General features: G+C 67.0%; 47 protein-coding genes and 1 riboswitch (1 of these 48 running past the window's edge). Of the genes, 27 read left to right on the plus strand and 20 right to left on the minus strand.

Features of this window, described 5'->3' with window-relative positions:
* From IB269_RS27310 to IB269_RS27325, 4 genes are all read left to right on the plus strand, one after another.
* Positions 1–1,414 (plus strand): efflux RND transporter periplasmic adaptor subunit (locus tag IB269_RS27310; protein WP_192368783.1); only part of this gene is annotated, 1,414 nt, incomplete at its 5' end.
* A gap of 46 nt (positions 1,415–1,460) precedes the next feature.
* Positions 1,461–4,598, plus strand: a complete 3,138-nt coding sequence (locus IB269_RS27315; RefSeq protein WP_192368784.1) for an MdtB/MuxB family multidrug efflux RND transporter permease subunit — start codon at positions 1,461–1,463, stop codon at positions 4,596–4,598.
* A 213-nt stretch (positions 4,599–4,811) separates the two neighbouring features.
* Positions 4,812–7,973 (plus strand): multidrug efflux RND transporter permease subunit, encoded by a 3,162-nt coding sequence (locus tag IB269_RS27320; RefSeq protein ID WP_180317743.1) that lies wholly within the window; start codon positions 4,812–4,814, stop codon positions 7,971–7,973.
* 23 nt (positions 7,974–7,996) lie between these two features.
* Positions 7,997–9,496, plus strand: a complete 1,500-nt coding sequence (locus IB269_RS27325; RefSeq protein WP_192368908.1) for an efflux transporter outer membrane subunit — start codon at positions 7,997–7,999, stop codon at positions 9,494–9,496.
* Positions 9,497–9,499: 3 nt separating this feature from the next.
* Here IB269_RS27325 and IB269_RS27330 read toward each other — a convergent pair whose 3' ends face one another.
* Positions 9,500–9,865 (minus strand): hypothetical protein, encoded by a 366-nt coding sequence (locus IB269_RS27330; protein WP_192368785.1) that lies wholly within the window; start codon positions 9,863–9,865, stop codon positions 9,500–9,502.
* 92 nt (positions 9,866–9,957) lie between these two features.
* Between IB269_RS27330 and IB269_RS27335 the strand changes: the two genes are divergently transcribed.
* A complete protein-coding gene (locus IB269_RS27335) occupies positions 9,958–10,644 on the plus strand; it encodes an ATP-binding cassette domain-containing protein (RefSeq protein ID WP_192368786.1) in 687 nt (228 codons plus the stop codon).
* 25 nt (positions 10,645–10,669) lie between these two features.
* On the opposite strand, the gene IB269_RS27340 is transcribed toward IB269_RS27335, so the two are convergent.
* Genes IB269_RS27340 through IB269_RS27355 form a run of 4 tightly spaced genes read right to left on the minus strand, consistent with a single transcriptional unit; the run spans position 10,670 to position 13,370 of the window.
* On the minus strand, positions 10,670–11,479 hold the full coding sequence (locus tag IB269_RS27340) for a LytR/AlgR family response regulator transcription factor (protein ID WP_192368787.1): 810 nt from the start codon (positions 11,477–11,479) through the stop codon (positions 10,670–10,672).
* 1 nt (position 11,480) lies between these two features.
* Positions 11,481–12,569: a sensor histidine kinase gene (locus IB269_RS27345; protein WP_192368788.1), complete on the minus strand. Its 1,089-nt coding sequence runs from the start codon at positions 12,567–12,569 to the stop codon at positions 11,481–11,483.
* A gap of 29 nt (positions 12,570–12,598) precedes the next feature.
* The gene (locus IB269_RS27350; protein WP_192368789.1) at positions 12,599–12,925 is read right to left on the minus strand and encodes a 2TM domain-containing protein; all 327 of its coding nucleotides are present in this window, start codon (positions 12,923–12,925) and stop codon (positions 12,599–12,601) included.
* Between the two features lie 34 nt (positions 12,926–12,959).
* On the minus strand, positions 12,960–13,370 hold the full coding sequence (locus IB269_RS27355; RefSeq protein WP_013803596.1) for a DUF2306 domain-containing protein: 411 nt from the start codon (positions 13,368–13,370) through the stop codon (positions 12,960–12,962).
* A gap of 322 nt (positions 13,371–13,692) precedes the next feature.
* Here IB269_RS27355 and IB269_RS27360 point away from each other — a divergent pair, with 322 nt between their 5' ends.
* Entirely contained in the window at positions 13,693–15,858 is a 2,166-nt protein-coding gene (locus tag IB269_RS27360) for a TonB-dependent receptor (protein WP_099734334.1), read from the plus strand.
* 18 nt (positions 15,859–15,876) lie between these two features.
* Positions 15,877–17,106 (plus strand): PepSY-associated TM helix domain-containing protein, encoded by a 1,230-nt coding sequence (locus IB269_RS27365; protein ID WP_192368790.1) that lies wholly within the window; start codon positions 15,877–15,879, stop codon positions 17,104–17,106.
* 349 nt (positions 17,107–17,455) lie between these two features.
* Here the strand turns inward: IB269_RS27365 and IB269_RS27370 are convergent, their stop codons facing one another.
* Entirely contained in the window at positions 17,456–17,734 is a 279-nt protein-coding gene (locus IB269_RS27370; protein WP_043781210.1) for a PsiF family protein, read from the minus strand.
* A gap of 193 nt (positions 17,735–17,927) precedes the next feature.
* Between IB269_RS27370 and IB269_RS27375 the strand changes: the two genes are divergently transcribed.
* Entirely contained in the window at positions 17,928–18,755 is an 828-nt protein-coding gene (locus IB269_RS27375; protein WP_013803592.1) for an undecaprenyl-diphosphate phosphatase, read from the plus strand.
* A gap of 91 nt (positions 18,756–18,846) precedes the next feature.
* On the opposite strand, the gene IB269_RS27380 is transcribed toward IB269_RS27375, so the two are convergent.
* The 4 genes from IB269_RS27380 to IB269_RS27395 all read right to left on the minus strand — a co-directional run bounded on the left by IB269_RS27380 (position 18,847) and on the right by IB269_RS27395 (position 24,292).
* Complete coding sequence (locus tag IB269_RS27380) at positions 18,847–19,716, minus strand: alpha/beta fold hydrolase (RefSeq protein WP_192368791.1); 870 nt, start codon at positions 19,714–19,716, stop codon at positions 18,847–18,849.
* Positions 19,713–20,771, minus strand: a complete 1,059-nt coding sequence (locus IB269_RS27385; RefSeq protein ID WP_192368792.1) for a proteasome-type protease — start codon at positions 20,769–20,771, stop codon at positions 19,713–19,715. Before IB269_RS27385 ends, IB269_RS27380 begins: the two co-directional genes overlap by 4 nt.
* Before the next feature lie 55 nt (positions 20,772–20,826).
* Positions 20,827–23,415, minus strand: a complete 2,589-nt coding sequence (gene mutS / locus IB269_RS27390) for a DNA mismatch repair protein MutS (protein WP_043824531.1) — start codon at positions 23,413–23,415, stop codon at positions 20,827–20,829.
* 370 nt (positions 23,416–23,785) lie between these two features.
* A complete protein-coding gene (locus IB269_RS27395) occupies positions 23,786–24,292 on the minus strand; it encodes a hypothetical protein (protein ID WP_099734331.1) in 507 nt (168 codons plus the stop codon).
* A gap of 208 nt (positions 24,293–24,500) precedes the next feature.
* Here IB269_RS27395 and IB269_RS27400 point away from each other — a divergent pair, with 208 nt between their 5' ends.
* From IB269_RS27400 to IB269_RS27410, 3 genes are all read left to right on the plus strand, one after another.
* Complete coding sequence (locus tag IB269_RS27400; protein WP_013803538.1) at positions 24,501–25,019, plus strand: sigma-70 family RNA polymerase sigma factor; 519 nt, start codon at positions 24,501–24,503, stop codon at positions 25,017–25,019.
* A 1-nt stretch (position 25,020) separates the two neighbouring features.
* Positions 25,021–26,028: a FecR domain-containing protein gene (locus IB269_RS27405; protein WP_192368793.1), complete on the plus strand. Its 1,008-nt coding sequence runs from the start codon at positions 25,021–25,023 to the stop codon at positions 26,026–26,028.
* Between the two features lie 126 nt (positions 26,029–26,154).
* A complete protein-coding gene (locus IB269_RS27410; RefSeq protein ID WP_192368794.1) occupies positions 26,155–28,608 on the plus strand; it encodes a TonB-dependent siderophore receptor in 2,454 nt (817 codons plus the stop codon).
* A 53-nt stretch (positions 28,609–28,661) separates the two neighbouring features.
* On the opposite strand, the gene IB269_RS27415 is transcribed toward IB269_RS27410, so the two are convergent.
* Together IB269_RS27415 and IB269_RS27420 are read right to left on the minus strand one after the other, a co-directional pair.
* Positions 28,662–29,759, minus strand: a complete 1,098-nt coding sequence (locus IB269_RS27415) for a DNA glycosylase AlkZ-like family protein (protein WP_192368795.1) — start codon at positions 29,757–29,759, stop codon at positions 28,662–28,664.
* A gap of 159 nt (positions 29,760–29,918) precedes the next feature.
* Positions 29,919–30,779, minus strand: a complete 861-nt coding sequence (locus tag IB269_RS27420) for a LysR family transcriptional regulator (RefSeq protein WP_192368796.1) — start codon at positions 30,777–30,779, stop codon at positions 29,919–29,921.
* A gap of 146 nt (positions 30,780–30,925) precedes the next feature.
* Here IB269_RS27420 and IB269_RS27425 point away from each other — a divergent pair, with 146 nt between their 5' ends.
* Positions 30,926–32,485, plus strand: a complete 1,560-nt coding sequence (locus IB269_RS27425; RefSeq protein WP_192368797.1) for an MFS transporter — start codon at positions 30,926–30,928, stop codon at positions 32,483–32,485.
* Between the two features lie 24 nt (positions 32,486–32,509).
* Here the strand turns inward: IB269_RS27425 and IB269_RS27430 are convergent, their stop codons facing one another.
* From IB269_RS27430 to IB269_RS29220, 3 genes are all read right to left on the minus strand, one after another.
* Complete coding sequence (locus IB269_RS27430) at positions 32,510–33,442, minus strand: DUF4349 domain-containing protein (protein WP_192368798.1); 933 nt, start codon at positions 33,440–33,442, stop codon at positions 32,510–32,512.
* A 72-nt stretch (positions 33,443–33,514) separates the two neighbouring features.
* A complete protein-coding gene (locus tag IB269_RS27435) occupies positions 33,515–34,342 on the minus strand; it encodes a hypothetical protein (RefSeq protein ID WP_192368799.1) in 828 nt (275 codons plus the stop codon).
* The gene (locus tag IB269_RS29220; protein WP_263864465.1) at positions 34,333–34,467 is read right to left on the minus strand and encodes a hypothetical protein; all 135 of its coding nucleotides are present in this window, start codon (positions 34,465–34,467) and stop codon (positions 34,333–34,335) included. The genes IB269_RS27435 and IB269_RS29220 overlap by 10 nt, the downstream gene beginning before the upstream one ends.
* 245 nt (positions 34,468–34,712) lie before the next feature.
* On the opposite strand from IB269_RS29220, the gene IB269_RS27440 reads away from it, so the two are divergent.
* The 3 genes from IB269_RS27440 to IB269_RS27450 all read left to right on the plus strand — a co-directional run bounded on the left by IB269_RS27440 (position 34,713) and on the right by IB269_RS27450 (position 38,167).
* A complete protein-coding gene (locus IB269_RS27440) occupies positions 34,713–35,954 on the plus strand; it encodes an SAM-dependent methyltransferase (RefSeq protein ID WP_192368800.1) in 1,242 nt (413 codons plus the stop codon).
* 466 nt (positions 35,955–36,420) lie between these two features.
* The gene (locus IB269_RS27445) at positions 36,421–37,194 is read left to right on the plus strand and encodes an SDR family oxidoreductase (protein WP_016453872.1); all 774 of its coding nucleotides are present in this window, start codon (positions 36,421–36,423) and stop codon (positions 37,192–37,194) included.
* A gap of 40 nt (positions 37,195–37,234) precedes the next feature.
* Complete coding sequence (locus IB269_RS27450; RefSeq protein ID WP_192368801.1) at positions 37,235–38,167, plus strand: LysR family transcriptional regulator; 933 nt, start codon at positions 37,235–37,237, stop codon at positions 38,165–38,167.
* Here IB269_RS27450 and IB269_RS27455 read toward each other — a convergent pair.
* Both IB269_RS27455 and IB269_RS27460 read right to left on the minus strand, forming a co-directional pair.
* Positions 38,121–39,245 carry a sterol desaturase family protein gene (locus IB269_RS27455; protein WP_192368802.1) on the minus strand — a complete coding sequence of 375 codons (1,125 nt, stop codon included), beginning with the start codon at positions 39,243–39,245 and terminating at the stop codon, positions 38,121–38,123. The genes IB269_RS27450 and IB269_RS27455 overlap by 47 nt on opposite strands.
* Before the next feature lie 518 nt (positions 39,246–39,763).
* Positions 39,764–40,399, minus strand: coding sequence for a hypothetical protein (locus IB269_RS27460; RefSeq protein WP_192368803.1), 636 nt, complete (start codon positions 40,397–40,399; stop codon positions 39,764–39,766).
* A gap of 308 nt (positions 40,400–40,707) precedes the next feature.
* Here IB269_RS27460 and IB269_RS27465 point away from each other — a divergent pair, with 308 nt between their 5' ends.
* The 4 genes from IB269_RS27465 to IB269_RS27480 all read left to right on the plus strand — a co-directional run bounded on the left by IB269_RS27465 (position 40,708) and on the right by IB269_RS27480 (position 44,017).
* A complete protein-coding gene (locus IB269_RS27465; protein WP_162233980.1) occupies positions 40,708–41,559 on the plus strand; it encodes a serine/threonine protein kinase in 852 nt (283 codons plus the stop codon).
* 13 nt (positions 41,560–41,572) lie between these two features.
* On the plus strand, positions 41,573–42,724 hold the full coding sequence (locus IB269_RS27470; RefSeq protein WP_047219358.1) for a hypothetical protein: 1,152 nt from the start codon (positions 41,573–41,575) through the stop codon (positions 42,722–42,724).
* 108 nt (positions 42,725–42,832) lie between these two features.
* Entirely contained in the window at positions 42,833–43,057 is a 225-nt protein-coding gene (locus IB269_RS27475; protein WP_047219359.1) for a hypothetical protein, read from the plus strand.
* A 573-nt stretch (positions 43,058–43,630) separates the two neighbouring features.
* Entirely contained in the window at positions 43,631–44,017 is a 387-nt protein-coding gene (locus tag IB269_RS27480) for a hypothetical protein (protein ID WP_192368804.1), read from the plus strand.
* Between the two features lie 37 nt (positions 44,018–44,054).
* Here the strand turns inward: IB269_RS27480 and IB269_RS27485 are convergent, their stop codons facing one another.
* On the minus strand, positions 44,055–44,405 hold the full coding sequence (locus IB269_RS27485) for an ArsR/SmtB family transcription factor (protein ID WP_012204227.1): 351 nt from the start codon (positions 44,403–44,405) through the stop codon (positions 44,055–44,057).
* A gap of 275 nt (positions 44,406–44,680) precedes the next feature.
* On the opposite strand from IB269_RS27485, the gene fusA reads away from it, so the two are divergent.
* Positions 44,681–46,783 carry an elongation factor G gene (gene fusA, locus IB269_RS27490; protein WP_192368805.1) on the plus strand — a complete coding sequence of 701 codons (2,103 nt, stop codon included), beginning with the start codon at positions 44,681–44,683 and terminating at the stop codon, positions 46,781–46,783.
* Between the two features lie 450 nt (positions 46,784–47,233).
* On the opposite strand, the gene IB269_RS27495 is transcribed toward fusA, so the two are convergent.
* Positions 47,234–48,148 (minus strand): inositol monophosphatase family protein, encoded by a 915-nt coding sequence (locus IB269_RS27495; protein ID WP_016453855.1) that lies wholly within the window; start codon positions 48,146–48,148, stop codon positions 47,234–47,236.
* A 216-nt stretch (positions 48,149–48,364) separates the two neighbouring features.
* On the opposite strand from IB269_RS27495, the gene IB269_RS27500 reads away from it, so the two are divergent.
* The 4 genes from IB269_RS27500 (at position 48,365) to thiC (ending at position 53,158) form a co-directional block, all read left to right on the plus strand.
* Positions 48,365–49,174, plus strand: coding sequence for an RNA methyltransferase (locus IB269_RS27500; protein ID WP_192368806.1), 810 nt, complete (start codon positions 48,365–48,367; stop codon positions 49,172–49,174).
* Positions 49,175–49,209: 35 nt separating this feature from the next.
* Complete coding sequence (gene cysE / locus IB269_RS27505; protein WP_013803521.1) at positions 49,210–50,034, plus strand: serine O-acetyltransferase; 825 nt, start codon at positions 49,210–49,212, stop codon at positions 50,032–50,034.
* 63 nt (positions 50,035–50,097) lie between these two features.
* Positions 50,098–50,760 carry a nitroreductase gene (locus IB269_RS27510; protein WP_012204232.1) on the plus strand — a complete coding sequence of 221 codons (663 nt, stop codon included), beginning with the start codon at positions 50,098–50,100 and terminating at the stop codon, positions 50,758–50,760.
* 63 nt (positions 50,761–50,823) lie between these two features.
* Positions 50,824–50,949, plus strand: a riboswitch (TPP riboswitch).
* A 265-nt stretch (positions 50,950–51,214) separates the two neighbouring features.
* Positions 51,215–53,158, plus strand: coding sequence for a phosphomethylpyrimidine synthase ThiC (gene thiC / locus IB269_RS27515; RefSeq protein WP_192368807.1), 1,944 nt, complete (start codon positions 51,215–51,217; stop codon positions 53,156–53,158).
* 25 nt (positions 53,159–53,183) lie between these two features.
* Here thiC and IB269_RS27520 read toward each other — a convergent pair whose 3' ends face one another.
* Positions 53,184–53,984 (minus strand): IclR family transcriptional regulator, encoded by an 801-nt coding sequence (locus IB269_RS27520; protein WP_192368808.1) that lies wholly within the window; start codon positions 53,982–53,984, stop codon positions 53,184–53,186.
* A 278-nt stretch (positions 53,985–54,262) separates the two neighbouring features.
* Between IB269_RS27520 and IB269_RS27525 the strand changes: the two genes are divergently transcribed.
* The 3 genes in view from IB269_RS27525 to IB269_RS27535 are tightly spaced (at most 17 nt apart) and all read left to right on the plus strand, a layout consistent with a single transcriptional unit that may run on beyond the window.
* Positions 54,263–55,267: a sugar ABC transporter substrate-binding protein gene (locus tag IB269_RS27525; protein WP_192368909.1), complete on the plus strand. Its 1,005-nt coding sequence runs from the start codon at positions 54,263–54,265 to the stop codon at positions 55,265–55,267.
* Positions 55,268–55,284: 17 nt separating this feature from the next.
* The gene (locus tag IB269_RS27530; RefSeq protein ID WP_225614322.1) at positions 55,285–56,814 is read left to right on the plus strand and encodes a sugar ABC transporter ATP-binding protein; all 1,530 of its coding nucleotides are present in this window, start codon (positions 55,285–55,287) and stop codon (positions 56,812–56,814) included.
* Positions 56,804–57,671, plus strand: partial view of an ABC transporter permease gene (locus IB269_RS27535; protein ID WP_192368810.1) — the 5' portion only. 149 nt of this gene lie beyond the right edge of the window; 868 of the gene's 1,017 nt are visible here — the first part of the coding sequence; the start codon lies at positions 56,804–56,806; the stop codon falls past the right edge of the window. The genes IB269_RS27530 and IB269_RS27535 overlap by 11 nt, the downstream gene beginning before the upstream one ends.

Below are 57,671 nucleotides of genomic sequence, written 5' to 3' on the forward strand. Positions count from 1 at the left end.
GCGTGCGGGAGGCGGCCGGCGCGGCCCCGGCGGGCCGGGTGGGCCTGGCGGCCCCGGCGCCATGGGTGCCCAGGCGCAGCCGGTGTCCGTGGGCGTGGTGGAGCGGCGCGACATGCGTGTGCTGATCAGCGCCATCGGCACCATGAACCCGCGCGCCACGGCCGTGGTGCGCGCCAAGGTGTCAGGCGAGTTGCTGCGCCTGCATTTCAAGGAAGGCGACGAGGTCAAGGCCGGCCAGCTGCTGGCCGAGATCGATCCGCGCAGCTTCCAGGCCAGCTTCAACCAGATCCAGGGCACGCTGCAGCGCGACCAGGCGCTGCTCAAGAACGCCCAGCTGGACCTGCAGCGCTACAAGGAGCTGCAGGCACAGGATTCCATTGCCGGCCAGCAGGTCGATACCCAGGCTGCGCTGGTGCGCCAGTACCAGGGCACGGTGGCCGCCGACCAGGCCCAGGCCGATGCGGCCAAGCTGCAACTGAGCTACACGCGCATCACGGCGCCCATTGCGGGCCGGCTGGGCCTGCGCCAGGCCGACCGGGGCAATGTGGTTAACCCTTCGGACACCAACGGCATCGTCACCATCACCCAGGTCAAGCCCATCGACGCGGTGTTCTCCGTGCCCGAGGTTCATGTGGGCACGCTGGCACGGCGCCTGGCCGAGGGGCGCGAGCTGCCCGTGGAGCTGTGGGACCGGGACCTGAAGCAGCAACTGGGCCGCGGCCGGCTCAATGCGGTGGACAACAGCATCGACATCGCCACCGGCACCATCAAGGCCAAGGCCGCCTTCGACAATGCCGAGGGCCGGCTGTTCGCCAACCAGTTCGTCAACGTCAAGCTGGAAGTGGACCGGCTGGAGCAGGCGCTGACCGTGCCGACCACGGCCGTGCAGAACAACTACGTCTACCTGGTCCAGGAGGATGGCACGGTGACGCAGCGGCGCATCGCCGTGGGCGTGACCGATGGCGACCGGGTGAGCGTGAAGGGCGAACTCAAGCCTGGCGAGCAGGTGGTGGTGGACGGCATTGACCGCCTGCGCGAAGGCGCCAAGGTCACGGTGATCGAGCCCGACAAGGTGCAGAAGGTGGACCAGGCCGTGCAGGATGCCTCCGGCCAGCCGCGCGGCATGCGCAATCTGCCGCCCGATGTGCGCGCCAAGCTGGCGACCATGAACCCCGACGAGCGCAAGGCCTACCTGCAGAAGCTGCGTGCCGAGCGCGGTGGGCAGCGCAATGGGGGTAACGGTGGAAGCGGCGGCAATGGCGGCAACGTGACCGCGCCGGCGGCCGAAGGCTCCGCGCCCGCAGGCCAGTCGCCGGCACCGTCGCCCGGATCGCCCCAGCCTTCGCCCGGCCCGACGCCTGCCGCGCCTTCTGCGCCTGCTGCTCCGGCGGTTCCCGCTCCGGCCGGGCGCTGAGCAGCGCCCCGGCACCTGAAGACTGCAAGCCCTTCCAGGCGGCCCCATGAATCTTTCCCGCATCTTCATCCTGCGACCCGTCGCCACCTCGCTGCTGATGGTGGCGGTGCTGATCGCCGGCCTGCTGGCCTACCGGCTGTTGCCGATTTCGGCCCTGCCCGAGGTGGACTACCCCACCATCCAGGTCACCACGCTGTACCCCGGTGCCAGCCCCGACGTGATGACCTCCAACGTCACCGCGCCGCTGGAGCGCCAGCTCGGCCAGATGCCGGGGCTGTCGCAGATGTCGTCCACCAGTTCGGGCGGCGCCTCGGTGATCACGCTGCGCTTTGCGCTGGACATGGCCATGGACGTGGCCGAGCAGCAGGTGCAGGCCGCCATCAACGCGGGCTCCAACCTGCTGCCCAGCGACCTGCCCATGCCCCCGCTGTACAGCAAGGTCAACCCGGCGGATGCGCCCATCCTCACGCTGGCCATCACCTCGCCCTCGCTGCCGGTGATCCGTGTCAACGACCTGGTGGAAAACCGCCTGGCGCCCAAGCTCTCGCAGGTCAACGGCGTGGGGCTGGTGGCGATTGCCGGTGGGCGCCGGCCTGCCGTGCGCATCCAGGCCAACCCGACGGCGCTGGCCGGCCTGGGCATGACGCTGGACGATGTGCGCACCGCCATCGCCGCCGCCAACGTCAAGCAGGCCAAGGGCGGCTTCGACGGCCCGGCGCGCGCCTCCACCATCGATGCCAACGACCAGCTGCAGTCGGCGGCCGAGTACCGCAACCTCATCATCGCCTTCAAGAACGGCCTGCCCGTGCGCCTGTCCGACATCGCCCAGACCGTGGACGATGCCGAGAACACGCGCCTGGCCGCCTGGGCCGGCACGCCCGAAGGCGGCTCGCGCGCGGGCGTGATCCTCAACATCCGGCGCCAGCCCGGCGCCAATGTGATCGAGACGGTGGACCGCATCAAGGCGCTGCTGCCCCAGCTCAAGGAGACGCTGCCGGCCTCGCTGGACGTGCAGGTGCTGACCGACCGCACGGTGACCATCCGCGCCTCGGTCAACGACATGCAGCTGGAACTGATGCTGGCCATCGCCCTGGTGGTGGCGGTGATCTTCGTCTTCCTGCGCAGCGCCTCGGCCACGCTGATCCCGAGCTTTGCCGTGCCGCTGTCGCTGATCGGCACCTTCGGCGTGATGTACCTGGCCGGTTTTTCCATCAACAACCTCACGCTGATGGCGCTGACGATCTCCACCGGCTTCGTGGTGGACGATGCCATCGTGATGATCGAGAACATCGCGCGCTTCGTGGAAAAGGGCGAGCCGCCCATGCAGGCCGCGCTCAAGGGCGCCAAGCAGATCGGCTTCACCATCATCTCGCTGACGATTTCGCTGATCGCCGTGCTGATCCCGCTGCTGTTCATGGGCGACGTGGTGGGGCGGCTGTTCCACGAGTTCGCCATCACCATGGCGGTGGCCATCCTGATCTCAGCCGTGGTCTCGCTGACGCTCACGCCCATGCTGTGCGCACGGCTGCTGCGCCACCAGCCCGAAGGGGCCGAGGAAGAGCGGCATGGCCGCCTGTACCACGCCACGGGCCGTTTCTTCGACCGCACCATTGCCGGCTACGGCCGCATCCTCACCTGGGTGCTGGACCGCCGGGGCCTGACCTGGATCGTCTTCCTGGCCACGCTGGCCGTGACCGTGCTGCTGTACTTTGCCGTGCCCAAGGGCTTCTTCCCGGACCAGGACACGGGCACCATCCAGGCCACGACCGAGGCCGACCAGTCCATCTCGTTTGCCGCCATGGCCGAGCGCCAGCAGGCCCTGGCCGAGCTGCTGCTCAAGGACCCGGCCGTGCAGAGCATCTCGTCCTTCATCGGCGTCGATGGCAGCAACACCACGCTGAACACGGGCCGGCTGCTGATCGACCTCAAGCCCCACGGCCAGCGCGATGGCGTGCCCGCCGTGCTGCGCCGCCTGTCCGACGATGCGCTGCAGATCCCGGGCATACGCCTGTACGCCCAGCCCGTGCAGGACCTGACCATCGAGGACCGCGTGGCGCGCACCCAGTACCAGCTGCTGATGTCCTCGCCCGACATGGCGCAGCTGACCACCAGCACCCAGGCCCTGGTCGAGCGCATGCACGACCTGCCCGAGCTGGTGGACGTGGGCAGCGACCTGCAGAACCAGGGCCTGCAGGCCTTCGTGCAGATCGACCGGGCACAGGCCAGCCGGCTGGGCGTGACGGTCGCCGCCATCGACACGGCGCTGTACAACGCCTTCGGCCAGCGGCTGATCTCCACCATCTTCACGCAGTCCAACCAGTACCGCGTGGTGCTGGAAGTGGCGCCGCAGTTCAAGGTCGGGCCCGAGTCGCTGCAGGCCATCTATGTGGCCTCCAGCGCGGGCGCGCCCGTGCCGCTGTCCTCGGTGGCCACGGTCAGCGAGCGGCCCATGGCCCTGGCCGTTAACCATGTGGGGCAGCTGCCGGCCGCCACCATCTCGTTCAACACCGCGCCCGGCGTGTCGCTGGGCCATGCGGTCAAGGCCGTGCAGGACCTGATGGCCCAGCTGCGCACCGAGGGCCATATGCCGCTGTCGGTGGATGCCGCCTTCCAGGGCGCGGCCCTGGCCTTCCAGGCCTCGCTGTCCAACACGCTGCTGCTGGTGCTGGCGGCCGTGATCACCATGTACATCGTGCTGGGCGTGCTCTATGAGAGCACCATCCACCCGGTGACCATCCTGTCCACGCTGCCCTCGGCCGGCGTGGGCGCGCTGCTGGCCCTGCTGCTGGCGGGGCTGGATCTGGACATCATCGCCATCATCGGCATCGTGCTGCTGATCGGCATCGTCAAGAAGAACGCGATCATGATGATCGACTTCGCGCTGGAGGCGCAGCGCGAGGAGGGGCACACGCCGCGCGAGGCCATCTACCAGGCCTGCCTGCTGCGGTTCCGGCCTATCCTGATGACGACTTTGGCGGCTTTGCTGGGGGCCTTGCCGTTGATGCTGGGGACGGGGGTGGGCAGTGAGTTGCGGCATCCGTTGGGGGTGACGTTGGTGGGGGGCTTGCTGGTGAGTCAGTTGTTGACTCTGTTCACTACGCCTGTGATTTATCTGACTTTTGAAGGGTGGGCGCAGAGGTGGCGGGATCGTCGGGGTGCTTCTTCGGAGCAGGCCCATGCTTGAGCTTGATCTGCGCTTTTGGCTGGCGCCGCTGGCCGGGGTTCGGTCCGGCGGCCGACCTACTTTCTTGCCTCGCAGCAAGAAAGTAGGCAAAGAAATGCGCCCTCACTGCCCACGACCCTTCGCTTCGCTGCGGGCAACCTGCGTTGGGCAGAGGGGGGAAGGCCGGGGGACGGGCCATCGCTTCGCTCGGCCTGGGATTTTTGGGGCTGGATCATGAGCCAGCTGTCCAATCTCTCGGCGCCGTTCATCTTCCGGCCCATTGCCACCATGCTGATGACCATCGGCCTGGCGCTGGCGGGGGCGGTGTCGTATTTCCTGCTGCCGGTGGCGCCGCTGCCGCAGGTGGACTATCCGACGATTTCGGTGTCCGCCAGCCTGCCGGGTGCAAGCCCCGACACCATGGCTGCCACGGTGGCGACGCCGCTGGAGCGGGCGCTGGGGGCGATTGCGGGGGTCAATGAGATCACGTCCAGCTCCAGCCTGGGCAGTACGCGCATCACGCTGCAGTTCGATCTGTCGCGCACGGTGGACAGCGCGGCGCGCGATGTGCAGGCCGCCATCAATGCGGCGCGCACGCTGCTGCCTTCGGGCATGCCGGGCAATCCTACGTATCGCAAGGTGAATCCGGCCGATGCGCCGATCATGATCCTGGCGCTGACGTCCAGCGCGCTGACGCGCGGGCAGATGTATGACGCGGCATCCACTGTGCTGGCGCAGAAGCTCTCGCAGGTGGAGGGCGTGGGCCAGGCGTCCATCAGCGGCGGGGCGCTGCCGGCCGTGCGCGTGGAGCTGGACCCGGTGAAGCTGGCGGCCAATGGCGTGTCGCTGGACCAGGTGCGTACCGCCATTTCGGCCACGAATGCCAACCGGCCGCTGGGCGCGGTGGAGCGCGAGGACCATTACTGGCAGGTGACCGCCAATGACCAGGCGCGCGTGGCGGCCGACTATGCGCCGCTGGTGCTGCGCTGGAGCAATGGCAATGCGATCCGGCTGCAGGACGTGGCCGATGTCACGGATTCGGTGCAGGACGTGCGCAACTACGGCGTGGCCAATGGCAAGCCCGCCATCCTGCTGCAGATCTTCAAGCAGCCCGATGCCAACATCCTGGAGGCCGTGGCGCGCGTGCGCTCTTTGCTGCCGCAGCTCAAGGCGTCCATCCCCGAGGCGATCGATCTGACCATCGTGTCCGACCGCACGCCCACGCTGCGCGCCTCGGTGGTGGAGGTGGAACGGGCGCTATTGATCGCCGTGGCGCTGGTGATCCTGGTGGTGTTCCTGTTCCTGCGCAATGGCCGGGCCACGCTGATTCCGGCCGTGGCCGTGCCGGTGTCGCTGGCGGGCACGTTCGGCGTGATGTACCTGGCCGGCTATACGCTGGACAACCTGTCGCTGATGGCGCTGACCGTGGCCACGGGCTTTGTGGTGGACGATGCCATCGTGGTGCTGGAGAACGTGATGCGCCACATGGAGCGCGGCAAGACCGCGCTGCGCGCGGCGCTGGACGGGGCGCGCGAGATCGGGTTCACCGTGGTGTCCATGAGCCTGTCGCTGATCGCGGTGTTCGTGCCCATCCTGTTCATGGGCGGCATCGTGGGGCGGTTCTTCCGCGAGTTCGCGGTGGTGATGTCGGCGGCCATTCTGATCTCGATGGTGGTGTCGCTGACCACCACGCCCATGATGTGCGCGGCGCTGCTGCGCCCGCAGCGTGTCGCTCAGCCGGGCCGGCCGCGCAATGGCCTGCAGCGCGCCTGGGACCGCTTCGGCGCCTGGGTGGGCCGGGCCGAGCGGCGTGCCATGTCCGGCTACCGCGCAAGCCTGGCCTGGTGCCTGCGCCACCAGCCGCTGGTGCTGCTGGTGCTGGCCGGCGTGGTGGCGCTGAACGTGCACCTGTACATGGCCATCGACAAGGGTTTCATGCCCAGCCAGGACACGGGCCGCGTGATGGGCTTCATCCGGGCCGACCAGTCCACCTCCTACCAGGCCATGGAGCAGCGGCTCAAGCGCTTCCTGTCCATCGTGCAGGAAGACCCGGCCGTGGAGTACGTGACGGGCTTCACGGGCGGCGGCCAGCGCAATGCGGCCAACATGTTCATGTCGCTCAAGCCGCTGGCCGAGCGCAAGGTGTCTTCCGACGAGGTGATCAACCGCCTGCGCGACAAGCTCAAGAACGAGCCCGGTGCGCGGCTGTTCATGGTCACGCAAAGCGATATCCGCATCGGCGGGCGGCAAAGCTCGGGCTCGTATGACTACACGCTGCAGGCCGACGACATCCAGGACCTGCGCACCTGGGAGCCGCGCATCCGCCAGGTGCTGTCGCAGCTGCCCCAGCTCACGGACGTGAACAGCGATGTGTCTGACTTCGGCCTGCAGACCTCGCTGGTGATCGACCGCGACGCGGCCACGCGCCTGGGGCTGACGGTGTCGCAGATCGACGGCACGCTCAACAACGCCTTCGGCCAGCGCCAGGTGGGCGTGATCTACAACCCGCTCAACCAATACCGCGTGGTGATGGAGGCCGCGCCCCGCTACCTGCAAAGCCCCGAGACGCTGCGCGGCTTCTTCTTCGTGAACAACCAGGGCGTGCAGGTGCCGCTGACCTCGTTTGCGCGCATCACCACCACCAACACGCCGCTGGCCGTGAACCACGACCGGGGCACGCCGGCCAGCACCATCAGCTTCAGCCTGGCCGAGGGCGTGGCGCTGTCGGATGCCAGCGACGCCATCCGCGCGGCCGTGGCTGATCTGGGCGTGCCCGTGTCGGTGCGCGGCAGCTTCAGCGGCACGGCCGGGGCCTTCCAGCAGGCGCTGTCCGGGCAGCCGCTGCTGATCCTGGCGGCCATCATCACCATCTACCTGGTGCTGGGCGTGCTCTATGAGAGCCTGGTGCATCCGCTGACCATCCTGTCCACGCTGCCCTCGGCCGGCGTGGGCGCGCTGATGGCGCTGATGTTGTTCAAGACGGAGTTCTCGCTGATCGCGCTGATCGGGGTGATTTTGCTGATCGGCATCGTCAAGAAGAACGCCATCATGATGATCGACTTCGCGCTGGAGCGGCAGCGCGCCGGCCATGCCACGGCCGCCCAGGCCATCTACCGCGCCTGCGAGCTGCGGCTGCGCCCCATCCTCATGACCAGCCTGGCGGCCATCTGCGGCGCACTGCCGCTGGCCCTGGGCCGGGGCGATGGCGCCGAACTGCGCCAGCCGCTGGGCATTGCCATCGTGGGCGGCCTGATGCTGAGCCAGCTGCTCACGCTCTACACCACGCCCGTGGTCTATGTGCTGCTGGACAGGCTGCGCCAGCGTGTCATGGGCCTGCGTGGCCGCGTGCAGGGCAAGGACCGTGGCACCCCTGTGCCAGCCGCATCACCCCAGTGAACCGAATCCGAAAGCCCAAGCTGATGCAGTTCAAGACACTTCACTCCCCGGCGATCTGGCTGGCCGCCGCGCTGCTGGCCGGCTGCTCCACGCAGAGCGCCTACCAGCGCCCCGCACTCGAAGTGCCGGCCCAGTTCAAGGAAGCCACGCCCGAGGCGGCCGAGGCCGGCATCTGGCGGCCCGCAGATCCGTCGCGTGCGCAAGTGCCCGACAACTGGTGGGAGCTGTTCGGCGACGAGCAGCTCAACCGCCTGCAGCAGCAGGCCGCCACCGGCAACCAGAGCATTGCCCAGGCCGCCGCGCGCCTGCGTGCCGCGCAGGCGGCCGTGGCCAGCAGCCAGGCCGGGTTGTTCCCCACGCTGGGCAGCACGGCCGGCGCCACGCGCTCGCGCAGCGGCGGGGCATCGGGTGCATCAGGCACGGGCGGCAACACCGGCAACACCGGCAGTAGCGGCAACATCTCGACCAACTACTCGCTGGGCCTGAACGCCAGCTGGGAGCTGGACCTGTGGGGCCGCGTGTCGGGCACGGTCAGTGCCAGCCAGGCCAGCGCCCAGGCCAGCAGCGACGACCTGGCCGCCGCGCGCCTGTCGGCCCAGGCATCGATCACGCAGACCTATTTCTCGCTGCGCGCGGCCGATGCCAGCGTGCGGCTGCTGCAGGAAACGCTGCAGGGCTACGAGCAAAGCCTGAAGCTCACCAACAACCGCTACCGCGCGGGCGTGGCCTCGTCGGCCGACGTGGCCCAGGCCGAGGCGCAGTACAAAAGCACCCAGGCCCAGCTCATCGAGGCACAGACCAGCCGCGCCCAGCTGGAGCACGCCCTGGCCGCGCTGCTGGGCCTGCCGCCGGCCGCCTTCAGCCTGGAGGCCGGCGCCGAGCTGCCGCCGCCGCCCGAGGTGCCGGCCATGCTGTCGTCCCAACTGCTGGAGCAGCGCCCCGACATTGCAGCGGCCGAGCGCCGCGTGGCCGCCGCCAATGCCCAGGTGGGCGTGGCGCGCGCGGCCTTCTTCCCGGCGCTCACGCTGTCGGCCACGGCCGGCTACCGGGGTGCATCGCTGTCCAACCTGGTGAGTGCGCCCAACCTGTTCTGGTCGCTGGGCCCGTCGCTGGCGCTGGCGCTGTTCGACGGCGGCGCGCGCACGGCGGCCGTGGAGTCGGCGCGCGCCTCGCTGGACCTGGCCGCCGCCACCTACCGCCAGACCGTGCTGACGGCGTTGCAGGAGGTGGAGGACAACCTGGTCACCGCATCCGCCCTGGCGCGCGAGCAGCAGGTGCAGATCGAGGCCGTGGCCGCCGCGCAGAAGGCGCTGGATGTCGTCAACAACCAGTACCGCGCGGGCACGGTGGCCTATCTGAATGTGCTCAGCGCACAGACCACGGTGCTGTCGGCGCGGCGCAGCCTGATCGATGTGCGCAACCGGCGGCTGGCCGCCGTCAACACCTTGCTCAAGAACGTGGCCGGGCGCTGGGAGCCGCTGGGGCCGGTGTCCGCGCAGGGGCCGCAGGCTGTCGCGCGCTGATGTTCAGTCCTGCAGCTCGAAGGCCTGGCGCAATGCTTCGCCGAAGGCCGCGCTGCCGCTGATCGACAGGTTCACCGTGGTGCGGCCATCCCCCGCCGCCACGGATTGCAGGCGCACCGTGGCTGCGTCAAAGCGCCAGGCCAGCGGCTGGCCGCCGTCGTCCTGGGCCTGCAGCTCGTAGTCCCAGTCGCCCCCTTCCTCGATGGGGCCGCGCCGGCCCTTGAAGCGGCGGTGCGCCCAGGCCAGCAATTGCTCCACCTCGGCTGCCAGCGCCGGCACGCGCGCGGCGGGCACGCTGGCCATGGCGTCCCAGCAGCCCGTGCCTTCGTCGTCTTCGCTGTAGTCGAAATCCAGGTAGTCGAGGGTCATGGTGGGGTCCGCCTGCGTGATGGGAAAAGGGAAAGCCCGGCATTGTGCCGCGTGCACAATTGCCCGCATCGCAGAACCGGAAAGACATTCAGATGGACACCGCACAGCAATCGATGGCGCCGCCGATGGTGAGCGCGCAGGCCCTGCGCTTCGGGCAGCCGGGCCTGCTGCTGTGGGATGGCGCCTCGCACGACTGGCCCGTGGGCCTGTGCCTGGTGCGCGGCGGCGAGGGCTGCGGCAAGACCAGCCTGCTGCAAATGCTGGCCGGCCAGTTGCCCTTGCAGGGCGGGCGCCTGGCGTATCCGCAGCAGCCGGACCCGTCGCAGCGCCCCGCGCTGTTCTGGCGCGACCCGCGCGCCGAGCTGTCCAATGCCGAGCGTGCCCGGCCCGCGCAGGAATGGGTGCATGCACAGCGGCAATTGCATCCGGCGTGGAGCGAGGCGGCATGGCAGGCCCATGCCGATGGCCTGGGCCTGGAGCTCCACCTGCACAAGCCCCTGCTGGCCCTGTCCACGGGCAGCCTGCGCAAGCTGTGGATGGCGGCAGGCTGGGCCAGCGGCGTGCCGCTGCTGCTGATCGACGAGCCGCTGGCCGCGCTGGACCGGGGATCGATCGACCATGTGCAGCGCACGCTGGCGGGGCTGAACCGGGCCGGCCAGCAATCTGCACCCGTGGCCGGGCACGGGCCGCGCTGCGTGATCGTCGCCCACTGGGACGAGATGCAGGGCGTGGCCTGGGACGACGTGCTGGACCTGCCCGATCAGCCGCCGCTGCGCTGACCGGAGCCGGCGTCTACATCGCCCCCTACATCGCCTTGAACCGCTGCGCGTAGAGGCGGCTCACGGCCAGTTTTTCCGCTCGCTCGCGCAGCTGCAGCCACAGCCGGCCGGCCTCGTCGCGCTGGGCGTTGGCAATGGCCGCCGCACGCACCACCGTGCCGCGGTGCACCTGCCAGAATTCCTCGGCATCCAGCCGGGGCAGCAGTTCCTTGAGCGGCGTGCGCACCAGGTACTCATGCGAGGCCGTGAGCACGCGCACGTACTTGTCGGCGGCCTCGAAGTAGACGACGTCCTGCACGGGCACCATCTGGATCTGCGTGCCCACGCCGGCCTGGATCATCTGCAGCGGCGGCTCGGTGGCGGCGGCGGGGGCCGTGGCGCCGGCCAGATGCCGCAATTGCTCCAGCGCCTGCGCCAGCGCAGCGCCAGCCGGGGCCACCGTGCGCTGGGCCAGTAGCTCGCGCAGGCGCTGCACGCTGCGCGCCAGCCGCTCGGGCTGCACGGGCTTGAGCAGGTAGTCCACGGCCTGGGCCTCGAAGGCGTCCATGGCGTACTGGTCATAGGCGGTCACGAAGACCAGGATGGGAAACGGCTGCGCCTCGGGCCAGGCGTCGGCCAGTTCGGCAGCGGCTTCCAGGCCGCTCTGGCCCGGCATACGGATGTCGAAGAACAGTACGTCCGGCTGCAGCGCCAGCGCCTGCCGGGCGGCACTCAGGCCGTCGCCCACCATGGCGGCAATCTGCAGCTCGGGCCAGGCGCGGGCCAGGGCCTGGCGCAGGTCCTCGGCCAGCAGGGGTTCGTCTTCGGCGATCAGGGCGCGGGGGGAGGAGGTCATTTCAACCGGCGTTGGCAATGGTGATTTTGGCGAGCGTGCCGCCTTCGGGCAGGGCGGCCAGTTCGAAGTGTGCGGCGTCGCCATAGCGGCTGGCCAGGCGCTCGCGCAGCTGGGCCGTGCCGAAGCGGCTGCCGGGCAGGGCGGGCGCACCGGAATCCAGGCCCATGCCGTTGTCGGCCACGGTCAGCTCCAGCTGGCCACCGGCGGTGCGGCGCGCGCGCACGGCGATATGCCCGCCTTCCAGCTTGGGCTCCAGTCCGTGGCGTATGCAGTTTTCCACCAGGGGCTGCAGCAGCAGCGGCGGAACGGGTACCTGGGCCAGGTCCTCGGGCAGGTCCAGCGTGTATTGCAGGCGCGCGCCCATGCGGATGGACATCAGCGCCAGGTAGTCGCGCAGGCGTGCGAACTCTTCGCCCAGCGCATGCTCGGTGCTGCGCGAGCCGCCCAGCGTGGCGCGCAGGTAGGCGATCAGATGGTCCAGCATGGCCTGGGCGCGCTGCGGGTCGCTGGCCACCAGCACGCGCAGGTTGGCCAGGGTGTTGAACAGCATGTGCGGCTCCAGCTGGGCCTGCAGCAGGGTGAGTTTGGCCTCGGCCGCCTGGCGTCGGGCCTGCTCGGCCTGCATCTGCAGGTGGCGCGAGTAGCCCAGCAGGAAGAAGGCCAGCGACATCACCGTGCTGGCGACGATGGTGACGGCCAGCGGTATCCACAGCCGGTGCATCAGGGCCGTGCTGGCGTCGGGATCGGCCCACTTCCTGTACGCCGTGCCGATCAGCGACCCGATCACGAACCCCGTCACGATGCCGGCCACCACCAGCGCGGCGCCGCGCCAGCCGCCGGGCCAGGGAATGTCCTGGCCCCGCGTCAGGCGCCAGCGGCCCAGTTCGATGGTGAGCCAGCTGGTCAGGCCGATCGACAGCGAGTAGATGAGGTTCACGTCCCAGCGGCCGTGGTTGCTCAGGCTGAATGCGGCGGCAATCAGGGCGCAGGCCGAGGTCGTTGCGATGCCGTGGCGCAGCAGCGTGGTCCGTTCCACGATGTGGCCCTGTGCGGCCCGCTGGGATGGGGCGTTGGATGCGAGGTCGGGCATGGAGAGCAATGGTAGTCCCATGGCGTCGTTTAGCGGGCGCGGCCCTGGCGTGACTGCAGCGCCTGCCGCTCGCTCTCCACCATGCGCCCGTGCCAGCCGTTGCCCGGCAGGGCCAGCCAGACCACGGCCCCGTGGATGGCCAGCCCCAGGCCCCAGCCCAGGGCCGGGAAGATGGCCCAGTGCCTGCCCTGGGACAGCGACAGCGCGGCCAGCCCGAGGTTGACCAGCACATAGACGCTGGCGTGGATCATCCAGCCCATCTTGGCGCCTGCGCGGCGGCGCGCCATGCGCTCCAGGGCGTCGTCGTCGTGGCGGGCAGAGGGATCGAGGGGATCAAGGGGATCGAGGGTGCGCATGGGAAGTTCTCCGTCAGGGGGAAGGAAAGCGGCTTCAGGCCAGGCCCAGCTGCTGCCACAGCAGGTCGCCCAGGTAGCGGCCGGGCAGCAGGGTGAACAGGCCCGCCACGACGCAGGCGCCGATGTAGACGCTGCGCATGATCTTGCGGTGGCCGGCGATGTTGCCGTGGTACAGGTGCCAGAACGAGCGGCCCAGGCCGGCAAAGGTCAGCGGCACCAGCAGGTGGACGGGCGTGTAGCCGGCCCAGTTGGGCAGGCGGTAGTCGCGGATGAAGCAGGCGGACACCGCCGCGCAGACCATGAGCGTGACGAAGGCGTAGCCGGCCGCGCGGTGCAGGCGGGGATGGACGGCGGCCTGGCGGCGTGCCAGCAAGGCGATGGCACCCGTGGCCGTGGCCCCGAGGGCGGCGCTCATGTGGATGGCGATCAGCGGTGTCATTTGCATGGCGGTGTCCTGGCGTGCGGCCCGGTTCTGCGGGCCTGTATGGGACAGGACTGTCGCTGCCGGGCGCCGCCGGGGCCAGCGCCATGCGACGGACGGGCGCCGGCAGGGCGCCAGATGCATCGGGGCGCCGCGAGCTGCAGGGATCTCCGTGGTCGTTGGAAGATTGCGGCTATGGGGAGTGCGCACAAACTATTGCGAAGGGCCTTTGAATTCAATCACTTGGAGGATTGCTTCGATGCAACAGATTGAGAAAATTCATAGCGGCGCCCTAACGTGGTTGGTAAGCTAACGGATTCTGTAAATCATTCTCAGTATCATCCTCATGCCCTCCATCCGCCCGATTTCCCTGGCCGTTCTCTGCCTGTGCAGCCAGCAGGCCCTGATTGCCCAGACCCGGGGCGGCGACCCCGTGCTGGAGGCCGTGACGGTGGAGGCCAGTGCCGACGCATCGGCCCAGGGCCTGTCCAAGCCCTTCGCAGGCGGCCAGGTGGCCACGGGCGCGCGCAACGGCGTGCTGGGCACGCTGGACTGGAAGAATTCCTCCTTCTCCACCACCAGCTACACGCAGCAGCTGATCGAAGACACCCAGTCCAAGAGCGTGGGCGATGTGCTGCTCAACGACCCGGGCGTGCGCCAGGCGCGCGGCTTCGGCAACTTCCAGGAGCTGTATGTGCTGCGCGGCTTCCCGGTGTACTCGGACGACATCGCCTACAACGGCCTGTACGGCCTGCTGCCACGCCAGTACATCGCCTCGGAGTTCTTCGAGCGCGTGGAGGTGCTGCGCGGCGCCAATGCCTTCCTCAATGGCGCGGCACCGGGCGGCAGCGGCATTGGCGGCACCATCAGCCTGCTGCCCAAGCGCGCCGGCAACGATGCGCTGACGCGCGTGGGCGCCGGCATCCAGACGGGCGGCCAGGCCTTTGTCTCCACCGACATCTCGCGCCGCTTCGGCCCTGACCAGAGCACCGGCATCCGCCTGAACGCCGTGCGCCGCGACGGCGGCACGGGCGTGGATGGCGAGGACCGCTCGCTCACCGCCCTGGGCGTGGGCCTGGACTGGCGCAGCCGCAACGTGCGCCTGTCGGGCGACGTGGGCTACCAGCGCAACAGCTACAACGGCGGCCGCCCCAGCGTGACGCCCGGCAACTTCATCCCGGCGGTGCCCGACAACAAGACCAACTACGGCCAGAACTGGTCGTACTCCACCGAGCGCGACCTGTTCGCCACGCTGCGCGCCGAATGGGACATCAACGACACCACCACGGCCTGGGCCGCAGGCGGCCTGCGCCGCGGCAAGGAAGACAACTCCCTGAGCGGCGTGACCGTGAGCAATGCGGCCGGCGACACCACGGGCACGCGCTTCGACAACAAGCGCAAGGACAGCGTGGGCACGGGCGAGGTCGGCATCCGCACGCGCCTGGCCACGGGCAGCGTGGGCCACGAGCTGGTGGCCACGGCCAGCACCTACTCGGCCACCGAGCGCAATGCCTGGGGCATGGGCTTTGGCGTGGTCAACAACATCTACAACCCCTGGAGCAGCGCGCGCCCGGCGATGACGCTGTTCGGCGGCAACCTGGCCGATCCCACGCGCGTGGGCGAAACCCAACTCAACAGCTTTGCCATCGGCGACACGCTGACGATGCTGGACGAGCGTCTGCGCCTGACCGTGGGCGTGCGCCGCCAGAGCATCGAGCAAAGCAGCTACGACTACAACACGGGCGCGCAGACCGACAACTACAAGAAGTCGGCCACCACGCCCATGCTGGGCCTGGTGTTCAAGACCAGCGAGAACACCTCGGTCTACGCCAACTACATCGAAGGCCTGACCAAGGGCGCCGTGGCGCCGCAGACGGCCAACGACCTGCCCGTGTCCAACGGTGGCCAGGTGTTCGCGCCCTACAAGTCGCGCCAGAAGGAAATCGGCTTCAAGTGGCAAGGCCAGCAACTGGGCGCCACGGTGGCGCTGTACACCACGGACATGCCTTCGGCCTATGTGGCCAACCAGGTCTTCGGCCAGTACGGCAAGCAGCGCAACAGCGGCCTGGAGGCCACGGTCTTCGGCGAACCCGTCAAGGGCCTGCGCGTGCTGGGCGGCGTGACCTTCAGCGAAGCCAAGATCCGCGAGGCCGCCGATGCCACCACCATCGGCAACTACGCCATCGGCGTCCCCAAGCGCCTGCTCAACCTGGGCGTGGACTGGGATGTGCCCGGCGTCTCGGGCCTGGCCCTCAATGCGCGCGTGATGCACACGTCCAGCCAGTACGCCAACGGCGCCAACACGCTGAAGGTGGCCTCGTGGACGCGCACCGACATCGGCGCGCGTTATCTCATGGACATCGGCAACAACCGCCTGCTGACCCTGCGCGCGCGCATCGACAACCTGTTCGACAAGGGCTACTGGTCGTCCGTGGGCGGCTACCCGGGCGCCAACTACCTGGTGCAGTCCATGCCGCGCACCTTCTCGCTGAGCGCATCGGTGGACTTCTGAGCCGGAGCGATCTGAAGCATGCGCGCGTTGTGGACGGTGGTGCACCGCTGGATAGGCCTGGTGCTGGCCGGTTTCCTCACCATGGCCGGCCTCACCGGGGCCGTGCTGTCCTGGGACCATGAAATCGACGAATGGCTCAACTCCGACATGCTGGAGACCCCGGCACGCGGCCCGCTGAAGACCCCGCTGGAGCTGGCCGCCGCCGTGCAGGCCAGCGAGCCGCGCGCCGAGATCAGCTACATGACCCTGGGCCTGGTCGAGGGCGAAGCCGCCATGTTCATGGTGCGCCCCCGGCCCGACCCGGCCACGGGCCAGGCGCCTGCGCTGGGCTATGACACGGTCTTCGTCGATCCGGTCAGCGGCCACATCACCGGCCAGCGCAACGGGCGCAGCTTCGCGCTCAGCCAGCGCAACCTCATGCCCTGGCTGCGCCACCTGCACGAAAGCCTGCTGGCCCCGCGCTTTTGGGGCACGGACCGCTGGGGCTACTGGTTCATGGGCAGCCTGGCCCTGCTGTGGGTGGCCGACAGCTTTGTCGCGCTGCTGCTGACCTTTCCCGTCAAGCTCAGGAAAAGCGCCCCGCGCCTGACGGCGGCCGTGGGATCGTGGTGGCGCCGCTGGCTGCCCTCATGGCGCGTGCGCTGGGGCGGCGGCGCCTACAAGCTCAACTTCGACCTGCACCGTGCGGGCGGCCTGTGGGTCTGGGCCGTCATCGTCATCGTGGCCTTCACCTCGTTCTCGCTGAACCTGTACCGCGAAGTCTTCTACCCGGTGATGAGCACCGTCTCCACCACCACGCCCGGCCCCTACGAAACCCTCAAGCCCGCGCCCCAGGGCACGCTCCTCGTGCCCAAGGTCTCGTTCGCCCAGGCCATCGCCATCGCCCAGAGCGAGGCCAAGCGCCTGGGCTTCGCCCAGCCCGCAGGCGGCATCTGGTGGGGCGGCGACTTCCCGTTCTACAACATCTCCTTCTTCGACCCGCACGACGAAACCGGCGCCATGGGCATGGGCCTGTCCAACATCTACGTCAGCTCGGACAACGGCGAAGTCCTGGGCACCTACCGCCCCTGGCACGGCACCGCAGCCGATGTCTTCGTCCAACTGCAGCTGCCCCTGCACAGCGGCCGCATCCTCGGCACCCCCGGCCGCGTGCTCATGTCCTTCGTCGGCGTGCTCGTTGCCGTCCTGTCGATCACCGGCGTCATCATCTGGTGGCGCAAACGCAGGGCTAGGAAGATGACCCCCTGAGCGGCTGCGCCGCTTCCCCCTTCTCGCTTCGCGGATGGGGACGCAGCCCTCACTGCGGGGCGGCCCTTGCTCGGCTGCCCGCGCTTGAGCCCTGCGAGTTTGAACGGCTGTCGGTAGTGCACGGCTCCATTGATAGCCAAATCAGAAAACTATCCGCCTAAACAGCAAAGCCACCGAAAACGGTGGCTTCAATGAAAGCTTGCTGCAGAAATAGGGCGCAGCCTCCAAATCTGGCGCGGCCCGACACCAGAGACGCCGAGCAAGAGCCGCCTCGCGGCGAGGGCGTCGTCCCCCTCCCCCGCGAAGCGGGTAGAGAGGGGGAAGCGGCGTCAGCCGCTCAGGGGGAGCTTCAATCCTTCTTCAAGCATTCGCTCATGAACGCCTTGCGCTCATCACCCTTCTTGCCCGTGGCGTCCACGTTGCAGGTCTTCATGCGTTCCTGCTGGCGCTTCTTGCCGTCGGACAGGCAGGACTTCATGAACTCCTTGCGTTCATCGCCTTTCTTGCCGGTGGCTTCGGTGTTGCAGGTGCCCATCAGCTTTTGCTGGGCCGTGGGAGCCTTGTCCCCTGCGGCCATGCCCATGCTGCAGGCCAGGGAGACAACTGCCAGAACAACGATTTTTTTCATGATGGAATGGTTTTGAAGGCGCGCTGAAGTCCAGCGCACCCACATTGCAGCACAGTGCCGGGCGCGCAGCAACGTTGCGGGCCCGGCGTTGTAAAAGTTTGCGATTGCCGCTGACAGGCGGGCAGGCGGACACCGGCAGGCCATGGCCAGCGCAGATAATGGCCCACTTTTGCATTGCGACAGGACGCTTGCCGTGGACATTCTTTTGCTGGTCAAGGCCGCCATCATGGGCATCGTGGAAGGGCTGACGGAGTTCCTTCCCATCTCTTCCACCGGGCACCTCATCCTTGCAGGCTCGCTGCTGGGCTTCGACGATGCCAAGGCCAAGGTCTTCGACATCGCCATCCAGACCGGCGCCATCTTCGCCGTGGTGCTGGTGTACTGGCAGAAGATCCGCTCCACCGTGGTCGACCTGCCCACCAGCCGCCAGGCGCAGCGGCTCACGCTGAACGTCATCATCGGCTTCCTGCCGGCCGTGGTGCTGGCGCTGATCTTCGGCAAGTTCATCAAGGCGCACCTGTTCACGCCCACCGTGGTGGCCACCACCTTCATCCTGGGCGGCTTCGTCATCCTGTGGGCCGAACGCCGGCCGGCATCGGCCATGCGCGTGCAGACCGTGGATGAGATGACGCCGCTCGATGCCCTCAAGGTCGGCCTGGTGCAGTGCCTGGCCATGATTCCCGGCACCAGCCGCAGCGGCGCCACCATCATCGGCGGCATGCTGATGGGCCTGTCGCGCAAGGCGGCCACCGATTTTTCGTTCTTCCTGGCCATTCCCACGCTGATCGGCGCCGGCGTCTACAGCCTCTACAAGGAGCGCGCCCTGCTGTCGGCGGCCGACATCCCCATGTTCGCCGTGGGCCTGGTGTTTTCCTTCATCAGCGCCTGGCTGTGCGTGCGCTGGCTGCTGCGCTACATCTCCACCAACAGCTTCGTGCCGTTTGCCTGGTACCGCATCGCCTTCGGCATCATCGTGCTGGTGACGGCCTTCACCGGGGTCGTGAGCTGGAGCGAGGTTTGACCCAGGCTTGGGCGAAGGGCCCCAGGCATTCCTCAGGCACCAACGCAGAAGGCCACCGCAAGGTGGCCTTTTCACATTCGGGGTGCCCGGTTCAGGCCTCGGAGCCCAGCAGGTTCAGCAGCGAGGCCTCGATGGCGGCGGCCGTGGCGTGGGGCCGCTCCATGGGGAACAGGTGGCTGCCGTCCAGCATCATCACGCGCCCGCGCGTGATGCGGCGCGTCAGGTCCATGCCCACCTGGCGCATCTCCACCGAGGCACGCCCGCCGATGAAGGCCGCCGGGCAGCGCAGCGGATGGTGGTGCAGCAGCGAGGCCAGGTTGTGCGGCAAGGTGTTGTAGATGGCGGTCTCCACCTCGCGCGTGAAGTGCAGTGTGCGCCGGCCGTCCACATCGGACAGGCCGCCCTGCACATAGTCCTGGAGCACCTGCGGGTGCCATTGCGCAAACACCTTCTTGGCGCGGAAGTAGGCCAGTGCCTCGTCATCGCTGTCCCAGGCATTACGGCGGCGGGCGCTGATCTTGCCCGGCGAGACCGAGCCCACCAGCTGCGTGCGCTTGGCCACGCCCACGGCATTGGCGCGCCAGCCGCTGAGCAGGGGCGAGTCGATCAGCAGCACGCCACGCGCCAGTTCGGGGTGGCGTGCAGCCGTCATCACGCTCAGGAAACCGCCCAGCGAATGCCCGACCAGAAAGACCGGACCGCCCACGCGCTCGACCTCGGCGCGCGTGAACTCGGCCAGTTGCTCGACCAGGTGCGGCCAGTTGTTGGTGACGGGAAAGCGCGGGTCATGCCCGAAGCGCTCCACGCCCTGCGCCGCGATCCCGCGCTCGGCCAGCAGCGAGAACAGCAGCCGGTAGGTGGGCAGCGCAAAGCTGTTGGCATGCGAGAAGACCACGGGCAGCGGTGCCGACCCCGTGCCCGCATCGCTGTCGGCCCGCAGCGCGGGCCGGGTCGCGTTCACGGCTGAGGCTCCTGGCCGGTTCGGTCCGCAGCATCCGGCATGCCTTGCTGGTGGCCGGAGGGTTGCCCGGCGTCCGGCCGCATGGGCGATGTCGGGCCCGGCTGCAGGGGCGTCATGGGCGAGGTGGCCAGCCCGTCGGCCGTGGAGGTGCCCAGGCCTGCACCCGTGCCGCTGTGATAGGGCTGGCGCAGCGCCGCAGGCGGCAGCCGGCCCATGCTGCGCGCCGACGAGCGCAGGGCGCCTGCCGGCGCGGTGACCTTGGTCAGCGGCTGGGCCTGGCGGCTGTGCACGCGAATGGGCACCGCGGAATCGCTGCCCTCCCAGGCCGGGTCTTCGATGCTGTCGAAGACATGGCGCAGGCGCTCGCCCCAGCTGTCGTGCAGCATGCGGAAATACGGATTGCTCTCGTCGATGCTGACGATCTTGTCGGAGGCAAAGCGGTCCTTCTCGTACACGATCAGGTCCAGCGGCAGGCCCACCGAGAGGTTGGACTTGAGCGTGCTGTCCATGGACACCAGGGCGCACTTGGCGGCCTCGTCCAGCGGCGTGCGCGGCGTGATCACGCGGTCCAGCACGGGCTTGCCGTACTTGGACTCGCCGATCTGGAAGTAGGGCGTCTCGCTCGTGGCCTCGATGAAGTTGCCCGCCGAATACACCTGGAACAGCCGCATGTTCTCGCCCTGGATCTGGCCGCCCAGCACCAGCGAGATATTGAAGTCCACACCCGAGCGCGACAGCGCCACGCCGTCGCGCTCGAACACATGGCGCACGGCCGCGCCCAGCACGCGGGCCGCATCGAACATGCTGCGCACGTTCCAGATGGTCAGCATGTCGCCCGTGGCCTCGTCGCGCAGTTGCTGGCTCTCCAGCAGCTCGCGCACCGATTGGGTGATGGACAGGTTGCCGGCCGACAGCAGCACCATGAAGCGGTCGCCGGGGTTCTCGTAGACCATGAGCTTGCGGAACGAGCTGATCTGGTCCAGGCCGGCATTGGTGCGCGAGTCGGCCAGGAAAACCAGGCCGGCGTTGAGCTTGATGGCAACGCAATAAGTCATGGAAACGTCCGAATCTGCGGAAATGGCAAGTTTAGTGCGAGGCGATTGACCGCGTTCAGGCGGCGATCTTCTTGAGCTGGTAGAGGGCTTCCAGCGCCTCGCGCGGGCTCAGTGCGTCGGGATTGATGGCGGCCAGCGCCTGGGCCAGCGGGTCGTGGCGGCTTTCGGGCTCGGGCATGTCGGGCGCATCGAACAGGTCCACCTGCAGGCGGCCCTCGTCGGCATGGGCCTCAAGTGCCTCCAGCGCATGGCGCGCGTGGTGTAGCACGCCGGCCGGCATGCCCGCCAGCTTGGCCACCTGGATACCGTAGCTGCGGCTGGCCGGGCCGGGCTGGATCTCGTGCAGGAAGACGATGTCCTGGCCCGACTCCGCCGCACTCACATGCATGTTCACGGCCGCGCGTGCCTTGGCCGGCAGCTCGGTCAGCTCGAAGTAGTGCGTGGCAAACAGCGTGAAGGCGCGCGTCCTGTCGTGCAGCTGGGTGGCGATGCCGCTGGCCAGCGCCAGGCCGTCGAAGGTGCTGGTGCCCCGGCCGATCTCGTCCATCAGCACCAGGCTGTGGGGCGTGGCCGAATGCAGGATCTGGGCGGCCTCGGTCATCTCCATCATGAAGGTGGACTGGGCATTGGCCAAGTCGTCGGCCGCGCCGATGCGCGTGTGGATGGCGTCGATGGGCCCCAGCCGGCAGCTGGACGCCGGCACATGCGAGCCCATGCTGGCCAGCAGCACGATCAGCGCCACCTGGCGCATATAGGTGGACTTGCCGCCCATGTTGGGGCCGGTGATGACCTGCATGCGCGTGTTGGCGTTCATGCGCGTGTGGTTGGCGATGAAGCTGCCGCTGGAGGTCTCGGCCATGCGGGCTTCTACCACGGGGTGGCGGCCGGCCTCGATCTCGATGCAGGGATGGTTCACGAACTCGGGCGCGCACCAGTTCAGCGTCAGCGAGCGCTCGGCCAGCGTGCACAGCACGTCGATGGCGGCAATGGCGCCGGCCACGCGCGTGAGCGCCGGCACATGGGGCTGCAACTGGTCCAGCAGCTGCTCGTAGAGGAATTTCTCGCGCTGCAGCGCGCGCTCCTGCGCGGACAGGGCCTTGTCCTCGAAGGCCTTGAGCTCGGGCGTGATGTAGCGCTCGGCGTTCTTCAGCGTCTGGCGGCGGCGGTAGCGCTCGGGCACCGCGTCCTTGTAGCTGTTGGTGATCTCTATATAGAAGCCGTGCACCTTGTTGAACTGCACGCGCAGGTTGGGAATGCCGGTGAGCAGCTTTTCCTTGGCCTCCAGCTCCAGCAGGAAGTCATCGCAGTTGTTCTGGATGGCGCGCAGCTCGTCCAGCTCGGCGTCGTAGCCTGTGGCAAACACGCCGCCGTCGCGCACCAGGGCGGCCGGCTCTTCCATGATGGCGCGCACCAGCAGCTCGGCGCAGCCCTCGGGCGGCTGCAGGTCGGCAAACAGCTGGGTCAGGTGGGCCGAGGGCGTCTGCCCGGCCTGGGCCAGCACGGCGGCCTTGTGCAGCGTGCGGCCCAGTCCCACCAGCTCGCGCGGGCGCACCTGGCGCAGCGCGGTGCGCGCGGTGATGCGCTCCACATCGCTCACGCCCTTGAGCTGCTCGCGCAACTGCTGCCAGGGAGCGGCCATGCCGCCTGCGCTGGCGCCCTGCAGCGCCCGCGTGGCCTCCAGCCGCGCCATGGCCTGCGTGCGGTCGCGGCGCGGCTCCAGCAGCCAGGCCTTGAGCAGGCGGCTGCCCATGCCCGTCATGCAGGTGTCCAGCAGAGAGAACAATGTGGGCGAATCCTCGCCGCGCAGCGTCTTGACCAGCTCCAGGTTGCGGCGCGTGGCCAGCGGCAGCGCAATCAGCTCATCGTCGCGCTGCACCTGCAGAGCGTGGATGTGCGACAGGCTGCGGCCCTGCGTGTGCTCGGCATACGACAGCAGCGCGGCGCTGGCGCCATGGGCCAGCGGCAGGTCCTCGGCCTCCCAGGCCTTGAGGCTGGCGGCGCCCAGCAGCTCCAGCAGCTTGCGCTCGCCCAGGCCGCCGTCGAACTGCCAGTCGGGGCGCGGCGACAGCGGGCAGGCAATGGAGCCGCCATGACGCAGCGCGAACAGGCTCTGCTCGAAACGCTCGGTCACGCCTGCGCTGTAGATCAGCTCGCTGGGCGCGATGCGCGAAATCCAGGCGCCCAGCTCATCGTGGGAACACTCGGCCAGATGGATGCGCCCCTGCGTCACCGCCATCCAGGCCAGGCCGCAGCGCTGGCGCCCGGCCGTGTGCAGAGACAGCAAGATCGCCTCGCTCTTGTCCGACAGCAGCTCACTGTCGGTCAGCGTGCCCGGCGTCACCACGCGCACCACCTTGCGCTCCACCGGGCCCTTGGCGGCGCCGACCTCGCCCACCTGCTCGCAGATCGCCACCGACTCGCCCAGCTTGATCAGCCGGCCCAGGTAGTTCTCCAGCGCATGGAAGGGCACGCCCGCCATCGGAATAGGCTGCCCCGCCGTCTGCCCGCGCGTGGTCAGCGTAATGTCCAGCAGCCGCGCCACCTTCTCCGCATCCCCGAAGAACAGCTCGTAGAAATCCCCCATGCGGTAGAAAACCAGCGTGTCGGGGTAGTTGATCTTGATGCCCAGGTACTGCTGCATCATGGGCGTGTGCGCCGACAGATCAGGGGCCGGAGAGGGCTGTGTGCTTTGCGAAAGGTCGCTCATTGGCTTGGGAATCAACAGGTTGCGGCGGCATGCAGGTGCCGGGCAGGGCCTTCCTTGGTGGCGCGGGGCCGGAGGAAGGCGCAGATGTTCTTGTGTCGCGGTGCCCGTCGTCGACCATCTCCCTGGTGGGGGATGCGGCAGCGGGCAAAGGTCACATTATTGACTAGGCGGGGTCGGGTGGGCTCCGCGGGGGCAAGATCGGTGGCGTTAGGTGCTCTGCTCCAGAGGGGCGCTGGCTGACTCGCCTGCACGGCAGGTAGGTTGGGACACCAACCATGGCGGGCTCCCTTGGCGCAGGCGCTTGCCTTCAGCGAGATTTCACTGCTTTGCGTGTCCACTCCAGGGACTCAAGTGGCTTTCCGGAGTGGAATTCAAGGATGGGTGAACCCGCTTGATAGATATTCGCCTGCACCAGAATTTGCTTGGCCTTGCTCGCTGCGTTGATAAAACGCTGTGCGTCCTTGAGGAAGACGATTGTCGAGTCATGGTCGGCTGAAGGCGATCCTGAGAAATCCATGGGTTTGCCATCATCAAATCTCACCTGAATCTTGCAGCCGCTGGAAATGGGGCAAATGATCTGGCCCTTTTCAATGGAGAGATAGACCTCCAGTCCCGCCTTGCGTTGCTTGCGTACAGTCAGCGTGCCGTGGTTTTTCCCGGCATAAGGGAACGGTAGATTGAGTGAGTTGTTGCTTTCGATATATGCAAACTGCATTTTCTCACTCGTCATCCTGTCTTCCTGCTGCTGGTATTGCCAAGCTGCATTCGCCGATGCCGCCAACGTTGCAGCGATCACAATTGCTATTTTTTTCATTGCCTGTCTGTCTCGCGAGATGTGGTTTGCAAAAGCCAAGCCTCAATTTACCACTGGCTTTGGGATGCTTGGGACGCGCTCGCGTGGGCATCGCCCCTGGGTAGGCGGGCGTCATGGCTGGCGCGTCCATGGGTGGAATGCAAACCATTCTTATTGCGGACGGCTAAAATACCGCCCCATGTCCGTGCCGCACACGCCTCCAGAATCCATGCTCCAGGTCCAGCAGCTGTATGTGGGCCACCATGCCTGGCTGCTGTCGCGTCTGAAGGCCAGGCTGCGCGACACGGCCGAGGCGCAGGATGTGGCGTCCGAGACCTTTGTGCGCGTGGTGGCCGCGCGCCCCGCTGCCGTGGTGCAGGAGCCGCGCGCGTTTCTGACCACCATTGCCAAGCGCCTGCTGTTCACACTGTGGCGCCGGCGCGAGCTGGAGCGGGCCTATCTGGAGACCCTGGCCCTGCAGCCCGAGGAGCTGGCGCCTTCTCCCGAAGAGCGCGCCGTGCTGCTGGAGACGCTGGAGCACATCGCCCAGGCGCTGGACGGCCTGCCGCTCAAGGCGCGCCAAGCCTTCTTGCTGAGCCAGATCGACGGCCTGACCTACCAGGCCATTGCCGACCAGCTGGACATTTCCCTGAGCACGGTGCGCCGCCACATGGCCGAGGCCTTCCGGCGCATCGCCATCGCGCTGGCCCGCCAGCAGGCCGGCATTGCGGTAGCGCGCGGCGGCTGACATGGCGGCCTCTCTTTCGCAGGACGGCAACGGCCTGGATGCTGCCACCGAGGCGGCCGTGGGCTGGCTGGTCACGCTGAACTCGGGCACCGTCAGCGATGGCGAGCGCCAGGGTTTCGAGCAATGGCTGCGGGCCGATGCCGGCCACCGCCTGGCCTGGGAGCGGCTGCAGGCACCGCTGCAGCAGATGCTGTCGCCGCTGCGCACCGGCGCGCCTGCGGCCTCGGGCAGCCTGATGGGCCAGGCGCTGCAGCGTGCCGAATCGCGCATCCGCCGTCGCCGCAGCCTGCTGCGCGGCGCACTGGGATTGGGCGGCATGGCCGTGGGCACCGCCTTCGTGGCCCACCGCCACGCACCCATCAGTCAATGGGCTGCCGACCTGCGCACCGGCACGGGCCAGCGGCGTGATTTTGCGTTGCCCGATGGCAGCACCATCACGCTGGATGCGCGCTCGGCGGCTGACCTGGATTTCAGTGGCGGCCGCCGCACCGTCATCCTGCGCCAGGGCACGCTGCTGGCGCATGCAGCGCCACAGGCCTGGGAGGCAGGGCAAGGCGCCGCCGCCTTCATCGTGCGCACGGTCCATGGCCAGGTGCGCGCGCTGGGCACGCGCTTCGTGGTGCGCCAGGAGGCCGGCAGCAGCCTGGTGAGCATGCTTGAGCACAGCGTGGAGATCACCACGCCACAGGGTGCAAGCCAGGTGCTGGCCCAAGGCCGCAGTGCACGCTTCGGTCTGGCGGGCATTGCCGAGGATACGACCGAGCCCGGCACCGCGTCGGCCTGGCAGCGCGGCATGCTGGAGGCGCATGACCAGCCGCTGGGCGAGGTGGTGCAGGCCCTGCGCGCCTACCGCGCGGGCTTCATCCGCGTGGCGCCGCGTGCGGCGGCCCTGCATGTCTACGGCACCTTCTCGCTGGACGACACCGACCGCGCCCTGGCGGCGCTGGCCGAGACCCTGCCCATTGCCGTGAACGTCTACCAGCGTGGCTGGCTGGTGACTGTCGAGTGACTGTCGAGTGACTATCGGGTGAGGTCGGTGCCTGCGCGCAAAAAAATGAACACTTTTTGCGGCGCGCTCGACAAGCCTTGGAAACCTGCTTTTCAGGCCCTTCCAACCTCCTTGTCGAGAACCCGCATGCTGCTCTCCTGCCCCTTGCCCTTGCGCACCTTGGCCGCTGCCGCCCTGGCCTGCGCGCTGAGCGCCCACGCCCAGACTTCCCCTTCCGCGCCCGCTGCGCCAGCCGCCTCGTCCGTGCGCAGCTACGACCTGCCGGCCCAGCCGCTGGGCAGCGCGCTGGCGCGCATAGGCGCCGAAAGCGGCCAGCAGATCGGCATTGACGCCGAGCTGGTGCGCGGCCTGACCGCGCCCGCCGTGCGCGGCAGCTACACGCCCGAGCAGGCCGCGCGCGCGGCGCTGCAGGGCAGCGGGCTGGAGCTGGTGCGCACGGGCTCGGGCAACTGGGGCCTGCGCACCGCAGCGCCTGCTCCAGCCTCCGCAGCCGCCGCTGCACGCACCGCAGGCACGGCCCAGGCCATGGCCGAGGTGCGCGTCACGGCCCAGGCCATCACCAGCCCCACTACCGAGCAGACCGGCTCCTACACCACGCGCGCTCTGAGCATCGGCAAGATGGAGCAGTCCATTCGCGAGACACCGCAGTCCGTGACCGTGGTCACGCGCCAGCAGATGGATGACCAGAACCTGTCTTCCGTCGAGGACGTGATCCTGCAGACCACGGGCGCCACCAAGTCGCAGCGCAACTTCGGGGCCCACGTCTACATGATGCGCGGCTACGAGATCCCGGACTCCAACTACCTGCTCGACGGCGTGGCCGGCGGCACCTACAGCCCCACGGGCTGGGTGCCCATGGACACGGCCATCCTCGACCGCGTGGAAGTGCTGCGCGGCGCAGGCGCCCTGGTGGTGGGCGCGGGCGACCCCAGCGGCGTGGTCAACATGGTGCGCAAGCGCCCGCGTGCGGAAAAGCATTTCGAGTTCGCCCAGAGCATCGGCTCCTGGAGCAACTTCCGCACCGAGATCGATGGAGGGGGCGCGCTCAACGAGGCCGGCACGGTGCGCGGCCGCGTGGTGGCCGCCTATTCCGACCGCCACAGCTTCATCGACCTGGTGCATTCGGGCTCGCCCATGCTCTACGGCGTGATCGACGCCGACCTGGGCGCCGGCACCAAGGTCACGGCGGGCTACCGCCATGAGCAGACCGACATCGACGGCTACAGCATCTTCGGCCTGCCCAGCTACTCCAACGGCGCCTCGCTGGGCCTGCCGCGCTCCACTTCGCTGGGCCAGCGCTGGAACCGCCACGAGGCCCAGGTCGATGACGTGTTCGGCGAGGTCGAGCACCGCATGGGCGGCGACTGGGTGGCCAAGCTCACGCTCAACCAAGGCAAGACCACCATCGACCAGAAGCTGGGGTCGGCGCGCGGCGCCATCGATCCCGTTACCCTGCAGGGCCTGCGCTACGTGGGCAACGATTTCATTGCGCGCGACATCGATGCCACGGGGCTGGATGCCAACGTCACCGGCAGCTTTCAGGCGCTGGGCGGCACGCACAAGGTCATGTTCGGCACCAGCTGGACCCAGCAGAAGGTGCTGACCCAGTCGGCCTCCTCTGGCGAGGCCATGCCCCTGGATGTCTTCCGTTTCGACCATTCGCGCATCCCCGATCCCGTGGCCCCTCCTTATGACTTCGGTCTCAGGGAGCGCAAGCAACTGCTGGGCATCTACGGCAGCGGGCGCCTGCAGCTGGCCGAACGCCTGCACCTGCACCTGGGCGGGCGCCTGAACTGGTTCAAGTTCCGCTCCAATGACACCTTCACCGGCGCCCTGACCAACGACTACCGCGAAAACGGCCGCTTCACGCCGTATGCGGGCCTGGTCTACGACCTGGACAAACTCTGGTCGGTCTATGCCAGCTACACCAGCACCTTCCAGCCCCAGTCGCAGTACGCCACCGTGCAGGGCAACCGCCTCAAGCCGGCCGTGGGCGCCAACTACGAGGCCGGCATCAAGGGCGAACTGTTCGAGCGCAAGCTCAACGTGGCCTTCTCGGTGTTCAACATCAAGAAGCGCGACGTGGCCGTGTTCGACACCGGCAACGAAGGCCTGTGCCCCGGCGTGACCACCAATGACTGCTACCGCAACTCCAGCGTGCTGCGCAGCAAGGGCTTCGATGCCGAAATCGGTGGCGAGGTCGCGCGCGGCTGGCAGGTCTCGGGCGGCTACACCTGGCTGAACACGCGCGACGACGAAGGCAGCTCGCTGAGCACCGACACGCCGCGCAGCCTGCTGCGCGTGTCCACCAGCTACGCGCTGCCCGGCGAATGGTCGGCCTGGAAGGTGGGCGCCAACCTCAGCGCGCAAAGCCATGCCCGCGTGGACACGGTGCAGAACCCCGGCCACGCGGTGCTGGACCTGCGCGCCTCGTACCGCATCAACCGCAACTGGACGGCGGCGCTCAACATCGGCAACGTGACCGACAAGGTCTACTGGGCTGCCGTGGGCGGCGCGCGCAACGGCACCTACTACGGCATGCCGCGCAATGCCACGCTCACGCTGCGCGGAACCTTCTGAGCGGACTGCTCCTGTGTGGCGGTAAACACGCGCAGGGGGCAAGTGCATGCGCCTCAGCGCGGCGCCAGGAACTGCTCCATGCGCTGCAGTTCCTCATCCAGCGCGCTGCGAAAGGCGGCATCGCCGGGCGCCGCGCCGGCCACATAGCCGAATGACGGCTCCAGCCGGCCGTCGCGCGCTTGGAGGTTGGCCCAGCCGATCACATGGCCCTGCCAGAGCATGGGCAGGGCGTAGTAGCCCAGTTGGCGCCGGGCCGGTGGCGTATAGGCCTCGAACTTGTAGGTCCAGCCCCAGAGCAGCGTGAAGCGGCGCCGGTCCCAGACCACGGGGTCAAAGGGCGCGAGCAGGCGCAGCCGCTCGTCGAAGGCATGGCGGCGCGAGCGTGGGTTCTCGTCGGCGGGCCAGTACCAGGTGGTTCCGTCGATGCGGCAGCTGGCCAGCTGCTCGCGCGCCAGCCGCAGCGCTGCCTGGGTCTGTTGCGCCAGGTGGGGGGCGCCATAGCCCAGCAGGCGCACCAGGTAGGTGAGGCTGGGAGCCGGCAGCGGTGCGTACTTGCGCACCACCAGGTCGATCAGCGCGGCGGCGCGCCGGGCGCTGGCGGCGGGGCTGTCGTCGGCAGGCGGGTGGGCGATGGCCTCGTAGACGCGCGTGCCGCTGTCGCGGCGCTTGACGCGCAGCAGGCCGCGGTAGTGCATGCCATCGAGCAACTGCGTGCTGGCGCTGCCCGAGCCGCCCCAGTAGTTCTTCACGCTTCCGTGCGAGAAATGCTGCTCCACCTCGCGCGGATGCGCGGCGCCGCGTTCGCGCACAAACGCCAGCACCTCGGCGGCCTTGCGCTGCGTCTCGGCATCCCAGGCCTTGCGGGCCTGGCGCGGGTGCATCAGCGCCAGGTGCTCGCTGGGCAGAAAGCCGTAGTTGACCAGGCAGTCCTCGTCGATCGCCAGGCGCGCGTAGCGGCGTTCCAGGTCGCCGGCGCGGTAGTCCTTGACGCGGTGGCGCAGCGTCAGGTCCTGCGCCCGGGCCGGCGCGCGAATCGGGTCTGCCTGCACAAAGCCCAGGCGCTGTATGGCCGCAGGCAGGGTGGTCGGTGCGAACAGGGTGCGCGCCACGGCATGGCGGCGCAGGTCGTCAAGGCTCGGTTCGGTGGGCATGGCTTGATTGGAGCACGGCCTGATCGTGCTGCCGCGTTTCATCATGCGCCGGGCCTGCGCCTGGTCTGTGGCCGCAGTGCGCTGCATGCCTGGCTGGCGCTGGCCTGCAAGGCGGTGCTGGGCTGATCAGTCCCGGGCCGTGGACACGGTGGCATCGCTTCACTGCGCGGGGCCCTGATGCTCCCGGTAGGCCGCAACCAGGGTGCGCAGGGCTTCGCGCGAGCGTCGGTCCGTCAAGGTGGAGTGCAGCATGATTCGCGAGGCAGGCAGGGCTGGCAGATGGAAGTGCCGGCCGACCTCGACGGTGTCGGCCGGCGCCAGCCGGCATGAGAACACCGACACCGCCAGGCCCGCGGAAACGGCGGCGGCCACGGCCGCGCTTCCGCCCACGAACACCTCGGTCCACTCCAAGCCTGCCTGGCGCAGCATGTGCGTGGCGATATCGCGAACGCCGCAGCAGGGCAGCAGGGCCGCCAGGCGCAGCGGCTCGCCGGGCCGGGGTGAAAAGCCCGGCGCCGCGAACCAGCCGAAATGCTCGGGTCCCAGGTCCTCGCCATCGCGCCTGTCATCTTCCTGGCGCACGATCACCGCATCCAGTTCCGCGTTGTCGAAGGCATCCAGCAGGCTGCGCGAGTTCTCCAGCCGCACCTCGATGGTCAGCGCTGGGTCGCGTTCATTGAGCCGCGCCAGCAGCAGCGCAATCTCGGGGCCGGCCACATGCGTGGCAATGCCCAGCCGGAAGCGGCGCCGCTCGGCGCTCAGCGCCGCCATGGCCCGGTCATGCGCGGCAATGAACTCGCGCGCCGCCTGAAGGAACAGGGCACCCTGCGCGGACAGGCGCACCAGCCTGGGCGTGCGTTCCAGCAGCTTGCAGCCCAGGCGCTCTTCCAGCCGCTTGAGCTTGACGCTGATGGCGCCCTGCGTGGTGCCCAGCGCGTCTGCAGCCTTCGTGAAGCTTTGCAGGTCCGCAATGCTCACGAAGGCCTGCACGGAATCCACATCCAGGGTTGGCCGGTTCATGATCCATCTGAAAATGTTGTCATAGATATGTTCGATCATATCGTTGTGCAATGAATGGCGGCTTCCTACCATTGCCGGCACAGGGGCGCTGGCCCGCCGCGGGGCGGCGGCCCGGCGGACTCCTGCCATCTCCAGGAAGCTCTTTCATGAATGCCAATCTCCAACGCCAGGGCCACTACGCGCTGGCCGCCGTCTGCCTGTCCGCCCTGATGCTGGGGCTGGAAATCTCCAGCGTGCCGCCTATCCTGCCCACGCTGGAGCAGGCCATGCAGGCCAGCTTCAGCCAGTTGCAATGGGTCATGGCCGGCTACACCATCGCCATGACGGCCATCCTGATGGCCGTGGGCACGCTGGCCGACCGCTATGGCCGCAGGCGCATCTTCCATATCGGCATCGTCGCCTTCGGCCTCACCTCTCTAGCCTGCGGGCTGGCCACCAGCGCGCCGGTGCTCATCGCCGCGCGCTTTTTCCAGGGCCTGAGCGGCGCGCTGATGCTGATCTGCATGCTGGCCATCCTGTCCCACCAGTTCCGTGATGACCGCCAGAGGGCCACGGCCTTTGCCTGGTGGGGCGTGGTGTTCGGCGTGGGCCTGGGATTCGGCCCCATCGTTGGTGGTGCCATCCTGGCGCTGGCAAGCTGGCCGTGGGTGTTCCTGATCCATGGCGCGCTGGCCGCCGTCACCCTGAGCCTGAGCCTGGCCGGTGTGCAGGAGTCGCGCGATCCGGGCGCGGGCCGCCTGGACATCGCCGGCATGGTCACGTTGTCCACAGCGGTGTTCTGTCTGGTGCTGTTCGTGATCCAGGGTCCGGTGCTGGGCTTTGACAGCGCGCCGGCCCTGTCCATCCTCGGCCTGTCCCTGGCCGGTTTTGCGGGATTCGTGCTGGCGGAAATGCGCAGCCCCCGGCCCATGGTCGAATTCTCGGTCTTCCGGGTGCGCAGCTTCTCGGGCGCCCTGCTGGGGTCCATGGGCATGAACTTCAGCTTCTGGCCCTTCATCGTCTACCTGCCCATCTACTTCCATGCGGTGCTGGGCTACGACAGCGTGCAGACCGGCCTTGCCCTGCTCGCCTACACCCTGCCCACCCTGCTAGCCCCGCCGCTGGCAGAGCGCCTGTCGCTGCGCTACCAGCCGGGGCTGGTGATTCCCGCGGGCATGGCCACCATCGGCCTGGGCTTTGCGCTGATGTGGGCCGGCAGCCAGGCGGCGCCGCATGCGGGCCTGCTGCTCGCGGGCTGCGCGATCGCGGGCCTGGGGCTGGGCCTGACCAATACGCCGGTGTCCAACACCAGCACGGCCTCGGTCCCGGTCGAGCGGGCCGGTATGGCCTCCGGCGCCGACATGAGCGCGCGCATGACTTCGCTGGCCTTCAACATTGCCTTGATGGGCTTTCTTCTGATTGAAGGCGTGATGTCCGCGTTGCGTGGCGGCCTGAATGGTGCCACGCAGGGCCTGCGTCCTTTCGCGGAGAAGATCGCCTCAGGCGACCTCCTGGCCATTGAAGGCCATCCGGCCCTGCTGTCTGGCGTGGAGCGGCCTCAGGAATTCGTGCAGTCGGCCTTGGCCAACGGCTTTGCCTGGGTCATGGCCTACGGCGCTGCCAGCGCCCTGCTACTGGCAGTGGCCAGTCTGCTCGTCTTCGCGCCGGGCCGAAAGGTGGCGCGTCGCGCGCCGGCCACCTGCCAGACTTGCGGCGGCAAGGTTTGAGGGGCTGGCGCTGGGCCGTGCCGCTCAGGCCTTCCTGGCACGCCTGCGCCGCCACAGCGCGCGCAGCACCCAGCCCAGCGGCAGCACCACCAGCACCAGCCAGGGCAGCACGGCCGCCACGAAGGTGATCAGGGCAGCCATGCTCTCGCCCAGCACATGGCCGGCATCGCGCAGCGCGCGGCCTATGGGGCTGTAGCTGGTGCCGCCCTGCACCAGGGCGCGGGTGGGCGTGAACTGGATCTGTATGTGCTGCTTGCTCGTCTGCTGCTCCAGCACCTTGCGCTGGGCGGCCATGGCGTCCAGCTCGGCCTGCGTGTCCGACAGCGTGCGCTGTATCTCCAGCAGGTCGGACATGGTGCGCTTGGTCGTGGTGTCGCGCAGCATCAGGCGCAGGCTGTCGCGGAACTCGGTACGGTTCCTGATGCGCGCCTCCACGTCGATCACCTCGGCCGTCTTGTCCTCGCTGATGGTGTTCTGCGACACGATGGTGGCCACGCCGGCCAGCGTGCCCAGCAGCCGCTGCACATCGGCCGGCGCCACGCGCATCTCCAGCATGGCGTTGCCGGGCTGCTGGGGCGTCTCGCGCAGAAGGGATGCCGACAGCAACTCGCAGCGCAGCGTGGCACACAGGTCGCGCACCTGGCCCCAGGCATCGGCCAGCTGCGCCTGCGGCACTTCCACGTTCAGCTCCTGGCGCACGGCCAGGAAACGCTGGGCCATCTCGTCCTGCGCCGATGTCTCTGGTGCGGCTGCTGCCGCATCCTCGGCCTGCACGGTGGCGGCGCGGCCTTGCTTCATGCCGGCGCCGCCCGCCATGGGCGCGGGGGCGGGCGCAGATTCCAGGGCTGCTGTGTCATGCCGCTGGTTGCAGCCCGCAAGGGCCAGCGTGGCAGCCAGTGCCAGCACGGCCGGCAAGGTCATGCGGGAAGACAGAGTGGAAGGCCGGGGATGCGTCATGAATTTCCTCTTGAAAACAGGCAAGAACAGGCAGCTGTCAGGACACAAAGCTCAAGGCTCAAGGCTCAGGGCTCAGGGCTTGCCGCCGGGGCCGAACATGGAGTCCACCTCGGACTGCAGCTCGAAGATGTCGGACACGGTGTAGAGCCAGTCACCCTTTTGCAGATGGCCGGGGTCCGGCGGCGTCTCCACGCAGGCCTTGACCAGGGTGAACTGGCCTGCCGGGTCGGGCAGGAACTTCAGGCCCGATATGGAAAACCGCGCCACCCGTCCCACGCCATCGTTGTAGCGCCGGCCCCGGGCGCGCACGTCGGCCAGCTCCGCCATCTGCGGCAGGTGGTCGAACACCGCGTCGTAGAACTCGACGATGGGGCTCTGGTTGGTCCGGGCGCAGCCGTGCACGTACAGGGCGTAGAAGCGCCCGTCCAGCTCCATGGCCACCACGTCGGCCGCGCGGTAGAAGGTCAGGCTGTCGGGCAGGCCCGGCGAGCGTTTGGGCGGCGCGGGCGGCGTGTCCAGGAAGTCCTGGCGGATCTGCGCCGACTTGCGAAAAAAATCATCGCTGAGCGCCACCTCGGCATTGAGCACATCGATGGCCGTGCGCGCCGCCGCGTTCAGGCCCGCGTCGGCCAGGCCGTTCCTGTGCAACACGATCGCCAGGGCCAGCGCCGTCTTGTGCCGGTACAGCGCCGTTGCCTTGGCGTCATCTGCCTGCAGCACGCAGCTCCAGCGCCGCAGCAGGGGCGGCAGGGCATGGCCGCCGTAGTTGGCCGCAATAGCGGCATCGTGCCTGCCCAGCGCAAACGTGCGCGCCATCACGCGCGCCACGTCCTCCTCCAGGGTCTGCACCAGGGTATCGGCGGCCAGCTTGGACAGCGCCTGGGTATGGGTCATGGCCATGGCGTCACTGGCTCCAGTTCGATGGCAGGTTCCTGAAATCCGGCCGGCAGGCCATAGCCGCCGGTGCTGCGTTGTGCGTTGCGGTGCTCGATGCAGTGTTCGATGCTCAGGTCATGGGCTTGCATGGGTCTGTCGCAGGCGCCTTCGCGCCGGGGCAGTTGGAACGCCGGCCAGTGTGCCCCAAGCCGGGCCGCTGGCGGGGTGTGGGCGCCATCGGGTCTGTATCGATCCGCTACCGGCGCGGGCTGCCGTGCTGACGTCTTGCCGTCACATGAACCGGCAAGACTCGTCATTTGCTTTTCATGCGGTTCATGCGGTTCATGCGGGTCATGTCAAAAGGGGGGCGCCGCCAGCCCCGGGGAGATGCAAGATGTTCTGGGACAAGAAGCTCAGGCGCTGGGCCGAGGCCGTGCGTACACGGGCCGATCTGCCGGCGCGGCTGGTGCTGTGGAATGGCGAGCAGTTCGACTTCGGCCGCTTCGAGCAGCCGCGCGTCACGCTCACCGTGCGCAGCGCCTCGGCCCTGCCGCTGCTGCTGGACCCCAGCCTGGACCACCTGGGCCAGGCCTATGTGAAGGGCCAGATCGACATCGACGGCCGCCTGCCCGACATCATCGACTTCGGCTATGCGCTGGCTCGCCGCATGTCCAAGACCCAGGGCGCGGGCAAGGGGCCGGGGCGGCTGGCGCTTGCGGCGCGCGCGGCCAGGCGCTTTCGGCACAGCCGCAGCACGGACCGCGAATCCATCCAGTACCACTACGACGTGTCCGACGACTTCTACCGGCTCTGGCTGGACGAGGGCATGGTCTATTCCTGCGCCTACTTCGAGAACGGCGACGAGGACCTGACCACCGCCCAGCGCAAGAAGCTGGACCACATCCTCACCAAGATCCGCCTGCAGCCCGGCCAGCGCCTGCTGGACATAGGCTGCGGCTGGGGTGCCCTGGTGCTGCGCGCGGCCCAGCACTTTGGCGCGCACTGCGTGGGCGTGACGCTGTCGCGCAACCAGTTCGAAGCAGCCACCGAGCGCGTGCGCGCCGCAGGCCTGGCCGACCGCATCGAGATCCGCCTGCAGGACTACCGCGACGTGCAGGGGCGCTTTGACCGCATCACCAGCGTCGGCATGTTCGAGCATGTGGGCCGCCGCAACCTGCCCATGTACTTTGCGCACATGCGCGAGCTGCTGGCCGATGACGGCTTGGCGCTGAACCACGGCATCACCTCCACCGATGCGGACGTGGGCGCCACGGCGTTGGGCGGCGGCGCGTTCATCGACCGCTATGTGTTTCCTGATGGCGAGCTGCCGCACCTGAGCCTGGCGCTGGAGGCCATGCAGCGTGGGGGGCTGGAGGTGCTGGATGTGGAGGGGCTGCGGCGGCATTACGTGCGCACGTTGCAGTTGTGGCTGGAGCGGTTTGAGGCTTGTGTGCCGGAGATTCGGGACTTGGTGGAGGAGGAGAGGTTTCGGATTTGGAGGGTGTATCTGGCGGGGTGTGCTTATGCGTTTGAACACGATGATGTGTCTATCTTTCAGGTTGTTTGTCGGAGGGCGGGGCAGGGGGCTGCTTCGTTGCCTTGGTCTAGGCGGTATATGTATGAGAGGGTGCTTTAGGCACTGCATGTGCCTTGTTTTTTGACCCTGCCGGGTGGTGTTTTTTCGAGGCCGGGTCTCGGCCCGGCGGCCGACCTACCTTTCTTTGATTCGTCAAAGAAACGTAGGCCAAAGAAAGACGACCCGAATGCCCGCGACCCCTTCGCTGCGCTGCGGGGCAACCTGCGTCGGGCCGCCTGCGGGGTTCGCCGTGCAACTCACTTCGCGCTGCGCGCTCCGTTCAGACAATCACGGCGAGTCAGATGACGAAGCAGTCCTGTCCTGCGGCAGGACTGCAACCCCGCAGGCGGCCCGACGCAGGCGCGGGCATACGGGAGGGGGGAGCGGAGCGGACTGCCGGGGGCAGGGGTCGCTGGCGCGGCTGATTGTTCTGGTTTTCTGGATGATCCATCCCGGCTGCGCGGGTTTATCGCGGGGGGCTGGCTGCCTAAGCTGGGTGCTTCATCCAAGTACAAGGAGCGTTTCCATGGCAGACCATTCCATTCGCGGCAAGGTGGCGCTGATTGCAGGCGGCGGCAAGAATCTGGGCGGGCTGATTGCCCGTGATCTGGCGGGGCACGGCGCGCGGGCCGTGGTGGTGCACTACAACAGCGAGTCTTCACGGGCCGAGGCGGAGACCACGGTGGCCGCAGTGCGTGCGCTGGGCGCAGAGGCCGTGGCGCTGCAGGGTGATCTGACGCGCGCTGGCGCTGTGGAGCGGCTTTTTGCAGAGGCCGTGGACGCCGTGGGCCGGCCGGACATTGCCATCAACACCGTGGGCAAGGTGCTCAAGAAGCCGCTGATGGAGATCAGCGAGGCGGAGTACGACGAGATGGCCGCCGTCAACGGCAAGTCGGCGTTTTTCTTCCTCAAGGAGGCGGGGCGCCATGTCAACGACCACGGCAAGATCGTGACCCTGGTGACCTCGCTGCTGGGCGCGTTCACGCCGTTCTATTCCTCCTACGCGGGCACCAAGGCGCCGGTGGAGCATTTCACGCGGGCGGCGGCCAAGGAGTTCGGGGCGCGGGGCATTTCTGTCACTGCCGTGGGGCCGGGGCCCATGGACACGCCGTTCTTCTACGGCCAGGAAGGCGCGGACGCCGTGGCCTATCACAAGAGCGCGGCGGCGCTGTCGCCGTTTTCGCCTTCGGGCCTGACGCATATCGAAGACGTGGTGCCCTTCATCCGCCACCTGGTCAGCGACGGCTGGTGGATCACCGGGCAGACCATCCTCATCAACGGCGGCTACACCACCAAGTAGGCCAAGTAGAAGGACCGCTGCACGGACTATGCTGCGTCCCATGGACCGACTCGACCGATACCGGATCTTCATGCAGGTGGCCGAGATGGGCAGCTTCATCAAGGCCGCCCATGCGCTGGACCTGCCGCGCGCCACGGTCTCCGCCGCCGTGCAGCAGCTGGAAGAGCAGGTGGGCGCAAGGCTCTTGCACCGCACCACGCGCCAGGTCAGCCTGACGGCCGATGGCGGCCAGTTGCTGGAGCGTGTGCGCCCGCTGCTGTCAGAGGCCGAGGATGTGGAGCAGATGTTCCAGGCCCGCACGCGGCAGGCCACGGGCCGGCTGCATGTGGACGTGCCCAGCCGCATCGCGCGCCGCCTGCTGGCGCCTGCGCTGCCGGGGCTCATGCGCCGCCACCCGGGCCTGCAACTGGTGCTGGGCTCGTCAGACCGCGCCATCGACCTGGTGCAGGAAGGCGTGGACTGCGCCGTGCGCGTGGGCACCTTGCACGACAGCAGCCTGGTCGTGCGCCCGCAGGGCTGCATTGCCCTCATCAACTGCGCCAGCCCCGCCTACCTGCGCGAGCACGGCCTGCCCGATCAACCGCAGGACCTGCTGCACGGCCACTGGAGCGTGGGCTATGCCTCGCCGCGCACGGGGCGGGAACTGCCCTGGGAATGGAGTGGGGCGAGCGATGTGGATGGGGTGGATGGAGTGGATGGGCCGCAGACCCTGGCCGTGCCCAGCCGCGTGGTCACCAACAATGCAGAAAGCTATATCGCCTGCTGCCGCGCCGGCCTGGGGCTGATCCAGATCCCGCGCTATGACGTGCAGCACCTGCTGGACACGGGCGAGCTGGTGGAAGTGCTGCCCGCCCACCGCGCAGCGCCCATGCCCGTGGCGCTGCTGTATCCGCACCGCCGCCAGCGCTCGCGCCGGCTGGCGGTTTTCATCGAGTGGTTCGAGGCGCTGATGCTGCCGAACCTGGAGCCGTAGGCGCAACCCCGGCCGCCCCCGTCACCGCAGCCGCCCCCGCCGCAGGGTGGGGCTGGGCCCCGTCGTCGTCATGAATGGGCCGGTAGCCCGGCCCGAAGGACACATCGCCCAGCCGCCAGCCCTCGCGCCGGCGAAACGCTCCCCAGAACCGCTTGAGCGTATGCCACTGCATGGCCACCAGCCCGCGCTCGTTGTCGGCATCCACCTCGGGGTCACTCACGCCCGTGGGGCGCACGGGCTCGTCGGTGTAGAGAGCCGTGCCAAACAGCATGTCCCACCAGGGCAGCACCTGCCCAAAATTGCAGTTGTGGCGCGTGGGCCGCTCCGGGTCGCGCAGCATGTGGTGGTGGCGGTGGAACAGCGGGCCTACCAGCACGCGCTCACCCACGCGGCCCAGCCAGCCCAGGCGCAGCCGCACATTGGCGTGAGAGAAGTTCTGCACCAGCTCGCTCAGCAGCCCCAGCAGCGCAAACTCCGAAGGCTCCACCCCCATCGCCAGCCCCACCGTGGCCAGGATGAAGGACTGCAGCATGCCGTCCAGGTAATGGCTGCGGTCATTGCTCCAGCAGCTCATCTGGCGCTGGCTGTGGTGCATGCTGTGCATGGCCCACCACCAGGGAATCACATGCTGGGCGCGGTGCATCCAGTAATACACCAGGTCGTAGACCACGTAGTACACCAGGAACAGCGCCACCGGATGGTCCGCAAACCACGGCAGCCAGTGCTTGAGCCCCGTCGCCTCCTCGGCCGCCGGCCCGCCGCCCAGCATGCTGGCAAACGGCATCAGCACCAGAAAACTGAACAGCGGAAACAGCCCCAGCAGCATCAGCAGCGTGTAGTTGCGGTCCACCGTGGTCAGCCGCCGGTCGCTCCAGCGCTCGGCCGGAAACAGGCTCTCCAGCGGCCGCATCACCCCCGCGATCAGGAACAGCTGCAGCCCGGCAATCAGCACCGCCTCGGCAATCTCACGCGGATCGCCAGCCGCCTGGGCGATGTCCAGCCAGTGGACGGTGGGGGTTACGGCGTGGGTGGCGAGCCAGGTGATGGCTGCCTGCCACAGCTCGGTCAGTGAATTCATGTCTTGTGCCTGCAAGAAGGGCCTGGGGAGGGCTGGGGGTTGCGGGCGGGATTATGGGGTGGGGGTGTGGAGGGAGTGTGTGGGGGCAGGGAGCATGTTGCTATTGAGGGGCTAGCAATAGACCTATTTATCGCCCGGCGTCTATCGCTCATCTATCGGAGATAGTGCGCTGGTTTCCGATGGGCTGCTCATGCCATGCCCAGTACCGCCGCCAGCGATTGAGGTCCTCAAGCGGACTTCCCCGCGTTCGATCAACTCTTTCAGTGCGTACATGACTTGCTCGGGATCAATCTCGCTGCGCGATGCGCGGGTGGATGTCGCTGATGGCCGGCATGGGGTAGCACTGCAGGTGTTCCAAGACCAGCGTGGCCAACCGTGACGGCTCAATGCCCTTGAGGGTGATCTCGCTGGTGGGCTGAAGGCTGCGAAACAGGCGCGGCGCTTGATAAATTTGATCGTGTTATAGAGCCTTGCCAAGATGCTGGTGTACAGCTTTTCCAAGAATTCAGCGATGAGCCTTAACTTAGCCAATCGTGCATGCAATCTGGGATCAGTACATATACCGGCATGTAGCTGCCGCCTCCGCCGAAAAAGCCAACGCCGGGTATCACTCGACGTGCATTCCGGACCTCCCGGATCACCCGCATTGCCTCACGCCACATCAGAATCGGTGCCTCTGCTACAGCGTTACTTACGTCTTCGAGCGCCCAGGACGGCAGTTGGCAGCCGTTCAGGAATTTAAGTCCGAGATCTGGATTTGAAAGATGGACCTTGAAAAGCGTATCTTGGTGCGGCATTCCTGCGAGGGGGAACCAGTAGGTTCTGAACGCGCGGCCTAGTTCGAAGAGGTCGCTGACTGCCGGGAAGGCGGCGACGCTGGGTAAACCATACACGTTTGCCCTATCTGCGAACTCAAAAAGTTCCCGGTTGATTTTTCCCAGCATGTTCTGACCTTCGAGAACCTTAGGCCGTCGAGCGAACACTACTAACACCCTGAATTGCTGCTTGGCATGTCGCTCCTGCGCAACGCTGTTACCCTCGCGCGTAGCCCAGAAGTACATCGGCACAGCGGCACCGAACCTCTGCTTCAGGTGCGAGAGGAGTAGAGGCAAGATGGCGTACTCTGCAGTCCGCTCGGTGAAGAAGCTTGGCATAGGTTCAGGCCTGCAAGGCTGTAGTACTACTAAAAGGGTGTGATCGCGTAGATGGAATTTCCCATATGGGAAATTTCTAGTGAGGGAAGTTTTCTTGAATACTCCAATCTCGATTCTGTTATCTTTGGTTACACAAGTCTATATTTTTCTCGGAGAGCTTTCCCGAGTCTTCAATAGTGCCAAGGAGGGTTGCCGTGCCAAGAGATTCGCTACAGCTTCGCAACGACTTAGTCGCATGCCTTCCGAGCCTTGTGATAGATAGGTCGCTTGCCGAGTCGGGGCAGCGCGTTGTCTATTTGGCTCACTTTGTGGACTCCAAAATTCCGGCAGACGTTTTGCCTACAGGTGAGGATGAGCCCGGCCAGAGGCCATTCCTCCAAGGCTGGGAAGCATGGGGCGTAGTTGTCGTGAAGGTGGTGTCCGGCGCGGACAACACTACTCTGGCCAGACTTCAAGCTGAAACTGCCATCCTTGAGGATGTCAGACCAGCTAGCTTTCCAAAGCTGTTGTTCTGTAACCTGTTCACAGAAAACCCAGTCACCGATGAGAGGCTCACCGAGCGTCTGTACGTCTCAGTCGAAGAGTTCGTAGACTCGATCCCACTTTGCGACATGGCAAATAAGTACAAGGGTGACGAGAGGGGGATCGCGACACTCGCGCTGGGAATTTCCAACGCGCTGATGCCACTGTGGGTTCACCACCGCAAGTTCGTTCATCGCGACATCAAACCTGCAAACTTGCTGATCCGGCCGTCGGGTGAAGTTGTTGTCATTGATCTCGGGATAGTGCGCGAGACGGGCTCGCCCGGGGTTACGCGTGACGGCCCTGGTCCTGGGCCATTCACACCCGGGTATGGCGCACCCGAGCAGATGGCCAATGAGAAGGAGGCAGTGACCTTCAAGACGGACTTTTTCTCTATCGGAGTAGTCATGTACCAACTTATGGCTGGCTTGGAACCTTTCGCCTCTAAGCCGGGCATGCAGATCCACGAAATCATGATTGCTGCGGCTGGATACGAACCTCCATCGCTGGAAAAAGTCGCGGGCGCGTCACAGGCTTTCTCTGACTTTGTGGCTAAAGCAATGATGAAGATGCCCTGGCAACGGCAGCGCACGCCAGCGCTGTTCATCGAAGAACTTCAGGCGATACTGGCAAATTAACAGAGGAGCACACATGGCGCTGAGACTACTCCATCAGGTCGGGCACAACAGCAACTGGAATGTGGATTCATTCCAGACGGACGGGTGTGGCGATGGCCTTATCCTGAGCCCGCTTCACCAGACGAAGACAACTGTGGAAAAGCTGCCGCTTGTGACTCGCTCAGCATCCATTTTCGACCCTCAATTTTATTTGCCCAGTTCGCGGAAGCCAAAGCTTCTGACGTACCCCTTCTTCCCGGAACAGGTCGATGGCGGGTTTCAGACTTCCACTTTTGTCGCGCACGCCTCTGAGGTGGCCAAAGCCTGCATAGATTTTCAGATTGAGCAGGGATTCAGAAAGGTCGTCGTGCCCACTAGGTACATCAATCAGATGTACCCGTCGTACTTCGATCAGCAGCGGATGTTTACCATTGATGCCTTCATGGAGCATGCGGGTGACCGACCTCTTTGTCTTTCGGTGGCACTCACGGCACCCATGATCCAGGATGCGGACTGGCGCCGGCGCGTTCTGAACTGGATTACCTCGTTCCCAAATGTGGATGAGATTTATGTGATGTACGAGTACGAGCGCAACACAAAGCAGGTTCAAGACGCGCAGTTTCTGACCGACTGCATGACCTTCTGCTCCGATGTGTTGAATACAGGTCTTGGCCTAGTCTTGGGCTACACAAATACTGAGGGGCTTCTTTACTCCGCAGCCGGTGATCTAACCATCACCATGGGTGCGTTTGAGAACACGCGCATCTTCTCGGTGGACAAATTTTTAGAATCGGAAGGGGAGCGGCGTGGTCCCAAGGCGCGCATTTACCTTGCCGGATTGCTTAACTGGGTTCAGTTCGAGGATGCCAAGCGAATCCGTGACCGGGTGCCGCGCGTTTGGCAACAGGTTTATCGTGCGACGCCCTGGGCTGACGAGGCGCTGGCTCGCTTGATCGAGCCCACGTTTAATCAGCCGCCGCTATACAAGCACTACTTTCGCAACATGCAAGACCATGTCGACGAGCTTCGCCCTTTATCGATCGCTGAGCGTCGGGCATTTCTCATTCGCAAGGTCAACGCGGCGCTGGAGGCTTACCGGGAAATCGATCGAGCAGGCGTGCCGCTTGAGAAGCATGGTCAAGCTGGCCACCTGCAAGAATGGCGACGAGTCCTAACTAATGCCTGAAGCCAGCTTGCGAGTGAGTGCTCGGGACGATAGCACCGCCTGTGCATGCCATCGTTTAGCGAGGCTCATAGGGCCTTGCGTAGCGGCGGCGTGGTGAATGAACAGGCCTTGCCCGCGCTCGATGGAAGCGAGACCCACGCCGGCGATTCGAAAACGGTCCAGCTGAGCAATGGCTGGTCTGGCGAAGGTGTGGTCCAGTACGACCCAGGACTCATCAGCGAATTGCAGATTTCTGTATGCCTGTACCAGTACACGCTGCCAGTCACTTATCTTGGCCTCGACCGCCACGAGTCGCTCGAACGGAGGCGTTCGAAGGCCGGAGATGGTCAATGAATCCCTTGACTGAGCTGCGACGCCCGCTGCTACTAGTTGCGCTACGACTCTCTGCGCGGCGGGTTCGGAGGTTCCCAAAAAGGCTGCGAGTTCGGTCCGGCTTTTAATGGCGTCGCCTACGCCTTGTCTGAGCAGAACGGCAAGACGAGGGGAGACCATTGCGGCAGCCCGCAAGGCCTTGGTACTACGCGGTGAACGTTTGGCTAGAACAAGGTCCGCGACGCCCACGCCTGCATCCACTTCTAGCTCCACACAATACTCTTGGCGCCGTGCGCGCGATACACAGGCGATGATGGCCTTTACGAGGGCTGCTTCCGATTCAAATCCAGTGCTTTTCACGTCTCTTTGCTCGTTCTCTTTTTGTTGGTGGGTTGTCGGCGCGACATTGGCATGACGACATGGGCTAGTGCTTGGCCTCGTCAATGTTCGATATCGGCGAGGAAGGTCAATGACTGGCGGTCTTGCTGCGTGCCTTGATCAATTGCACTCAAGGCCATGAGTTAAAGAAAACGTGGCCCAGCGCACCCTGCAAACCAAGAATTGTGAGCCATGACTCACGCTCAACCAGGTTCGATGGGACAAGCAACCCTCGCCACCATTCCCAAACCCAACCTCGACGACCTGGCCATCGACGCCGTCCTGCACCTGGGCGCCGCCCTGGACGTTCTGGATCTGCACGCCCGCCACAACATCACGGCCATCAACTGCGTGTGCCGCGACCTGCTGCGCATCTACTACGCCAAGGCCGATCAGGCGCAGTCGCTGGAGCCGCAGGACAAGGAGCTGCTGGGCCTGCTGCACGACACGGCGGTGGACCTGGGCTATGCCATCGAGGTGGTGGACCATCTCAATGGCGACGAGGCCGACGACCCCATCCTCTATGCCGTGAGCTATCTGCTCAAGGCGGCCAAGCGGTTTGCGGATGAGGGCGTTGCTGCGGCGCTTGCCGTGAAGGGGTAGGGCGCAGGGCTGCCGCCTGCGTGGCAGGGGCGGGGCTTCAAGGGCAGGGTTTGAGGTGGGCCGCCGTGGCCTGTTCGGTGAGCGGGTCTTCAGCCAGTGCCTGCAGCAGCGCGTCCAGTAGGCCGGGAAAGCGCGCATCCAGGTCTTCGCGGCGCAGGGAGAGCAGGTTTTCGCGGCCATCGGGGCGCTGCCAGATCACGCCGCTGTCGCGCAGCACGCGCCAGTGGTGGGTCATGGTGGATTTGGACTGGCCCTGCAAGAGCGAGCCGCAGGCGCGCTCATGGCCTGCGGCCAGCGCGCGCACCACGGCCAGGCGCAGGGGGTTGCCCAGGGCGTTGAGCAGGTTTTCCAGGCGTATCTGTTCGCGGTCGGGGTGGTTGGCAAGCATGAATCGTCCAGTCGATGGGGCGCCACTGTGCCATGGAAGCAGTGCCGCAGGGCGCTGCTGTGGTGTGCGGCGCGGGTGTGGCGCGGGCAGTTATCTGGCAGACAGGGGCATGGCGCGGTGAAAACATGAATCGTTCTGCAAGAAGTTGCGGAAGATAGTACGATTGTCTTCGTACATTCCAATTGTCATCAACCCTCATTCAACCCCCGCGAGAATCCGACCCTTCGAACCGGCAGATCACGCACTACGCTTTTGCAGCACTCAGGAGTCCTTTCATGGCCCGCCACACCCCCATAGAACGCTATCGCAACATTGGTATCTCCGCGCACATCGATGCCGGCAAGACCACCACGACCGAGCGCATCCTGTTCTACACCGGGGTGAGCCACAAGCTGGGCGAGGTGCACGAGGGCGCCGCCATCATGGACTGGATGGAGCAGGAGCAGGAGCGCGGCATCACCATCACCTCGGCGGCCACCACCTGCTTCTGGAAGGGCATGGACGGCCGCTTTGACCAGCACCGCATCAACATCATCGACACCCCGGGCCACGTGGACTTCACCATCGAGGTGGAGCGTTCCATGCGCGTGCTCGACGGCGCCGTCATGGTCTATGACGCCGTGGGCGGCGTGCAGCCGCAGTCCGAGACGGTCTGGCGCCAGGCCAACAAGTACAAGGTGCCGCGCCTGGCCTTCGTCAACAAGATGGACCGCACGGGCGCGGATTTTCTGCGCGTGCGGCAGATGATGATCGACCGCCTCAAGGCCAACCCCGTGCCCATCGTGCTGCCCATTGGCGCGGAGCAGCAGTTCACCGGCGTGGTGGACCTGCTCAAGATGAAGGCCATCATCTGGGACGAGGCCACGCAGGGCATGAAGTTCGAGTACCAGGAGATTCCCGCAGTCATGGTGGCAGACGCCAGGAAGTGGCGCGAGTCCATGGTGGAGGCGGCTGCCGAGGCCAGCGAAGACCTGATGAACCGCTACCTGGAAGAGGGCGACCTGCCCGAGGCCGACATCCTGCGCGGCCTGCGCCTGCGCACCATTGCGGGCGAGATCCAGCCCATGCTGTGCGGCTCGGCCTTCAAGAACAAGGGTGTGCAGCGCCTGCTGGACGCCGTGGTCGAGCTCATGCCTTCCCCGCTGGAAGTGCCGCCCGTGGAAGGCCATGCGGAAGACGGCTCCATCATCGTGCGCCATGCCGATGACAGCGAGAAGTTCTCTGCCCTGGCCTTCAAGCTGATGACCGACCCCTTCGTGGGCCAGCTCACCTTTGTGCGCGTCTACTCGGGCGTGCTCAACAAGGGCGACAGCGTGCTCAACTCCGTCAAGGACAAGAAGGAGCGCATCGGCCGCATCGTGCAGATGCATGCCAACGAACGCCTGGAGGTCGATGAAATCCACGCAGGCGACATTGCCGCCTGCGTGGGCCTGAAGGACGTGACCACGGGCGAGACCCTGTGCGACCCGTCCGCGCCCATCGTGCTGGAGAAGATGGTCTTCCCCGAGCCCGTGATCGCCCAGGCGGTGGAGCCCAAGTCCAAGGCCGACCAGGAAAAGATGGGCATTGCCCTGTCGCGCCTGGCGGCCGAAGACCCGTCGTTCCGCGTGCGCACCGATGAGGAATCGGGCCAGACCATCATTGCCGGCATGGGCGAGCTGCACCTGGAAATCATCGTGGACCGCATGAAGCGCGAGTTCAACGTGGAAGCCAACGTGGGCAAGCCCCAGGTGGCCTACCGCGAGACCATCCGCAAGAAAGTCACCGATGTGGACGGCAAGTTCGTGCGCCAGTCCGGCGGCAAGGGCCAGTACGGCCATGTGGTCTTCACGGTGGAGCCCCAGGAACCCGGCAAGGGCTTCGAGTTTGTCGACGCCATCAAGGGCGGCGTGGTGCCGCGCGAGTACATCCCTGCGGTGGAAAAGGGCGTGGTCGAGGCCCTGACCAGCGGCGTGCTGGCCGGCTACCCCGTGGTGGACGTCAAGGTCACGCTGACCTTCGGCTCCTACCATGACGTGGATTCCAACGAAATGGCGTTCAAGATGGCGGCCATCTTCGGCTTCAAGGAGGCGGCGAGAAAGGCCAGCCCCGTCATCCTGGAGCCCATGATGGCCGTGGAAGTCGAGACGCCTGAGGACTACGCCGGCACCGTCATGGGCGACCTGTCCTCGCGGCGCGGCATGGTGCAGGGCATGGACGACATGGCCGGCGGCGGCAAGTCCATCAAGGCCGAAGTGCCCCTGTCCGAAATGTTCGGCTACGCCACCTCCCTGCGCTCGCAAACGCAAGGCCGTGCCACCTACTCCATGGAGTTCAAGCACTACGCCGAAGCACCGCGCAACGTGGCCGAGGCGGTGATCAACGCACGGGTCAAGTAAAAGAGTCTGCGCCACAGGCCAGGCCGTGAGGCCATGGCCGTGGCCCTCACCCCTCCCGTATGCCCACGCCTGCGTCGGGCCGCCTGCGGGGTTGCAGTCCTGCCGCAGGACAGGACTGCCTCGTCATCTGACTCGCCGTGATTGTTTGAGTGAAGCGCGCAGCGCGCAACGAGTTTCACGGCGAACCCCGCAGGCGGCCCGGCGCAGGTTGCCCGCAGCGAAGCGAAGGGACGTGGACATTCGGGTCGTCTTTCTTTGGCCTACGTTTCTTCGGCCGGCGTACCGGTGACGAATCAAAGAAAGGTAGGTCGGCCGCCGGGCCGAGACCCGGCCTCGAAAAACAACCCCCCGGCAGGGGCAAAAACAAGCGCTCCGTCCCAAATCCAAAGGCCCAATGAAAAACAGCCCCTTGAAGGAGCTGTTTTTCATGAGAGAGAAGAGAAGCTGAAATCAGGCCTCAGGCTGCTGCTCAGACTCAGCAGCCTCAGCCTCAGCAGCCGGAGCCGCCTCACCAGAATCCGCCAAAGCCTGCCGCACACCCGCCTTCTCACCAGCCGAAGCAAACTTGCTGTACTTGCCAACGATGCCGACCAGGGCGCCATAAATGCGCGGATTGCCCGCCAGGCATTCCTTCTGCTCCAGGAAATCAGCCTCGCCCGTGAAGTTGCCGACCAGGCCACCGGCCTCGGTCACCAGCAGGCTGCCGGCGGCCACGTCCCAGATCTGCAGGCCGCTTTCAAAGAAGCCATCGGCAAAGCCGGCTGCCACGTAGGCCAGGTCCAGCGCGGCGGCGCCGGGGCGGCGCACGCCTGCGGTTTCCTGCATCACGTCGCCCAGCATGTTCATGTACTGCTTGAAGTTGTCGCCACGGCGGAAGGGGAAGCCGGTGGAGATCAGGCTGTCCTTGAGCTGGATGCGCTTGGACACGCGGATGCGGCGGTCATTCAGGTAGGCGCCGCGGCCGCGTGTGGCCGTGAACAGGTCGTTGCGCGAGGGGTCGTACACCACGGCATGCTCCACCTTGCCCTTGAAGGACAGGGCAATGCTCACGCAGTACACGGGGAAGCCGTGGATGAAGTTGGTGGTGCCGTCCAGCGGATCGATGATCCAGACGTAGTCGGAGTTCTTGGCGCCGAACTCGTTGCCCGATTCCTCGGCCAGGATGCCGTGGCCCGGGTAGGCGCCCAGCAAGGTTTCGATGATGGCCTGCTCGGCCGCCTTGTCCACCTCGGTCACAAAGTCGTTGACCTGCTTTTGTGCGACACGCACGGATTCCACGTCAAGAGCCGCGCGGTTGATGATGGCGCCGGCGGCGCGTGCGGCCTTGATGGCCACGTTGAGCATGGGATGCAGGTTGGTCGACATAGATTGTGAGGCGTTGGCGGAGCAGCGGCTGTGCAAGGAGAGGACGGTCCTCTCTGGCAAAAGCAGGCTGTTTGACGCGGGTAAGAACGGAAAAAGCCGCGTCCGGCGATGCGGGGCGGCGACAATAGCGCGCAATTTTACCCGCCTTGTCCGTTTTGTGCTGCGCAACCTGTCCCGTCTTGGGGGCTCTGCCGGCGCCGGCAGGCCAGCGACGCCATGAAAACCCGATTCGTACTGATAGAAACCAGCCACGCCGGCAATGTGGGCGCCGCCGCCCGCGCCCTGAAGACCATGGGCTTTGACGACCTGGTGCTGGTGCGCCCGCGCTGGCCCAACGTGCTGCGCAAGGAAGAGACCATCCAGCGGGCCAGCGGCGCGCTGGACGTGCTGGGCAATGCGCGCGTGGTCGAGACGCTGGAGGAGGCGCTGGACGGCATCAGCCACCTGTGCGCCACGGCCATGACGCCGCGCGACTTCGGCCCGCCCACGCGCACGCCGCGCCAGCATTTCGAGCTGCTGCTCAGCGGGGCGCTGGATGTGCTGGCTGCGCCCGATGAAGCGGCGCCGCCCATCGATGCATCCGTGTCCGCACCAGCTCCCACGCCGCGCTGCAACCAGTCCGGCGTGGCCTTCCTGTTCGGCTGCGAGCGCTTCGGCATGAGCAACGACGATGTCTACCGCAGCGATGTGGCGCTGTCGATTCCGTCCAATCCGCAGTTCGGCTCGCTGAACCTGGGGGCGGCCATCCAGGTGGTGGCCTACGAATGGCGCCAGGCGCTGGGCGGCTTTCCCGTGGTGGAGCACACGCCCGCGCCGCAGCGCGCCGACGCGGCCCAGGTGGCCGGCATGCTGGGCCATTGGGAGCAGGCGCTGGCGCATATCGGCTTTCTTGATCCGGCGGCGCCCAAGAAGCTGATGCCGCGCCTCAACCAGCTTTTCAACCGCTCGCAACTGACCGCCGAGGAAATCCACATCCTGCGCGGTGTTGCGAAGGCCATGCTGCAGAGCACCCCACCGAAACGCTAGACTGAGCGGTCTTGTCAACAATAACCAGCCCCTAGATGCTTGACCGCCTGCGCTCCGATATCCAGTGCATCCTCGACCGCGACCCTGCGGCACGCAGCACCTGGGAGGTCATCACCTGTTATCCGGGTCTTCATGCGATCTGGCTGCAACGCCCGGCGCACTGGTGCTGGAACCATGGCCTCAAGTGGCTGGGGCGCTTCATCTCGCACATCGGCCGCTGGCTCACCGGCATCGAGATCCACCCCGGCGCCGTCATCGGCGAGCGCGTCTTCATCGACCACGGCATGGGCGTCGTCATCGGCGAGACGGCCGTGGTCGGCGACGGCTGCACCATCTACCACGGCGTGACCCTGGGCGGCACCTCGCTGTACAAGGGCGCCAAGCGCCATCCCACGCTGGGCCGCGATGTGGTGGTCAGCGCAGGTGCCAAGGTGCTGGGCGGCTTCGAGGTGGGCGACGGTGCCAAGATCGGCAGCAATGCCGTGGTCATCAAGCCCGTGCCCGCAGGCGCCACGGCCGTGGGCATTCCGGCGCGCATCATCGCCAGCAAGAACGGCCACAGCGCCGATGTGACCGAGCACGACCTGGCATCGGCCAAGGCCGAGTCCATCAAGGTCCCTGCCTCTGCCGCGCCCCAGCCATTCACGGCCTACGGCATCACCCAGGAAATGGACCCCGTGGCCCAGGCCATGCGCGGCCTGAGCGATGGCGCGGCCGCGCATGAGCAGCAGATCGCGCTGTTGTGGGAGGCCATTGCCAAGCTCTCGGCCGGCAGCAAGGTGGGCGACTGCGTGCCCTGCGAGTCCGAGCGCCCGCAGGCGTTCCAGAAGGACAAGATCGACCAGATCATGGGCAAGTAGGCCTGCAGAAGATCACCAAAGATCCCCCAAGATCCCCCAAGAAGACCGGAGACTCCGACCAGCATGAACGTTGAACAGGCCTTGCATGCGCGCCGCTCCGTGCGCGCCTTCCTGCCCCAGTCGCCCGATGCGGCGCTGGTGCGCTCCCTGATGGAACAGTCGGCACAAGCGGCCTCGGGCGGCAACCTGCAGCCCTGGCGCGTGCTGGCGCTGACGGGCGAGCCGCTGCAGCAACTGCTGACCGCCGTTGCCGAAGCCGAGCCCCAGGACGCCCAGCCCGGCCTGTCCTACCCGCCCAATCTCTGGGAGCCCTACCGCAGCCGGCGCTTTGCCAATGGCGAAGAGCTGTACCAGTCGCTGGGCATTCCGCGCGACGACAAGCCTGCGCGGCTGGAGCAGCTGGCGCGCAACGGCCAGTTCTTCGGCGCGCCCGTGGGCCTGATCGTGGCGGTGGACGAGCGCATGGGCCTGCCGCAATGGGTGGACCTGGGCATCTACCTGCAGTCCTTCATGCTGCTGGCCTGCGCCAATGGCCTGGCCACCTGCGCCCAGGGCTTCTGGCGCCGCTACAACGACGCCGTGACCCAGGCGCTGGCGCTGCCCGAGGGCTACCACGTGGCCTTCGGCATTGCGCTGGGCTACGAGGACAAGGATGCCCCCATCAACGGCTGGCGCGCCACGCGCGCACCGGTGGCCGAATGGGCACAGATGCGCGGCTTCGACTGAGCAGGGCCTTCAGGCCCCTGGGCAAACCCGCAGGGCAAGGGCGCCTTGCCATCCCCTATACTGCGCTCTGCTCCGGGGTGTGCTGATGCACTGAGATGCCAACCGGTCCATGCGCTGCATGGGCCAGGCGGCGAACCCGACGAACTTGATCCGGTTGATACCGGCGGAAGAAGAGCGGGACCCTGAAGCGGGGCCGAAGTCAGAGGATGGAAGTCCGCCACGGCGGATACACGCAGGGCCGCAACGGCCAGGCAGGCCACCATCCAACGCACATCGGCCCTTGCCAACCAAGGCTGCTCGTGCGCCTTGGCGTGCGTGGCAACCAGGGGCCAAGGCCATACGGCCCTGGCAGGCCCACACTGGCATAGCCCGGTGCGCGGCCTTTGGCACAGCCCAAGGAGTGTCCGGTTCCCGGAGCGTTGTTGATCGACGCTTTGAACGCAAGGAACCCGACATGAACGCTCCCGATTCCATCTTCACTCCCGCAGCCGGCGAAGCTCCCGACGCACAGCGTTTTTCCGATCTGCTGGCGCAGTCGCGCAAGCCGTTCCCGGCCTCCACCAAGAGCTATCTGCAAGGCAGCCTGCATTCCGGCCTGAGCGTGCCCGTGCGCGATATCCAGCTGACCAATGGCGAGCAGGTCAGCGTCTATGACACCTCGGGCCCCTACACCGACCCGGCCGTGGCCATCGACGTGCGCAGCGGCCTGCCGGGCGTGCGCAATGCCTGGATCGAGTCGCGCGGCGACAGCGAGTACTACGCCGGCCGCCTGCGCCAGGCCCTGGACGACGGCGGCAAGCGCGGCGAGGAAGACGAGCGCGTGGCCCGCCTGCGGGCCGAGGCCGCATCCCTGCAGCGCCAGCCGCGCCGCGCCAAGAGCGGCGGCAACGTCACCCAGATGCACTACGCGCGCAAGGGCATCATCACGCCCGAGATGGAATACGTGGCCCTGCGCGAGAACGGCCGCCGCGAATGGATGGCCGAGTACCAGCAGGACGCCGCGCGCGAGGCCCGCCTGGCCGGCAACGGCCTGGGCGCCGCCATCCCCAAGATCATCACGCCCGAATTCGTGCGCGACGAAGTGGCGCGCGGCCGCGCCATCATCCCGGCCAACATCAACCACCCCGAGATCGAGCCCATGGCCATCGGGCGCAACTTCAAGGTCAAGATCAACGCCAACATCGGCAACTCGGCCGTCACCTCCAGCATCGAGGAAGAGGTCGAGAAGCTGGTCTGGGCCATCCGCTGGGGCGCGGACAACGTGATGGACCTGTCCACGGGCAAGAACATCCACACCACGCGCGACTGGATCATCCGCAACTCGCCCGTGCCCATCGGCACCGTGCCCATCTACCAGGCGCTGGAAAAAGTGGGCGGCATCGCCGAGGACCTGACCTGGCCCATCTTCCGCGACACGCTGATCGAGCAGGCCGAGCAGGGCGTGGACTACTTCACCATCCATGCCGGCGTGCGCCTGGCCTACATCCACCTCACGGCCCAGCGCCGCACGGGCATCGTCTCGCGCGGCGGCTCCATCATGGCCAAGTGGTGCATGGCCCACCACCGCGAGAGCTTCCTGTACGAGCACTTCGAGGACATCTGCGACATCATGAAGCAGTACGACGTCAGCTTCTCGCTGGGCGACGGCCTGCGCCCCGGCAGCGCCTCGGACGCCAATGACGAGGCCCAGTTCGCCGAACTCAAGACCCTGGGCGAGCTGACCCAGCTGGCCTGGAAGCACGACGTGCAGACCATGATCGAAGGCCCCGGCCACGTGCCCATGCACATGATCCAGGCCAACATGACCGAGCAGCTCAAGCACTGCCATGAGGCGCCGTTCTACACCCTGGGCCCGCTGACCATCGACATCGCGCCCGGTTACGACCACATCGCCAGCGCCATCGGCGCGGCCATGATCGGCTGGTTCGGCACCGCCATGCTGTGCTACGTCACGCCCAAGGAACACCTGGGCCTGCCCGACCGAGACGACGTCAAGCAGGGCATCATCGCGTACAAGATCGCAGCCCACGCGGCCGACGTCGCCAAGGGCCACCCCGGCGCCCGCGCCCGCGACGACGCGCTGAGCCAGGCCCGCTTCGACTTCCGCTGGCAGGACCAGTTCAACCTGGGCCTGGACCCCGACACCGCCCAGGCCTACCACGACGAAACCCTGCCCAAGGACAGCGCCAAGGTGGCGCACTTCTGCTCCATGTGCGGCCCCAAGTTCTGCTCCATGAAGATCACCCAGGAAGTGCGCGAATTCGCCGCCGCCAAGGGCGTGGCCGAGCAGGAAGGCATTGCCGCCGGAATGCAGGCCAAGGCCGAGGAATTCAACCGCGCCGGCGGAGAGTTCTATATCCCCATCGTGGCGGCCAGCAGCGATACGACGGCGCGTTGACGCCAGCCGGCAGGCTGCGCGCGGCTCACTGGCCGTCGCGCGGCTGCCGGTTCAACGACAACTCCTGTGCCGCTTGCAAAAGGCATTCGCGCGCTTCATCCAGCGAAGGGCCCGCATGTCCATCGATGCGGCGGATGTAGGGTGAGGTCAGCACGGCCAGGGCCTGACCGTCAGGTCCCAGGATGGGGCAGGAGATGTCCACCACACCATAGGACTGCAGGCTTTCGCTCTGCCTGTAGCCCGTGCTGCGTATCTGTTCCAGCATGTCGTGCAGCTGCGCTTCGGGCAGTGGCACCTCGCCTTCCAAAGGCGTGTGCTCGGCCATCATCTGCGAGCGGCGTTCGGGTGTCTGGCAGGCCAGCAGCACATGGCCTGACCCGGTGTCCAGCAGCCCGACGCGTGCGCCCAGCCTGATTGACAGGCCCCAGTTCCCGGGGCCGGGGACCTGGGCCACGATCAGGACATTGCCACGGTCGTAGAGGCCCAGGTGGCAGGACTGCTCGGCCTGCCGCGCATAGGCATCCATGACGGGCAGCGCCTGGGTCACGAGGCGGTTGACGGGCGGGTGGCGGTGTGCCAGCGCGAACATCTTGAGGCTGAGCGCATGGCGGTCACCACCGGCCGAGCGCATCACATATTGCCGGGCCACCAACCGCTCGAGCATGCGGTAGATCTCACTGGGGCCCCGGCCCAGTTCCTTGACGATCTCGGCCCGCGTCAGTCCATCGGGGTGCTCGGCGAGCAGCTCCAGGATGTCCAGCCCCTTGTCCAGTGCCGGCGCGCGGTAGCGATCGCTGTCTTCTGCGTTGTCCAGTGCTTTGCTCATGCGTGCAGATCTTACGTTCGGGATAGGACTGATCCTGTTTTGGAGGATGCCTTGTGCATCGGGGCAATGCTCTGGGTAAACCATAGGTGCCGAGTTTGAATTTATTCATAAATAATAAATTCATGGATGAATGATTTTGCCGAACCAAGGCATTTTGGTCATAGGCAAGAGGCGATCCCGTCACACCGCCGCACCGCCGGAGTCCCGGCACACATGAGGAGGCCAGTTCCATGGCAGCACTGCATGGCGTTTCCCAGGCACCGGCCAAACGGGTCGGCATGGCTTGGCGGTTCTCAGCCGCTGTTGCGGCGCTGGCATGCGCGGGGGTAGCGCTGGCGGCGGAACCCGGCCCGGCACAGAGCAGGATCGGGGTCAACCTGCCGCTCCTGACCTCGCCGTTCTGGCAGGCCTACAACGGCTACCTCCCGCAAATGGCGAAGGCCCTCGGGGTCGACATCCTGGCGCCGGTGAACTCCAACCAGGACCCGGCCCAGCAGATCACCGACGTGGCCAATCTGATCAACCTCGGCGCCAAGGGGTTGGTGGTGGCGCCATTGGATTCGGCAGCCATTGGTCGAGCGCTCGCCTTGGCCGAGCAGGGGAAGATTCCTGTGGTGGCGGTGGACGTGGCGCCTACCCGGGGCAAGGTGGCGATGGTGGTGCGTGCCGACAACCGCGCCTATGGCACGCGGTCCTGCCAGTACCTGGGCGCGCAGGTGAAGGCGGGCAAGGTGGTGCAGATCATGGGCGACCTGGCATCGGTCAACGGCCGTGATCGGGCCGAGGCTTTTCGCAGTTGCATGAAGGATTTCCCGGCGCTGCAGGTGCTGGAGATTCCCGCGGCCTGGAAGTCCGATGCCGCCGCTGCCGCGCTCGACGGCCTGCTGTCCGCCCATCCGGACCTGAAGGGCATCTACATGCACGCAGGCGGTGTCTATCTGGCGCCCACGCTGCAGACGCTGCGGCGCAGGGGGCTGCTGCATCCGGCCGGCGATCCGCGGCACATCGTGGTGATCAGCAACGACGGCATCGCCCAGGAGCTGGACGCCATCCGCAAGGGCGAGATCGACGCCACCATCTCGCAGCCCGCCGATCTTTACGCAAAGTACGGCCTGTACTACATCAAGGCAGCGCTGGCCCGGCAGTCGTTCAAGCCCGGGCCCACCCCGCATGGCAGCCGCATCGTGGAGGTGGCGCCCGGCATTCTGGAGGACCAGTTGCCCGCGCCCGTCGTGACGCGCGACAACGTGGATGACAAGTCGCTGTGGGCCAACCAGCCATGACGATGCGCCCCGGATTCATGGCTGACAGGCCCGGCACGCCGGTGATGGAGGCGCGTGGGCTCGGCTTGCGTTTCGGCTCCACGACGGCCTTGCACGATGTGAGCCTGGCGGTCATGCCGGGCGAGTCGCATGCACTGGCTGGCCGCAACGGCGCAGGCAAGTCCACCTTGGTCGCCCTGCTGACCGGCCTGCACCAGCCCGGCACGGGAAGCATCCGCTTCAACGGCCAGCCCGCGCCTGCGGTGGCCGACCGCATGGCCTGGCGCCAGCATGTGGCCTGTGTGTACCAGCATTCGACCATCATCGGCGAGCTGTCGGTGGCCGAGAACCTGTTCATCAACCGGCAGCCGCTGCGCCATGGCTGGATTTCCTGGCGCGTGCTGCGGCGCGAGGCAAGGGCCTTGCTGGATGCCTGGCAGATCGATGTGCACGAGGATGCGCTGGCCCGAGATCTGACGGTGGAAGCCCGCCAGCTGGTGGAAATCGCACGGGCACTGTCGCTGGGCGCGCGCTTCATCATCCTGGATGAACCCACGGCGCAGCTGGACCACGACGAGACGCGGCGGCTGCTCAGGCGCGTGCACGATCTGCAGCAAGGCAGCGTCACGTTTCTCTTCATCTCGCACCACTTGCAGGAGATCTATGAGATTTGCCAGACGGTCACCGTGCTGCGCGATGCCCGCCATGTGGTGACGGCGCCGGTGGCGCAGTTGCCCCGGCAGGCACTGATCGAGGCCATGACCGGCGAGCGGGACAGCCTGGCCGGCTCGCCTTGCATCGCCCACGCACCCCCGGCAGGCGGGGGCGCGGGCGTTGCCCCCGTGGTACTGGCGCTGCAGCAGGTGTGCGGCAAGGGTTTTGAGGGCGTCAGTCTGCAGGCGCGGCGTGGCGAGATCGTGGGGCTGACAGGCTCCACCAGCAGCGGGCGCACGGCCGTGGGTGAGGCGGTAGCGGGTCTGCGGCGCACGACGGCAGGCCGGATCCTGGTGTCGGGCCGCGTGCTGCCGCCCGGCGATGTGGGCGCCGCGCTGGCGCACGGCGTGGGTTGCGTGCCGCAGGACAGGCACCGCCAGGGCCTGGTGCCGGGGCAGTCCATTGCCGAGAACGCCACCATGACCATCATGGACAGGCTGGGCCGGTTCGGCTTCGTTGCGCCAGCGCGCCGGCAGGCGGCGGCGTTGTCGGCCATGCGTGCACTCGATGTGGCGGCCAGCGGGCCGCAGCAGGCCGTGTCCGGCCTGTCGGGCGGCAACCAGCAGAAGGTGGTGATGGCGCGCGCCCTGGCCAGCGAGCCCGATGTGCTGGTGCTCATCGATCCCACTGCGGGTGTGGATGTGAAGTCCCGGCAGGCATTGCTGGCCGTGGTGGAGGGTGAGCGACGGCAGGGCCGGGCCGTGCTGCTGGCGAGCAGCGAGCTGGACGACCTGCGCATCTGCGACCGCGTGCTGGTGATGTCGCATGGCCATGTGGTGGCCGAACTCGCCAGAGGTTGGGACGACGGTGAACTGATTGCCTCCATGGAAGGAGTGAGCCTGCATGCGCACTGAAGCCTTTGTCTCGCCGAACACTGCTGTGCCCGTGCCGGCCGCCCGGCGGCCCGCCCTGCACCGGCTGCGCGACTATGCACTGGTCCCTGCGCTGGCCCTGCTGTTCGTGCTGGGAGCCTTGACCAGCCCCAGCTTTCTGACACCGGCCAACCTGGTCAGCATCCTGGGGGCCTCGGCGGCCCTGGCGCTGGTGGTGCTGGCGGAGTCGCTGATCATCATCACGGGCAAGTTCGATCTGTCGGTGGAGTCCACGGTGGGCATTGCGCCGGCGGTGGGCGCCATGCTGGTGATTCCCGCAGCCTCGGGGGGCTTTGGCACGGAATGGCCGGTGGCGGCGGGGCTGCTGGCCATCGCGGCCGTGGGCGCATGCACGGGTTTTCTCAATGGCCTGTTGGTCGTCAGGCTGCGGCTCAATGCCTTCATCGTCACGCTGGCGATGCTGATCGTGCTGCGCGGCCTGCTGGTGGGTGCGACCAGGGGCGGCACCCTGTTCGACATGCCGCAGCCTTTCTTCGCCCTGGCCACGGCCACGCTGCTGGGGCTGCCGCTGTCGGTCTGGCTGGCGGCGCTGGCGTTCGGCACGGCCGCTGTGATGCTGCGCCACCACCGGCTGGGCCGCGCGCTGTATGCGATTGGCGGCAACCCCCATGCGGCGCGCGCGGCGGGCATCAATGTGGACCGTATTACCTGGGGCGTCTTCGTGCTGGCCGGCGTGCTGGCCGCAGCGGGCGGGCTGGTGGTCACGGGCTATGTGGGCGCGATCAATGCCAACCAGGGCAGCTCGATGATTTTCACGGTGTTCGCGGCGGCCGTCATCGGCGGCATTTCGCTCGATGGCGGCAAGGGCTCCATGTCGG

The sequence above is a fragment of the Delftia sp. DLF01 genome (genome assembly GCF_014852125.1).
In the GTDB taxonomy this organism is placed as follows: domain Bacteria; phylum Pseudomonadota; class Gammaproteobacteria; order Burkholderiales; family Burkholderiaceae_C; genus Comamonas; species Comamonas acidovorans.

Coding starts and splice junctions, on each gene's coding strand:
- IB269_RS27360 (WP_099734334.1), top strand. CDS start 13,693: ATGCCCTCCATCCGCCCGATTTCCCTGGCCGTTCTCTGCCTGTGCAGC.
- IB269_RS27355 (WP_013803596.1), bottom strand. CDS start 13,370: ATGCAAATGACACCGCTGATCGCCATCCACATGAGCGCCGCCCTCGGG.
- IB269_RS27345 (WP_192368788.1), bottom strand. CDS start 12,569: ATGCCCGACCTCGCATCCAACGCCCCATCCCAGCGGGCCGCACAGGGC.
- IB269_RS27460 (WP_192368803.1), bottom strand. CDS start 40,399: ATGCCAAGCTTCTTCACCGAGCGGACTGCAGAGTACGCCATCTTGCCT.
- IB269_RS27450 (WP_192368801.1), top strand. CDS start 37,235: ATGGACCGACTCGACCGATACCGGATCTTCATGCAGGTGGCCGAGATG.
- thiC (WP_192368807.1), top strand. CDS start 51,215: ATGAACGCTCCCGATTCCATCTTCACTCCCGCAGCCGGCGAAGCTCCC.
- IB269_RS27410 (WP_192368794.1), top strand. CDS start 26,155: ATGCTGCTCTCCTGCCCCTTGCCCTTGCGCACCTTGGCCGCTGCCGCC.
- IB269_RS27455 (WP_192368802.1), bottom strand. CDS start 39,245: ATGAATTCACTGACCGAGCTGTGGCAGGCAGCCATCACCTGGCTCGCC.
- mutS (WP_043824531.1), bottom strand. CDS start 23,415: ATGATGCAGCAGTACCTGGGCATCAAGATCAACTACCCCGACACGCTG.
- IB269_RS27500 (WP_192368806.1), top strand. CDS start 48,365: ATGAAAACCCGATTCGTACTGATAGAAACCAGCCACGCCGGCAATGTG.
- IB269_RS27480 (WP_192368804.1), top strand. CDS start 43,631: ATGGGACAAGCAACCCTCGCCACCATTCCCAAACCCAACCTCGACGAC.
- IB269_RS29220 (WP_263864465.1), bottom strand. CDS start 34,467: ATGCAAGCCCATGACCTGAGCATCGAACACTGCATCGAGCACCGCAAC.
- IB269_RS27340 (WP_192368787.1), bottom strand. CDS start 11,479: ATGACCTCCTCCCCCCGCGCCCTGATCGCCGAAGACGAACCCCTGCTG.
- IB269_RS27365 (WP_192368790.1), top strand. CDS start 15,877: ATGCGCGCGTTGTGGACGGTGGTGCACCGCTGGATAGGCCTGGTGCTG.
- IB269_RS27370 (WP_043781210.1), bottom strand. CDS start 17,734: ATGAAAAAAATCGTTGTTCTGGCAGTTGTCTCCCTGGCCTGCAGCATG.
- IB269_RS27520 (WP_192368808.1), bottom strand. CDS start 53,984: ATGAGCAAAGCACTGGACAACGCAGAAGACAGCGATCGCTACCGCGCG.
- fusA (WP_192368805.1), top strand. CDS start 44,681: ATGGCCCGCCACACCCCCATAGAACGCTATCGCAACATTGGTATCTCC.
- IB269_RS27315 (WP_192368784.1), top strand. CDS start 1,461: ATGAATCTTTCCCGCATCTTCATCCTGCGACCCGTCGCCACCTCGCTG.
- IB269_RS27525 (WP_192368909.1), top strand. CDS start 54,263: ATGGCTTGGCGGTTCTCAGCCGCTGTTGCGGCGCTGGCATGCGCGGGG.
- cysE (WP_013803521.1), top strand. CDS start 49,210: ATGCTTGACCGCCTGCGCTCCGATATCCAGTGCATCCTCGACCGCGAC.
- IB269_RS27385 (WP_192368792.1), bottom strand. CDS start 20,771: ATGACTTATTGCGTTGCCATCAAGCTCAACGCCGGCCTGGTTTTCCTG.
- IB269_RS27425 (WP_192368797.1), top strand. CDS start 30,926: ATGAATGCCAATCTCCAACGCCAGGGCCACTACGCGCTGGCCGCCGTC.
- IB269_RS27415 (WP_192368795.1), bottom strand. CDS start 29,759: ATGCCCACCGAACCGAGCCTTGACGACCTGCGCCGCCATGCCGTGGCG.
- IB269_RS27330 (WP_192368785.1), bottom strand. CDS start 9,865: ATGACCCTCGACTACCTGGATTTCGACTACAGCGAAGACGACGAAGGC.
- IB269_RS27440 (WP_192368800.1), top strand. CDS start 34,713: ATGTTCTGGGACAAGAAGCTCAGGCGCTGGGCCGAGGCCGTGCGTACA.
- IB269_RS27335 (WP_192368786.1), top strand. CDS start 9,958: ATGGACACCGCACAGCAATCGATGGCGCCGCCGATGGTGAGCGCGCAG.
- IB269_RS27445 (WP_016453872.1), top strand. CDS start 36,421: ATGGCAGACCATTCCATTCGCGGCAAGGTGGCGCTGATTGCAGGCGGC.
- IB269_RS27320 (WP_180317743.1), top strand. CDS start 4,812: ATGAGCCAGCTGTCCAATCTCTCGGCGCCGTTCATCTTCCGGCCCATT.
- IB269_RS27350 (WP_192368789.1), bottom strand. CDS start 12,925: ATGCGCACCCTCGATCCCCTTGATCCCCTCGATCCCTCTGCCCGCCAC.
- IB269_RS27495 (WP_016453855.1), bottom strand. CDS start 48,148: ATGTCGACCAACCTGCATCCCATGCTCAACGTGGCCATCAAGGCCGCA.
- IB269_RS27325 (WP_192368908.1), top strand. CDS start 7,997: ATGCAGTTCAAGACACTTCACTCCCCGGCGATCTGGCTGGCCGCCGCG.
- IB269_RS27530 (WP_225614322.1), top strand. CDS start 55,285: ATGGCTGACAGGCCCGGCACGCCGGTGATGGAGGCGCGTGGGCTCGGC.
- IB269_RS27510 (WP_012204232.1), top strand. CDS start 50,098: ATGAACGTTGAACAGGCCTTGCATGCGCGCCGCTCCGTGCGCGCCTTC.
- IB269_RS27405 (WP_192368793.1), top strand. CDS start 25,021: ATGGCGGCCTCTCTTTCGCAGGACGGCAACGGCCTGGATGCTGCCACC.
- IB269_RS27430 (WP_192368798.1), bottom strand. CDS start 33,442: ATGACGCATCCCCGGCCTTCCACTCTGTCTTCCCGCATGACCTTGCCG.
- IB269_RS27395 (WP_099734331.1), bottom strand. CDS start 24,292: ATGAAAAAAATAGCAATTGTGATCGCTGCAACGTTGGCGGCATCGGCG.
- IB269_RS27470 (WP_047219358.1), top strand. CDS start 41,573: ATGGCGCTGAGACTACTCCATCAGGTCGGGCACAACAGCAACTGGAAT.
- IB269_RS27400 (WP_013803538.1), top strand. CDS start 24,501: ATGCTCCAGGTCCAGCAGCTGTATGTGGGCCACCATGCCTGGCTGCTG.
- IB269_RS27420 (WP_192368796.1), bottom strand. CDS start 30,779: ATGAACCGGCCAACCCTGGATGTGGATTCCGTGCAGGCCTTCGTGAGC.
- IB269_RS27435 (WP_192368799.1), bottom strand. CDS start 34,342: ATGGCCATGACCCATACCCAGGCGCTGTCCAAGCTGGCCGCCGATACC.
- IB269_RS27485 (WP_012204227.1), bottom strand. CDS start 44,405: ATGCTTGCCAACCACCCCGACCGCGAACAGATACGCCTGGAAAACCTG.